This is a genomic window from Acinetobacter sp., assembly GCF_045628685.1.
Taxonomy (GTDB): domain Bacteria; phylum Pseudomonadota; class Gammaproteobacteria; order Pseudomonadales; family Moraxellaceae; genus Acinetobacter.
The window spans coordinates 1-57,671 of the sequence record NZ_JAZQPV010000107.1; the positions used below are offsets into that span (position 1 = coordinate 1).

At 41.1% G+C, this 57,671-nt stretch carries 58 protein-coding genes, 8 tRNA genes and 1 pseudogene; 21 read left to right on the plus strand and 46 right to left on the minus strand.

The annotated features are described in order from the left end of the window. The 19 genes from ACKI4H_RS13755 to ACKI4H_RS13845 form a co-directional block, all read right to left on the minus strand. Positions 1–139 (minus strand): GTP-binding protein (locus ACKI4H_RS13755; protein WP_227545342.1); only part of this gene is annotated, 139 nt, incomplete at its 3' end. Positions 140–285: 146 nt separating this feature from the next. After that, a tRNA-Thr gene (locus ACKI4H_RS13760) sits at positions 286–360 on the minus strand. A gap of 18 nt (positions 361–378) precedes the next feature. Beyond that, positions 379–454 (minus strand) — tRNA-Gly (locus ACKI4H_RS13765). Positions 455–492: 38 nt separating this feature from the next. Beyond that, positions 493–576: transfer RNA gene (locus ACKI4H_RS13770), tRNA-Tyr, on the minus strand. A 56-nt stretch (positions 577–632) separates the two neighbouring features. Beyond that, positions 633–708: transfer RNA gene (locus ACKI4H_RS13775), tRNA-Thr, on the minus strand. 98 nt (positions 709–806) lie between these two features. Further along, complete coding sequence (trpE, locus tag ACKI4H_RS13780) at positions 807–2,300, minus strand: anthranilate synthase component I (RefSeq protein WP_407306686.1); 1,494 nt, start codon at positions 2,298–2,300, stop codon at positions 807–809. Between the two features lie 118 nt (positions 2,301–2,418). Further along, on the minus strand, positions 2,419–3,087 hold the full coding sequence (locus ACKI4H_RS13785; RefSeq protein WP_407306689.1) for a phosphoglycolate phosphatase: 669 nt from the start codon (positions 3,085–3,087) through the stop codon (positions 2,419–2,421). 90 nt (positions 3,088–3,177) lie between these two features. Continuing rightward, positions 3,178–3,915, minus strand: coding sequence for an FHA domain-containing protein (locus ACKI4H_RS13790; protein WP_407306692.1), 738 nt, complete (start codon positions 3,913–3,915; stop codon positions 3,178–3,180). Positions 3,916–3,984: 69 nt separating this feature from the next. Then, on the minus strand, positions 3,985–6,249 hold the full coding sequence (gene gspD, locus ACKI4H_RS13795) for a type II secretion system secretin GspD (protein WP_407306695.1): 2,265 nt from the start codon (positions 6,247–6,249) through the stop codon (positions 3,985–3,987). A 43-nt stretch (positions 6,250–6,292) separates the two neighbouring features. Next, a complete protein-coding gene (locus tag ACKI4H_RS13800) occupies positions 6,293–7,141 on the minus strand; it encodes a type II secretion system protein N (RefSeq protein ID WP_407306698.1) in 849 nt (282 codons plus the stop codon). Continuing rightward, entirely contained in the window at positions 7,141–7,884 is a 744-nt protein-coding gene (gene gspN / locus ACKI4H_RS13805; protein ID WP_407306701.1) for a type II secretion system protein N, read from the minus strand. Before gspN ends, ACKI4H_RS13800 begins: the two co-directional genes overlap by 1 nt. A gap of 172 nt (positions 7,885–8,056) precedes the next feature. After that, on the minus strand, positions 8,057–8,383 hold the full coding sequence (locus tag ACKI4H_RS13810; RefSeq protein WP_407306704.1) for an H-NS family nucleoid-associated regulatory protein: 327 nt from the start codon (positions 8,381–8,383) through the stop codon (positions 8,057–8,059). Between the two features lie 154 nt (positions 8,384–8,537). Next, the gene (locus ACKI4H_RS13815) at positions 8,538–8,966 is read right to left on the minus strand and encodes an acyl-CoA thioesterase (protein ID WP_407306707.1); all 429 of its coding nucleotides are present in this window, start codon (positions 8,964–8,966) and stop codon (positions 8,538–8,540) included. Positions 8,967–8,976: 10 nt separating this feature from the next. After that, entirely contained in the window at positions 8,977–10,170 is a 1,194-nt protein-coding gene (locus ACKI4H_RS13820; RefSeq protein ID WP_407306709.1) for a heme biosynthesis protein HemY, read from the minus strand. A 7-nt stretch (positions 10,171–10,177) separates the two neighbouring features. Then, complete coding sequence (locus tag ACKI4H_RS13825) at positions 10,178–11,020, minus strand: hypothetical protein (RefSeq protein WP_407306712.1); 843 nt, start codon at positions 11,018–11,020, stop codon at positions 10,178–10,180. Continuing rightward, positions 11,017–11,796 (minus strand): uroporphyrinogen-III synthase, encoded by a 780-nt coding sequence (locus tag ACKI4H_RS13830; RefSeq protein ID WP_407306715.1) that lies wholly within the window; start codon positions 11,794–11,796, stop codon positions 11,017–11,019. The genes ACKI4H_RS13825 and ACKI4H_RS13830 overlap by 4 nt, the downstream gene beginning before the upstream one ends. 1 nt (position 11,797) lies before the next feature. Continuing rightward, positions 11,798–12,715 carry a hydroxymethylbilane synthase gene (gene hemC, locus ACKI4H_RS13835; RefSeq protein ID WP_407306718.1) on the minus strand — a complete coding sequence of 306 codons (918 nt, stop codon included), beginning with the start codon at positions 12,713–12,715 and terminating at the stop codon, positions 11,798–11,800. 107 nt (positions 12,716–12,822) lie between these two features. Next, positions 12,823–13,563: a LytR/AlgR family response regulator transcription factor gene (locus ACKI4H_RS13840; protein WP_407306721.1), complete on the minus strand. Its 741-nt coding sequence runs from the start codon at positions 13,561–13,563 to the stop codon at positions 12,823–12,825. A gap of 55 nt (positions 13,564–13,618) precedes the next feature. Beyond that, positions 13,619–14,773, minus strand: a complete 1,155-nt coding sequence (locus ACKI4H_RS13845) for a sensor histidine kinase (RefSeq protein ID WP_407306724.1) — start codon at positions 14,771–14,773, stop codon at positions 13,619–13,621. On the opposite strand from ACKI4H_RS13845, the gene argH reads away from it, so the two are divergent. Together argH and ACKI4H_RS13855 are read left to right on the plus strand one after the other, a co-directional pair. Continuing rightward, on the plus strand, positions 14,764–16,194 hold the full coding sequence (gene argH, locus ACKI4H_RS13850; RefSeq protein WP_407306727.1) for an argininosuccinate lyase: 1,431 nt from the start codon (positions 14,764–14,766) through the stop codon (positions 16,192–16,194). The two genes, ACKI4H_RS13845 and argH, sit on opposite strands and share 10 nt — an antisense overlap. 11 nt (positions 16,195–16,205) lie before the next feature. Further along, positions 16,206–16,475: an oxidative damage protection protein gene (locus tag ACKI4H_RS13855; protein WP_407306729.1), complete on the plus strand. Its 270-nt coding sequence runs from the start codon at positions 16,206–16,208 to the stop codon at positions 16,473–16,475. Between the two features lie 786 nt (positions 16,476–17,261). Here ACKI4H_RS13855 and pgsA read toward each other — a convergent pair. From pgsA to uvrC, 3 genes are all read right to left on the minus strand, one after another. Beyond that, positions 17,262–17,849, minus strand: coding sequence for a CDP-diacylglycerol--glycerol-3-phosphate 3-phosphatidyltransferase (gene pgsA, locus ACKI4H_RS13860; protein ID WP_067869548.1), 588 nt, complete (start codon positions 17,847–17,849; stop codon positions 17,262–17,264). A 108-nt stretch (positions 17,850–17,957) separates the two neighbouring features. Further along, a complete protein-coding gene (locus tag ACKI4H_RS13865) occupies positions 17,958–18,752 on the minus strand; it encodes a thioesterase family protein (protein ID WP_407306732.1) in 795 nt (264 codons plus the stop codon). Positions 18,753–18,861: 109 nt separating this feature from the next. After that, a complete protein-coding gene (gene uvrC / locus ACKI4H_RS13870; protein ID WP_407306734.1) occupies positions 18,862–20,661 on the minus strand; it encodes an excinuclease ABC subunit UvrC in 1,800 nt (599 codons plus the stop codon). A 190-nt stretch (positions 20,662–20,851) separates the two neighbouring features. Between uvrC and ACKI4H_RS13875 the strand changes: the two genes are divergently transcribed. The 3 genes from ACKI4H_RS13875 to fadA all read left to right on the plus strand — a co-directional run bounded on the left by ACKI4H_RS13875 (position 20,852) and on the right by fadA (position 25,764). Beyond that, positions 20,852–21,901, plus strand: a complete 1,050-nt coding sequence (locus tag ACKI4H_RS13875; RefSeq protein ID WP_407306736.1) for an AAA family ATPase — start codon at positions 20,852–20,854, stop codon at positions 21,899–21,901. 524 nt (positions 21,902–22,425) lie between these two features. Then, positions 22,426–24,579, plus strand: a complete 2,154-nt coding sequence (fadB, locus tag ACKI4H_RS13880) for a fatty acid oxidation complex subunit alpha FadB (RefSeq protein ID WP_407306738.1) — start codon at positions 22,426–22,428, stop codon at positions 24,577–24,579. A 12-nt stretch (positions 24,580–24,591) separates the two neighbouring features. Then, on the plus strand, positions 24,592–25,764 hold the full coding sequence (fadA, locus tag ACKI4H_RS13885) for an acetyl-CoA C-acyltransferase FadA (RefSeq protein WP_407306740.1): 1,173 nt from the start codon (positions 24,592–24,594) through the stop codon (positions 25,762–25,764). A 52-nt stretch (positions 25,765–25,816) separates the two neighbouring features. Here fadA and ACKI4H_RS13890 read toward each other — a convergent pair whose 3' ends face one another. The 3 genes from ACKI4H_RS13890 to ACKI4H_RS13900 form a co-directional block, all read right to left on the minus strand. Next, positions 25,817–26,083 carry a hypothetical protein gene (locus ACKI4H_RS13890; RefSeq protein ID WP_407306742.1) on the minus strand — a complete coding sequence of 89 codons (267 nt, stop codon included), beginning with the start codon at positions 26,081–26,083 and terminating at the stop codon, positions 25,817–25,819. 94 nt (positions 26,084–26,177) lie between these two features. Beyond that, a protein-coding gene (locus tag ACKI4H_RS13895; protein WP_407306744.1) for an IS5 family transposase occupies positions 26,178–27,000 on the minus strand; the annotation gives its coding sequence in 2 pieces (ribosomal slippage) (positions 26,178–26,618 and positions 26,620–27,000; 822 coding nt in all). Positions 27,001–27,005: 5 nt separating this feature from the next. Next, positions 27,006–27,635, minus strand: coding sequence for a phospholipase D family protein (locus ACKI4H_RS13900; protein WP_407306746.1), 630 nt, complete (start codon positions 27,633–27,635; stop codon positions 27,006–27,008). Between the two features lie 295 nt (positions 27,636–27,930). Here ACKI4H_RS13900 and ACKI4H_RS13905 point away from each other — a divergent pair, with 295 nt between their 5' ends. Then, positions 27,931–28,485 carry a hypothetical protein gene (locus ACKI4H_RS13905; RefSeq protein WP_407306748.1) on the plus strand — a complete coding sequence of 185 codons (555 nt, stop codon included), beginning with the start codon at positions 27,931–27,933 and terminating at the stop codon, positions 28,483–28,485. 97 nt (positions 28,486–28,582) lie between these two features. Here the strand turns inward: ACKI4H_RS13905 and ACKI4H_RS13910 are convergent, their stop codons facing one another. From ACKI4H_RS13910 to ACKI4H_RS13940, 7 genes are all read right to left on the minus strand, one after another. After that, on the minus strand, positions 28,583–29,113 hold the full coding sequence (locus ACKI4H_RS13910) for a hypothetical protein (RefSeq protein ID WP_407306750.1): 531 nt from the start codon (positions 29,111–29,113) through the stop codon (positions 28,583–28,585). 274 nt (positions 29,114–29,387) lie between these two features. Beyond that, on the minus strand, positions 29,388–30,116 hold the full coding sequence (locus ACKI4H_RS13915; protein WP_407306752.1) for a class I SAM-dependent methyltransferase: 729 nt from the start codon (positions 30,114–30,116) through the stop codon (positions 29,388–29,390). A gap of 25 nt (positions 30,117–30,141) precedes the next feature. Then, on the minus strand, positions 30,142–30,855 hold the full coding sequence (locus ACKI4H_RS13920; RefSeq protein WP_407306754.1) for a hypothetical protein: 714 nt from the start codon (positions 30,853–30,855) through the stop codon (positions 30,142–30,144). Positions 30,856–30,860: 5 nt separating this feature from the next. Beyond that, positions 30,861–31,313: a hypothetical protein gene (locus ACKI4H_RS13925; RefSeq protein ID WP_407306756.1), complete on the minus strand. Its 453-nt coding sequence runs from the start codon at positions 31,311–31,313 to the stop codon at positions 30,861–30,863. 108 nt (positions 31,314–31,421) lie between these two features. Continuing rightward, positions 31,422–31,497, minus strand: a tRNA-Phe gene (locus tag ACKI4H_RS13930). Between the two features lie 135 nt (positions 31,498–31,632). After that, positions 31,633–31,708, minus strand: a tRNA-Phe gene (locus ACKI4H_RS13935). A gap of 480 nt (positions 31,709–32,188) precedes the next feature. Continuing rightward, the gene (locus ACKI4H_RS13940) at positions 32,189–32,566 is read right to left on the minus strand and encodes a GNAT family N-acetyltransferase (protein WP_171537644.1); all 378 of its coding nucleotides are present in this window, start codon (positions 32,564–32,566) and stop codon (positions 32,189–32,191) included. A 96-nt stretch (positions 32,567–32,662) separates the two neighbouring features. On the opposite strand from ACKI4H_RS13940, the gene hisB reads away from it, so the two are divergent. From hisB to ACKI4H_RS13970, 6 genes are all read left to right on the plus strand, one after another. Then, the gene (gene hisB, locus ACKI4H_RS13945; RefSeq protein WP_407306758.1) at positions 32,663–33,256 is read left to right on the plus strand and encodes an imidazoleglycerol-phosphate dehydratase HisB; all 594 of its coding nucleotides are present in this window, start codon (positions 32,663–32,665) and stop codon (positions 33,254–33,256) included. Next, entirely contained in the window at positions 33,256–33,873 is a 618-nt protein-coding gene (gene hisH, locus ACKI4H_RS13950) for an imidazole glycerol phosphate synthase subunit HisH (protein ID WP_407306760.1), read from the plus strand. The genes hisB and hisH overlap by 1 nt, the downstream gene beginning before the upstream one ends. 168 nt (positions 33,874–34,041) lie before the next feature. Then, positions 34,042–34,578: a TMEM128 family protein gene (locus ACKI4H_RS13955; RefSeq protein ID WP_407306762.1), complete on the plus strand. Its 537-nt coding sequence runs from the start codon at positions 34,042–34,044 to the stop codon at positions 34,576–34,578. A 105-nt stretch (positions 34,579–34,683) separates the two neighbouring features. After that, positions 34,684–35,361 carry a 3'-5' exonuclease gene (locus ACKI4H_RS13960; protein ID WP_407306764.1) on the plus strand — a complete coding sequence of 226 codons (678 nt, stop codon included), beginning with the start codon at positions 34,684–34,686 and terminating at the stop codon, positions 35,359–35,361. A gap of 67 nt (positions 35,362–35,428) precedes the next feature. Next, complete coding sequence (gene hisA, locus ACKI4H_RS13965; protein WP_407306766.1) at positions 35,429–36,160, plus strand: 1-(5-phosphoribosyl)-5-[(5-phosphoribosylamino)methylideneamino]imidazole-4-carboxamide isomerase; 732 nt, start codon at positions 35,429–35,431, stop codon at positions 36,158–36,160. A 69-nt stretch (positions 36,161–36,229) separates the two neighbouring features. Next, positions 36,230–37,132 carry a DMT family transporter gene (locus tag ACKI4H_RS13970; RefSeq protein WP_407306768.1) on the plus strand — a complete coding sequence of 301 codons (903 nt, stop codon included), beginning with the start codon at positions 36,230–36,232 and terminating at the stop codon, positions 37,130–37,132. Positions 37,133–37,183: 51 nt separating this feature from the next. Here ACKI4H_RS13970 and ACKI4H_RS13975 read toward each other — a convergent pair whose 3' ends face one another. Together ACKI4H_RS13975 and ACKI4H_RS13980 are read right to left on the minus strand one after the other, a co-directional pair. Then, complete coding sequence (locus ACKI4H_RS13975) at positions 37,184–38,596, minus strand: NAD(P)/FAD-dependent oxidoreductase (protein WP_407306770.1); 1,413 nt, start codon at positions 38,594–38,596, stop codon at positions 37,184–37,186. Between the two features lie 43 nt (positions 38,597–38,639). Next, entirely contained in the window at positions 38,640–39,971 is a 1,332-nt protein-coding gene (locus tag ACKI4H_RS13980; protein WP_407306772.1) for an APC family permease, read from the minus strand. Between the two features lie 97 nt (positions 39,972–40,068). On the opposite strand from ACKI4H_RS13980, the gene ACKI4H_RS13985 reads away from it, so the two are divergent. Beyond that, complete coding sequence (locus tag ACKI4H_RS13985; protein WP_407306774.1) at positions 40,069–40,428, plus strand: helix-turn-helix domain-containing protein; 360 nt, start codon at positions 40,069–40,071, stop codon at positions 40,426–40,428. A 344-nt stretch (positions 40,429–40,772) separates the two neighbouring features. Here ACKI4H_RS13985 and ACKI4H_RS13990 read toward each other — a convergent pair whose 3' ends face one another. Genes ACKI4H_RS13990 through ACKI4H_RS14000 form a run of 3 tightly spaced genes read right to left on the minus strand, consistent with a single transcriptional unit; the run spans position 40,773 to position 42,784 of the window. Then, positions 40,773–41,165: a DUF4870 family protein gene (locus ACKI4H_RS13990; RefSeq protein WP_407306776.1), complete on the minus strand. Its 393-nt coding sequence runs from the start codon at positions 41,163–41,165 to the stop codon at positions 40,773–40,775. 29 nt (positions 41,166–41,194) lie between these two features. Then, positions 41,195–41,818 (minus strand): DUF1294 domain-containing protein, encoded by a 624-nt coding sequence (locus tag ACKI4H_RS13995; RefSeq protein ID WP_407306778.1) that lies wholly within the window; start codon positions 41,816–41,818, stop codon positions 41,195–41,197. A 15-nt stretch (positions 41,819–41,833) separates the two neighbouring features. Further along, a complete protein-coding gene (locus tag ACKI4H_RS14000; protein ID WP_407306780.1) occupies positions 41,834–42,784 on the minus strand; it encodes a homoserine kinase in 951 nt (316 codons plus the stop codon). Between the two features lie 113 nt (positions 42,785–42,897). Between ACKI4H_RS14000 and hisF the strand changes: the two genes are divergently transcribed. Continuing rightward, complete coding sequence (gene hisF / locus ACKI4H_RS14005) at positions 42,898–43,656, plus strand: imidazole glycerol phosphate synthase subunit HisF (protein WP_407306782.1); 759 nt, start codon at positions 42,898–42,900, stop codon at positions 43,654–43,656. A 375-nt stretch (positions 43,657–44,031) separates the two neighbouring features. Here hisF and ACKI4H_RS14010 read toward each other — a convergent pair whose 3' ends face one another. Then, the gene (locus ACKI4H_RS14010) at positions 44,032–44,628 is read right to left on the minus strand and encodes a hypothetical protein (RefSeq protein WP_407306784.1); all 597 of its coding nucleotides are present in this window, start codon (positions 44,626–44,628) and stop codon (positions 44,032–44,034) included. 102 nt (positions 44,629–44,730) lie between these two features. Between ACKI4H_RS14010 and ACKI4H_RS14015 the strand changes: the two genes are divergently transcribed. Beyond that, positions 44,731–45,732 carry an AraC family transcriptional regulator ligand-binding domain-containing protein gene (locus ACKI4H_RS14015; protein ID WP_407306786.1) on the plus strand — a complete coding sequence of 334 codons (1,002 nt, stop codon included), beginning with the start codon at positions 44,731–44,733 and terminating at the stop codon, positions 45,730–45,732. A 115-nt stretch (positions 45,733–45,847) separates the two neighbouring features. Then, complete coding sequence (gene aqpZ, locus ACKI4H_RS14020; protein ID WP_407306788.1) at positions 45,848–46,537, plus strand: aquaporin Z; 690 nt, start codon at positions 45,848–45,850, stop codon at positions 46,535–46,537. 75 nt (positions 46,538–46,612) lie between these two features. Here the strand turns inward: aqpZ and ACKI4H_RS14025 are convergent, their stop codons facing one another. Then, entirely contained in the window at positions 46,613–46,858 is a 246-nt protein-coding gene (locus tag ACKI4H_RS14025) for a hypothetical protein (protein ID WP_407306790.1), read from the minus strand. A 68-nt stretch (positions 46,859–46,926) separates the two neighbouring features. Next, on the minus strand, positions 46,927–48,045 hold the full coding sequence (locus tag ACKI4H_RS14030; protein WP_407306829.1) for a DNA/RNA non-specific endonuclease: 1,119 nt from the start codon (positions 48,043–48,045) through the stop codon (positions 46,927–46,929). Positions 48,046–48,287: 242 nt separating this feature from the next. On the opposite strand from ACKI4H_RS14030, the gene ACKI4H_RS14035 reads away from it, so the two are divergent. Beyond that, positions 48,288–48,965 carry a hypothetical protein gene (locus ACKI4H_RS14035; protein ID WP_407306792.1) on the plus strand — a complete coding sequence of 226 codons (678 nt, stop codon included), beginning with the start codon at positions 48,288–48,290 and terminating at the stop codon, positions 48,963–48,965. Between the two features lie 87 nt (positions 48,966–49,052). On the opposite strand, the gene ACKI4H_RS14040 is transcribed toward ACKI4H_RS14035, so the two are convergent. After that, positions 49,053–50,933, minus strand: coding sequence for a potassium transporter Kup (locus ACKI4H_RS14040; protein ID WP_407306794.1), 1,881 nt, complete (start codon positions 50,931–50,933; stop codon positions 49,053–49,055). A gap of 122 nt (positions 50,934–51,055) precedes the next feature. Here ACKI4H_RS14040 and ACKI4H_RS14045 point away from each other — a divergent pair. The 3 genes and pseudogenes from ACKI4H_RS14045 (at position 51,056) to ACKI4H_RS14055 (ending at position 51,868) form a co-directional block, all read left to right on the plus strand. Then, positions 51,056–51,145: transfer RNA gene (locus tag ACKI4H_RS14045), tRNA-Ser, on the plus strand. A gap of 306 nt (positions 51,146–51,451) precedes the next feature. Continuing rightward, positions 51,452–51,658: pseudogene (locus ACKI4H_RS14050) on the plus strand (hypothetical protein); the annotation flags it as partial. A gap of 134 nt (positions 51,659–51,792) precedes the next feature. After that, positions 51,793–51,868: transfer RNA gene (locus tag ACKI4H_RS14055), tRNA-Thr, on the plus strand. A gap of 85 nt (positions 51,869–51,953) precedes the next feature. Here ACKI4H_RS14055 and ACKI4H_RS14060 read toward each other — a convergent pair. The 5 genes from ACKI4H_RS14060 to ACKI4H_RS14080 form a co-directional block, all read right to left on the minus strand. After that, on the minus strand, positions 51,954–52,772 hold the full coding sequence (locus tag ACKI4H_RS14060; protein WP_407306796.1) for an SAM-dependent methyltransferase: 819 nt from the start codon (positions 52,770–52,772) through the stop codon (positions 51,954–51,956). 3 nt (positions 52,773–52,775) lie between these two features. Continuing rightward, the gene (locus tag ACKI4H_RS14065; RefSeq protein WP_407306798.1) at positions 52,776–54,074 is read right to left on the minus strand and encodes an FAD-dependent oxidoreductase; all 1,299 of its coding nucleotides are present in this window, start codon (positions 54,072–54,074) and stop codon (positions 52,776–52,778) included. A gap of 429 nt (positions 54,075–54,503) precedes the next feature. After that, positions 54,504–55,391: a pirin family protein gene (locus ACKI4H_RS14070; protein ID WP_407306800.1), complete on the minus strand. Its 888-nt coding sequence runs from the start codon at positions 55,389–55,391 to the stop codon at positions 54,504–54,506. A gap of 303 nt (positions 55,392–55,694) precedes the next feature. Continuing rightward, positions 55,695–56,258, minus strand: coding sequence for an alkyl hydroperoxide reductase subunit C (gene ahpC / locus ACKI4H_RS14075; RefSeq protein WP_407306802.1), 564 nt, complete (start codon positions 56,256–56,258; stop codon positions 55,695–55,697). Between the two features lie 157 nt (positions 56,259–56,415). Continuing rightward, on the minus strand, positions 56,416–57,048 hold the full coding sequence (locus tag ACKI4H_RS14080) for a TetR/AcrR family transcriptional regulator (RefSeq protein WP_407306804.1): 633 nt from the start codon (positions 57,046–57,048) through the stop codon (positions 56,416–56,418). A 139-nt stretch (positions 57,049–57,187) separates the two neighbouring features. On the opposite strand from ACKI4H_RS14080, the gene ACKI4H_RS14085 reads away from it, so the two are divergent. Beyond that, positions 57,188–57,652: a hotdog fold domain-containing protein gene (locus ACKI4H_RS14085; protein WP_407306806.1), complete on the plus strand. Its 465-nt coding sequence runs from the start codon at positions 57,188–57,190 to the stop codon at positions 57,650–57,652. Positions 57,653–57,671: the final 19 nt, after the last annotated feature.

Consider the following 57,671-nt stretch of genomic DNA (forward strand, 5'->3'; position numbering starts at 1 on the left):
AATCTTTCGCTTCACCGCCGTAAGTTTTTGCACAGATCGTTGCAATTGCAGCAGTTAAAGTTGTTTTACCATGGTCGACGTGACCAATTGTACCCACGTTTACGTGTGGCTTATTACGTTCAAACTTAGCCTTAGCCATGATGATCTTCCTCGTTTACGTCGAACACGGTCTTAAACAACTCAGCTTCGACAGCTCGCCTAAAAAACAAACACCCAATACTTGAAAAGCAGACTAATAAGCCTGCTTTTTTAAAACATTGTGAACAAGTCACTAAACTGTATATCTGGAGCTCTTATCCAGATTTGAACTGGAGACCTCTCCCTTACCAAGGGAGTGCTCTACCACTGAGCTATAAGAGCATAATAAGTACTTCAATATGGAGCGGGAGACGAGGGTCGAACTCGCGACATGCAGCTTGGAAGGCTGCCGCTCTACCAACTGAGCTACTCCCGCACGATGTTGGTACAATCCACTTGTTGAAGTCTTAAAATTGGTGGTGAGGGAAGGATTCGAACCTTCGAAACTTTCGTAGCGGAGTTACAGTCCGCCCCCTTTGACCGCTCGGGAACCTCACCATTTTACACTTACATCAGTGTCGTTCTTTCCACTTCACTTCTTAAAACTTCCAAGATGGTGCCGGCACACGGATTCGAACTGTGGACCTACTGATTACAAGTCAGTTGCTCTACCAACTGAGCTATGCCGGCGTTTCCTGGTGTTTCGTACGTTTCGTATCGGAACGGTGTGCAGTTTAGCAAAACCCAGAAACCTTGCAAGTGTTTTTTTAAAAAAAACCCTCAAAAACTCATAAAATCAATCCATTTGATGATAATTCAACCGCTTTAATCACTGCACGAGCTTTTATCTGGGTTTCATTCCATTCAGATTCAGGATTTGAGTCTACCACTAGCCCTGCCCCCGCCTGTACATAGACCTTATTTTCACGAATCACACAGGTTCGGATGGCAATCGACATGTCCATTTCGCCATGCCAGCCCAAATAACCCACCGCACCACCAAACACACCGCGTTTTACCGGTTCGATTTGATCAATAATTTCCATAGCACGGATTTTTGGTGCACCAGACAGTGTGCCTGCCGGGAAAGTGGCTTTAAACACATCCAGTGCATCAACATCATCGCGAACTTCGCCCTGTACATTCGAGACAATGTGCATCACGTGCGAATAACGTTCGATCACCATTTGATCCGTGACTTGCACTTTGCCAATTTTTGACACCCGTCCGACATCGTTACGGCCCAAGTCAATCAGCATCAAATGTTCCGCAATCTCTTTTTCATCAGACAACAGATCTTTCTCTAAGGCCAAATCTTCTTCTTTGGTCTTGCCACGCGGACGTGTCCCTGCCAGTGGACGAACGGTTGCTATGCCATTTTCCAGACGTGACAGAATTTCAGGAGAAGAGCCGACAATATGAAAGGGTTTTTTATTCTCTAAAGTTTGGCCTTGAACCAAGAATAAGTACGGTGATGGATTGAGATGACGCAGCGCACGATAAACCTGTAATGGCTCGCCATCGAAATCGGACACCATACGGTGTCCCGGCACCACTTGCATCACATCACCTGCACGAATGTACTCTTTGACGGTTTCAATCGACTCAAGATATTTCTCTTTGCCTGTGAGCGATTCAAAATGCGGTGCGGTATGTTTTTTCGCTTGCAGACTAATCGGTTGAGCCAGTACTGCTTCCAAGTCATCTAATTGTTTTTGCGCCTTGGCATAGGCATCAGGATCATTGACATCTGCATGCACGATTAAGAACAAAGTATCTTTTAGGTTGTCAAACACGATTACTGTTTTAGACAGCATCATCCAGATATCAGGCAATCCGACGGGATCGGCTGCTGGCACATTGGTTAAACGCGGCTCGATATAACGCACTGCATCATAACCAAAATAACCCACCAAGCCACCGGTAAAGCTAGGCAAGGCTGGCAAGTCCTTTTGCGTGGGTACATGAAACCGGGATTGAAAATCACGAATATACTGAAATGGATCGCTACAGGCTTGGGTTTCAATTGAACCATCGGCTTGCTGAATGGTTAAGACACTTTCATTGCATGAAAAAACCGTGGATTCACCCAAGCCAATAATGGAATAACGTGCCCAGTTTTCGCCACCTTCAACCGATTCAAATAAATAAGCCTGGCTGTGATCCTTAAGACGCGCAAATACTGAAAGTGGCGTTTCGGTATCGGCCAGACGCTGGCGGTAAACTGGAATCAGGTTGTAACCGTCAGATTTTAAGCTGTCGAATTGAATTTGAGTGGTCATGAGTATGCTCTATGTTTTCGATATGGGCGGGTTTAAGTTCGTTTTGGTGTTATGTGACTTAGTGTCGCCATCGAAAAACCATACAATTTCTCATTCCAATATCCTTACTTTTAAATTCTTAGGCGAGTAATTCTGTTAAATCATCAACCACTTGCTGTGGCTGGCAATCCCGAATATCTTCACCATGATTATAGCCATAGCTAACCACAATACAATCTACGCCTGCACGTCGTGCGGCCTCCACATCATTGCTCGAGTCACCAATCATTAAAGTTTCTGCCGCAGTGACCTCATATTCGTCAACACAGAACAGTAACTGACGTGGATGCGGTTTGCGTTCTTCAAAGCGGTCACCGCCAATGACATCGATAAAATATTTGCTGAGGTCCAAAGTTTCCACAATCATGCGCGCCGGTTGTTCTGGCTTGTTGGTCACACAGATCATTTGTTTATTATGACTTAAACCCCATTCCAAGAAATCCACCACCCCAGTAAAAGGCTGGGTATCTACACAGGGCTCGGCATTATAAATTTCTAAAAAGGTTTCTAATAAGTGCTGATGTTGAGCCGGATCAACCTGTCCAGTTAAATACTGCAAAGTGCTATAACAAAAAAGTGAGGTCCCCTTGCCCACCCACGTCCGAACCTGCTCTTCGGTTACTGGGGGCAATTGTAAAACACTTAAACTCATGTTCATGGCGCGATATAAATCAGATGCGGAATCCACCAATGTGCCATCCAAGTCAAATAAAATCAGTTTACGACTTGCCAATTTTGCTACAGACATCTTGTTCCTCTCAAAATTTATTTCACCCAACAACAACCTAAATAATTAAGGCATGCGATTGCATGCCTTAATTGTATGTCGAGCATACACTTATTTAAAGAATAACCATGCGATGATTGCAAGAATAATCAATACAATCATAGCCATTAAGCCAACCGATGCATTTTTTTGCTCTTCTTTGACATGCTCTACACGCGATGCAGGTGTTTCAACCACGGCTGGATCCTGCTTCTCTGGAATGGCATTCAAGTCCACATTTTCAGGAATCGGTGCTGGTTTCGGTATACCCACATTGGTTGGCATGCCATCACGTGTCACATTGACACTGCTATCACGCTCTTTAAGCTCGGGCATGCCCTGATCATTCATTTGTTGAGCAACTGTTTTAGATGCCTCTTCAGCTTGTGCTGCTGCCGTTTCAGAAACAGCAACTGCTTCCGAAGACTGTTCACTAACAAGTGCTGCTTCTGCTACCGTCTCATCCTGATTTAATGCTGCAACTGTTTTTTCAATTTCGGTCGGTAATTCTACTTCTTGAGCTGGTTCCAGTACGGAAAACTTCAGACTGGCAAACTGGACGATATCACCCTGTTTCAATAAGGTATCATGCTCAATCTGTACATCATTGACGAATGTGCCGTTCGATGAGTTTAAATCCTGCACCCACAAGGCCTGGTCTTTTAGCAAGAAAGCCGCATGCTTGCGGGAGATTTCCCCGGCTTGCAATATAATATCTGCGCTCTGATGACGACCGACCACCATATCACGGTCGATGCTAATTTCTTGTCCCGTCAATTCACCGGTAATTGCTTGTATTTTCCAAGTCATGAAATGCACTTCTCTTTGCGATTTTTTCTCATCATATCACGGCAAATCTGCAATTTTTTACCTACTCTGTTAAGAACCTGATCGAATCGTGGTGGTGGTTACGGTATTTTTAGTTCTTTCCACTCCAGCTTGAGGAACCGGGATAACCTGTCTTTGTACCACTGGCTCAATCGCCACAGGCGTGGTAATGACAGCAACATTGGACTGTTTCTGTGCACCGGAAGGAACTGTTTGATAACCCGGTGCTTTTGGCGCTGAAGGCTTGACCGGAATACGTTGCTGATAAATATCATCCATCGTTTCGGGTAACTTCGAGAAAGTGCCATCCTGATCCATGGCGAGCTGCAAGCTATACAACTGACTGTAGCGCTGCTGAGATAAACGGCGCACATCCTTATTATCCCCTACAATAGTTGGGTGGATAAAGATTAACAGGTTACGCTTCTGATTGGATTTACCTTCGGAACGGAATAAACGCCCCAGGCCTGGAATTGCGCCCAGACCAGGCACGGCCTGACGACCATAACGGGTATTGTCTGAAATCAGACCGCCCAGAACAATGGTTTGCCCATGTTCAGCCAGAATCGAGGTTTTAATCGCCCGTTTGCTGGTAACCAGATCCTGTGCCTGTCCTTTACTGGCCTTGACATCAGATACTTCCTGTTCGACTTCCAGACGTACCGTACCGTCTTCACCAATATGCGGAACGACCTTTAAAGTGATACCGACATCTTTACGCTCAATGGTGGTATAAGGATTAACAACACCGCCAACACCAGTGGATACCGAACCAGTGACAAAAGGTACGTTTTCACCCACCACAATATAGGCTTCCTCATTATCCATGGTCACAATTGATGGAGTAGACAGCAGATTAGACTTGGTACTTTCCTTTAAGGCCTGAATAATCGCTCCATACAGACGGCGCGAACCATCACTGCCTTCACGATAGTCACCGAGTACCAGAGAGCTGCCTGCCCCGATTGAACTTACCGCACCAGCACCGCCGCCCGCCAGATAACCGGCCGCAATATTTTTCAGGCTGGTGCCAAAATTATCAAAATTAATCAGACCTACACCACTGCTGATATCTCCCATAGCCCATTGTACGCCCAGCTGATCAGCATCTGTGCCTTCAATTTCAATAATGGCCGCTTCAATCAATACCTGTTGACGACGGATATCCAGCTGATTAATCGCTGATTCAATTTCCCGCATCAGTTGTGGATCTGCTTTAACCACCAGAGAGTTTTGGGTGGCGTCAGCAATAATACTCACTCCGTTGGCATTAAAGCTGGTAATCCCGCCCTGCTCATTATTCATACCGGTATTCAGCTGAATACCTGAAGATGTATTATTTCCGGCACTATTACTGCCACTGCTATTATTTAAATCATTACTGGAGCCGAGTAAAGCTGAGCTCGAAGAAATACTGCCAGAGTTTGAATTACCACTTACGGCTTGTCCGGTGACCAGTCCCTGCAAGATTTCCGCCAGATTTTTCGCACTGGCATATTTTAGACGGAAGACTTTCAAGCCACCCAAGCGGTCTGCTGCAGGCACATCCAGCATTTCAATCATTTGACGAATACGCTTGCGCGTCACCGTATCGCCTTTGAGCACAATCCGATTGGTTCGGGTATCGGCAATGATGCGGATACGTGAGCCTTTTAAATCTCTGGACGCTCCCGTTGAACTCATCGACTCCAGCAAACCAATCATCTCTTCCGACTGACTCGATTGCAGGGTCACAGCCTCAATATCGTTTTGTCCGGTACCATCTAGGTTACGGATAATGGTTTCAATCTGATAAATATTACTGGCACGATCTGAAACAATCAGGGCATTGGTTCCCGCGACTGCAGATAAATGCGCGAACTGCGGCATTAAAGGACGAATCGCAGGAATCAAGTCATTCGGATTGGTATTTTCCAGCCAAATGACCCGCGTCACAACTTGATCACCCTTGGCACGTTGCTTGCTATCGTAAGGAATACCCGAACTTTTAACATTGCTATCCGGTACCAGTTTGATGGTATTGCCTGAAGGAATCGCCACCACGCCATTGACATTTAATACACCCAGAAATAACTCGTAAACTTCAGCTTTATTTAAAGGTTTATTCGAAATTACCGTCACATTGCCACGCACACGCGGATCTACAGCAAAATTCTTCCCAGTAATGTCTGCAACTTCATTAATGAATGCCGTTAAATCGGCGTCACGTAAATTGATTTTCCATGTCTGTGCATGGCTTGCAGTGCTCACCATAGCAATAAGTGGCGCAGCTGCAAATAAGGTCCAAACTGAACGATGATGATTAAATAAAGCCATAAAATTCCGTGCTTCCTAATCCTATAATGTGACGATGCATCACTTAAAAATTTTGTTGTATGGTCATCACTTGATCACCACGTTTTATTTCCAGCTTAACCTGACCTTCGCGTCTCGCCTGTTCCAGCAACTGAGCATCGCTTTGTCCCTGCCCCACAGCCTGTCCATTTAAAGACACAATCCGGTCACCCGGTTGCAAACCCAGCTTACTACGTAATGCTGCCGGTGTTCTTGCGGTCACTTCATATCCCCCACCGGCCGCATTCACCCCCATATCTTTTAAATATTGTTCCCGGTCTTGCTGTATTTTTTGTACGGCTTGCCCTAAAGCGTTATTTTCCTGACTCGGCGCAGCTTGAGTCGTTTGGCTTGACTGATTATTTGAGTTTGCCGCATTGACTACAGGTGGAATAATAGATTGATCCAATCCATTTTCAATTCCTTTAAACTGTAACTCACGGATGGTACCGTTATTTTGACGCAATACCACGCGATCCCAGTACACTTCTACCAACTGGTAAGAAGTGGTATCAATACTTTCTCCAACCCGATAGCGATCTGCTACCTCATTGACTTTAATCACCGCAGAAGAAAATTGACTGGGGTAGCCGACCACGACACCTTGTAACATTAAATTGATGTTCTCTTCCGCAGCCGCCGTCTTTCCCGTCTCTTGAAACAATGCAAACGAAGAAATGCTTGGAACTTGCGGCTGTTGTGAGCCCAATTCCACACGCTCAACTTGCATGACTTGAGGTGGCGCGAGCAATAACCAGAAAATACTCGCCAATCTCCAGCATAAATATAAAATTAACAGTGCAAGTAATATCGGTGCACCGCGATCCGCTTGTTTCCAATTTAACTGCTGAATTTTTTCAATCCATTCATTCATTAGAAACCACCTTTAAATAAAGGTTGTCGTGAACTAATGGCATAGGTATCTAGACCAGCTTTGCCATCGTAGGAAGGAATATTCATCAATAAACGCTGGGTGAGCTGCACATCAAGCATCAAGTTTTGATCCAGATCCAAGGCAATCAGTTTTTGATCACGCTGGTCACGAATATCAAACATCAGCTTGTTATTTTCATCTGACAGTTTTCCTTTCAATGACGGCATATTCATCTGATCCTGTCGCTGGGCATAGGTATAAATCAACTCGCCACCCGCCCACTGTAATTGACCATCTGCCTGGGAAAATCCCTGCTCTTTTTTATAGTTAAAATCGATATCCTGTAGTTGAATGGCATTTGCAGGCCATTGCCAGTCCACTATATTTTTTAGGGTTTCAGGCGCAATCTGTCCATTCAACTCATGAATCATGACTTTTTTGCCAAAACCATACCCCACTACCCCATCAAGTTGGGTATTGCCACTATGAACTTCGACATACGCCCCTAAACGCAGCAAAAATAGATCCAAAGGTCGTGTTTTCCAACTTAACGACCCTCTTAGATTTCCTTTATGCCAATCTGCTTGTCCCTGCCAGATATTGCCGCTTACATTTTGCAAGACCTGGTTATTTTTATAAAATTTTGAAATGAGCCAAGCCGCTGGAATTTGGAGTAAGACAAAAATAAAAAAAATGATGATGGCAAAGATCCACCACGTGATGTATTTAGGTTTCTTTATCATCCCACCACGACCAACATATCTATTCTTCTTTCCTGAGCCACGATATTATCTTTCTATACACATTATGCACACTTTTTCCACAACGCCAATTCAAAGATATAAAAAAACCAAGCATATATGCTTGGTTTTTTTACTCTAATCCAACTGGATGACAATCTCATGAATTCTAGAATTAGATGAGAAAGTCTTCCAGTTTCGCACCGCCGTCAAGTTCAGCAACTAACCAACGTGGTTTTTTACCGCGACCCGTCCAGGTGTCAGATGGATTCTGTTTACTACGGTAACGTGGCTCTACAGATTTACGTGTGCTTTTTTTACGTTTAGTTGCGCCAAATTCTAAAATTTCTTCAATCGATAACCCTACATTATCTGCAATATCCAAAATTTGCTGATAAGCATCTTCAACTGCTTGATCTTTTTTAGAAGCAATTAATGCTTCCGCTTCAACTTGTAAACGTTTTAACTCTTCAACAGATAAATTACTAATATCCGGCATCATAATAACTCCTAAACAGATTTTAATTTTATTTATTCAAACTCGATCATAATATTTTTATTATACGAAATATTCAATCTAATTCTTTAAATAACCACAATCTTTAAAACAGATTGAACATTTTTTAAATTTATAAAGCAGCTGCTTTAAATATTTTTTAAATCAAATGCTTCACGCTTAATTCAATTTCAGTGATTTTATGACGAATAATTTCAGGAATTTCAGTTTTAAGCATCGAGTCTTTATTTACACAGACAATGACTGCTTCACCCAATGCAACCGCAGTCTTTTGCACCTCACTGTATAATAAATAACTCATACGAAATGCACTGTTACGGAGTTCCTCAACCCGCACCCCAATTTTAAGCTGGTCGGGATAAAATACTGGACGAATATATTTACACTGATTTGATCCAACCACTGTATAAACATCTTGTTGAAAAATATTCAGCTCATCCATATAACGAATGCGAGCACTTTCGATATAACGATAATACATCACGTTATTGACATGCCCAAAGGCATCCATATCTCCCCAAGCGACTGGCTGCTCATGAATAACCGGATAATCTGACAGGGTTAACATTTATTTAGCCTCATATTTTTATTTCAACAAAATTCGCATTATTTTCAAATATTAAATTTAACTGTTTAATTAAATCATCTTGTCCTTTCAAGGTTGACTTAATTCTTAAATAATTCATCATCACATTATCTGGATATAATTCAAGCAGCTGCTCAGCTTCAGCATAACGTGCAGTTGCCTCGTATATATGCCATTTTGCAAAGCTAAACACCGGCAAAGAAGGGTATTTATTTTCCCAATAATTAATTCGTTGCTCAACTCCTGAATAATCCGGATTTTGCTTCAACAATTGCTGCTGGAACCATAAATAAAAAACGTCTTGATTAAATCGCTCATCCAACAAATGCAATGCCAAGTCTTCATGTGGCTGGCTCATTTCAGGCATCCGAGATAATACCTTAAGCCACAAAATTTTTATCTCATAATCGCGGTTATAAATTTGATCTTTCAAGTCTAAATAACGCTGTTGTAAATTTTGTAAATCCTCAACATTTGCCTGATCAAAGTTAAGCAATAACTGTTGCAACCATTCCTGTTTGGTGTCGGTTCCCAAATGACCATATTTAGTCGAACGCAGATACATCCATGGAAATTGCAGGGCAAACTTCCCCCATAGCGCGGTTAAACGCAAATCATAAGCATTTTTTACATCGTTTAACCACGGTGAAAGTTCATGCTGATTTAAAAACTCAAGATGGGTTAAGGCTTGTTCTCCATCATTTTGAGCCAGATAGATTTCAATCCGCTGTATTTCAGCCAATTCAAATGCCATGGCATTGCTTTGATTTAATATCGCAAGCGCTTGTGGATATTGCTGCTGCATCCAATATAATCGTGAACCAATAATACCTTTTAATAAGCCCGATTGGGAAAACACCCCTTGAATAAATTCATGCTGGTCTTGAGCTGCGTCTAATAACCAAACTACAGCCAATTGTTCATAAGGATGCAAATTCTTAAAATTAAAAACATTTTCTAGCTTTCTTTGTTCTCTTTTTAAATAGCGTTTAATTAGCAACCATAGTAATTGAATAATTAAGCTCAGACAGGCCATAAAAATAAAAATAACCCAGATATTGGTTTGAATTTGCCATTCTCGCCAATATAAATAAACATAACCCGCCCCATACCCGTAACTTAAAACGCTCAGTCCGGCAATTATAATCAAGCTAATAAAAGCATAGGCAAGTAAAACCTGTTTCATTGATACCTCACCCCAATAATGCGCGTGTATTTAAACTTGGCGTTGGAACAACAGTAAATCCTTTTATTTTTTGGATATTCTGAATCAGTTGACGTGACTTCTCATCCGGTAATCGACTTAACAATTGGATAATTTCAGTCAGTGATTCTTGATATTCTAAATATTGACCTTGCTGTAGCGCCTGATGTGCCAATAATAATCGGAGCTGTGCCTCTTTTAAAATCAATGGACGTTGCATTAAAGCCACAGCAGGTTGTTTTGCTGGTTCAATAGCCAGCCAACGCTGCCAAAAATATTTACTTTGGGGTTGGCTTGGACTTAATTGTGGCGTATTTATTTCTTGGGTTAAGGCTTGATCTAGCTGGTGTATCAAACCATCTACTTTTGTCTGCTGTTCAGCTCTGGCACTTGCAAAATGCTGAATCACTTGCTGATCCTTCTCAATTACCTGATGCAAACTCTGTTTCAGAGAAGGTGCTAAAGCATATTGTTCTAGGTTTCGATCTAAATACATTAATTTATCTAAGGCTTCATTCAATTTCTGCTGCTTCAGCATAAATTCAATCAAATCCAGCTGCTGTCTAATGACTACAATTGGATCAATACTTGAGGCTTCGAGGGTTTTTAAATCATGCTCCGCTTGAGTACCTTGCGCTACTGTCCCACCTTGTTCATTTACATGACGCTGTAAAGCCACAAGCTGGTCATTTAAATTTGCATTGCTCTGTTCAATACGATGCAGACTGCTGCTTAATTCTGTTTGTTGTGCAGAGATATTAAATACGTCATAACTTAATTTTATAATCCAGAGCAAACTTGAAATAAGCAATAAGATGAGAATTTTCTTCATGTGTTCCCTTGCACAACAACAATCTGCTGCAAAATTGAATCTATCTTTAAATCAGTTAATCGCGTGATATTAAAACATGCTAATTGATTTTTTTTATAATCTGAAACAACTTGACACAAGCGCTCACCCAAAACAAAGTAATGCCCTTTTGCAATAATCGCATCTTGACCTTGCATCAGATTAATCCAGTTTAGCCAACTTGCTTCACTGCTCACCACCATAGCATACTTTTTTTCTTGTTCTAATAAGGGCAATATATTTGAAAGATTCTGCTGAGTAAGTAAAGGGCAACGGCGTTCATATAAAATAAAATTTAGAATATGCATACCTTGTTGTTTCAACTGGTCCATCATAAATGGACGTCCACCCTCACCACGCCAAAAAGCGATGCAGGATCCAGCATTCATGCTTTTAAGCATTGGAAGTTGCAACATCCCTTCCGATGTTTCTACTAAAGGAATCTCAGCAGCAATTCCATAGCACACTAAGGCTTGCGCTGTTGTTTCACCTACCGCAATCCACTGGATATGCTGAAGTTGATTAAGAGAAATTTCTGCCTGTTTTAAATAATCCATCCCCACCTTTACAGCAGTTGGACTGACCACCACAATCACCTGTGCGGAAAGTAATTGCTGATACAACTCAGACAATGCCTGGGACCAAGGTCGAGCCACCAATTCAAGTAATGGTAAATCCAAAACAGGCACTTGAGCCATACGCAAGGTATGACTCAGTTTTTCTGCACGATCCCGAGGACGGGTATTAATAAACAGCATGTTAATAAAGTGCTTTAAGTAAATCGCCTGCACCTTGTTCCAGCAATTTTTGTGCGAGATTCACGCCTAACTGCTCAGCCTGTTCTGGAGCTCCACTAAGTTTAACTTTCAATAGCGTTACGCCATCTACACTCCCCACACGGCCCTCAATATGAAGTTGTCCGTGATTTAAGGTGGCATACCCTGCAATCGGCACTTGGCAACCCCCTTCCAAATAGGCATTGAAAGCACGTTCTGCACGAACACAGACATTAGTTTCAACATGTAAAAGCGGTGAAATAAGATCTAGTACCACCTGGTCTGTGGCACGACATTCTAAGCCAAGTGCACCCTGCCCAACTGCAGGCAAACTGATTTCAGGTTGCAGGGTATGACGGATACGTTCAGCCAATCCTAAGCGTTTTAAACCCGCACTTGCCAAAATAATCGCATCGTACAAACCAGAATCCAGTTTAGATAAACGCGTACCCACATTTCCGCGCAAATCAATAATATTTAAATCAGGACGCTGTTTTAAAATCTGGGTTTTACGGCGCAGGCTTGAAGTGCCCACTTTTGCACCCTGCGGTAATTCATCAAAACTGTTATAGGTATTGGATACAAAAGCATCCAGAGGATCTTCACGTTCACAAATCACCGCCAAGCTCAAACCCTCAGGCAGCGCCATAGGGACGTCTTTCATGGAGTGAACAGCCAGGTCTGCACGACCATCCAGCAATGCTGCTTCTAGTTCTTTAACAAATAAACCTTTGCCGCCAATTTTTGCCAAAGGAGTATCTAAAATTTTGTCACCTTGAGTTACGAAGGTCACCAACTCAACTTTAAGATCAGCATGCAATGCCTCTAAACGGGCACGAATATGTTCAGCCTGCCATAATGCAAGCGGGCTTTGTCGAGTTGCAATCTTCAAAATTTTCATAAATTTTAGAAACAGTCAATTAGGTGCGTTATTCTAAACTTAACGCGCTGACTTGAAAATGCAAGTGAATTTGCACAGTTGTTGTCACCAAAATCATGAAAAGAGAATTACATTTTTTGTATTCGTTCTCTTAAATTGGGTAAATGACGTCGGCTGACAGCCAGACGTTCCTCCAATTCACGACAACGCACCTGGTACTGCCCCGAACTAATCACTTCAAGGCCATCTAGAAAATTTACTGAAACCAAGGCATTACGATGAATTCGAACAAACTGGTCGCCAAATTCATTTTCCAGATCTTTTAAGGTTTCATCAATCAGTACACTGCCATTTTTATGGCGTACCGTGACATATTTTTGATCTGCCAAAAAATAATAAATATTTTCCACAGGAACCAGTTCTACCCCACGGTAGGTTTTTGCCACAATTTGATGGCGTTTTATATTGAATTCGTTCATATCTTCTTTTTGTTTTAAAGTGCTCATTTGTGCTTGAGTCAGTTTGGTTAAATGATCTAAAACCTGTTGTAATTCCTGCTGCATCACCGGTTTTAATAGATAGCCTTCCGCATGCGACTTAAATGCATCCAGAGCATGTTCATCATAGGCAGTACAAAAAATAATTGCGGGCATGGGCTCTAGCTGGCGCAAATACTGGGCACAGCTCAAACCATCCATTTCCGGCATTTGAATGTCTAAAAGTACCACATCCGGTTCATAAAACTGAACCATATCAATTGCCTGCTGACCATGCGTCGCGGTTGCAACCACTTGATGTCCCAGTTGGGTGACTAAACGTGATAATCGCTCTACAGCGAGAGGTTCATCATCACAAATCAGGATGTCCATTTTTCCTCCTTTCACAGTTACCATTATTTTTTTTTATAAGTTAACTATGATTTTTTTATTTATATCGATATTGCACAACTGTGGTAAACATTCCCTTTCCCGCATATGTCTGAAAGATCACAGTCCGTCCATAATAAGCTTCTAGACGCTGTTTCACATTCTCAACTGCAATACCATTTCCTTGTCGTAAATTTATTTTATCCTGTGTATAAGGGTTAGTAATAACTATATTTACTTGATTTTGCAATACTTCAATCAATATGCTTATCGTACTCTTTGTTAGAAATTTTTCAACACCATGAAAAATACTATTTTCCACTAAAGGTTGTAAAGTCAATAACGGAATTTGTACCTGAGAAAAGAGAACCTCATCGTCATATTTCCATTCTACGCGTAAACGATCACCCAAACGGATCTGTTCGATGGCCAGATAACGCTGGCACAGTTCAATTTCATCTTTTAAGCGCACCAGTTTAAGTTCTTTAAAACTTGCACGGAATAGTCGTGATAAATTCAGTAACATTTGTTCTGCTTTATCTGGATCAATGGTAATTAAACTGATCACCGTATTTAAACTGTTAAACAGAAAATGCGGATGAATTCGTGCTTGCATGGCCTGAATACGTGCATGTAATTCACTGTTTTGCTGGCGTGCCCATTGCTCTCGCAAATACAGATAGCGGAAACAAAATGTCCCGATCAGCACACCATAGCTCAGATGCAACATTACCCCATCGAGTAAAACATCACTGCTTAAATGGTAAATTTGAAAATTTTGCCCAAAATAAATTAAACCATTCAAAATAATGGTGGTTAATAAAACGATAATCTGCAACAGAATAAAGCCGACAACTAAGGCTTGCCCGAAATTTAAAGGCTGAATTTTTTTTTGAAACAGCTCGACCAATGCAACAAAAGCCAGCAAAACCCAGTTAATGAACAACATATACTGCAATAAACGCTCTACACTTAAAGCCGTCCATGATTGTACTTCTGCCAAGGCTAAAATCATCGCCAAAATATTGCTGGCAATAAATAATTCGATTAAATGTTGCCAACGTCCTATTTTCGTAAAAAAATAAGCGTATGTTTTATTTTCCTGTGTATCAGCAAAAGTTTGGTTGTCTTGTCCTTCGGCAAGTGAACCCGAATTTGTTATACTCTTTTTAGTTCTAATGCTTTTTATCTTATTGAGCCGACATGACCACATCTTCTAATTCCTCAAATCCGTCACAAACCCAAACTTCGGGTATGTGGGGCGGTCGTTTCTCTGAAGCTACTGACGCTTTTGTTGCTGAATTTACAGCATCTGTACAATTTGACCAACGCTTTTATAAACAAGATATTGCAGGCTCTATTGCACATGCAACCATGCTGGCAAAAGTGGGCGTACTCACCGAACAAGAACGTGACGACATCATCACTGGCTTAACCGCTATTCAAGCGGACATTGAAGCGGGTAATTTTGAATGGCGTGTTGACCTAGAAGATGTTCACATGAATATTGAGTCTCGTCTGACTCAGCGTATTGGCATCACAGGTAAAAAATTACATACGGGTCGTAGCCGTAACGACCAGGTCGCAACCGATATTCGTTTATATGTGCGTGACGAAATTGATGCGATTTTAAAATTACTGGAAAAATTACAAAAAGGTATTTTGGGCTTGGCTGCGAAAAATACCCAGACCATTATGCCTGGCTTCACTCACTTACAAACGGCTCAACCGGTGACTTTCGGCCACCATTTAATGGCATGGTTTGAAATGTTGGTGCGTGACTCTGAGCGTTTAATTGACTGCCGTAAACGTGTGAATCGTTTACCTTTAGGTTCTGCTGCTCTGGCAGGTACAACATACCCAATTGAGCGTGAATACACAGCCCAGCTTTTAGGTTTTGAAGCAGTGTGTGAAAACTCGTTAGATGCAGTTTCTGATCGCGATTTCGGTATTGAGTTCAATGCTGCTGCATCACTCATCATGATGCATTTATCACGCATGTCTGAAGAGATGATTCTTTGGACGTCTGCGCAGTTCAAGTTTGTGAACATTCCTGACCGTTTCTGCACTGGCTCCTCAATTATGCCACAGAAAAAAAATCCGGATGTTCCTGAATTGATTCGTGGTAAAACCGGGCGTGTTTATGGCGACTTAATGAGTCTTTTAACCCTCATGAAAGGTCAACCGTTAGCCTACAACAAAGATAACCAGGAAGACAAAGAACCCCTATTTGATGCGATTGATACTGTTCGTGGCTCATTGATGGCCTTTGCCGACATGATTCCTGCATTGGTTCCAAATATTGAGATTATGCGTGAAGCTGCACTCCGTGGTTTCTCAACCGCAACTGACCTTGCAGATTATCTGGTTAAAAATGGTGTCGCTTTCCGTGATGCACATGAAATTGTTGGTAAAGCGGTGGCGCTTGGCGTTCAAGAATCAAAAGATTTGTCTGAATTGACACTTGAGCAATTGCAACAGTTCTCTGACCTAATTTCTGAAGATGTGTTTGAAAAAGCATTAACTTTAGAAGCATCAGTAAATGCACGCAATCACATTGGCGGTACTGCACCAGCTCAAGTTGAAGCGGCAATTGCACGTGCTTATACTCGCTTAGAAAAACTTTACGCTTAAGGAATAATGATATGTCTCGACAAGTATTTTGCCGTAAGTATCAAAAAGAAATGGAAGGTTTAGATTTTGCGCCCTTCCCAGGTGCAAAAGGTCAAGAATTGTTTGACACGGTTTCTAAACAGGCTTGGCAGGAATGGTTAAAACACCAAACTACGCTGATTAATGAAAAGCGCTTGAACGTGTTTGAACCCGATGCGAAGAAATTTCTTGAAGAGCAACGTGAAAAGTTCTTTAGTAACGATAAGTCACTCGAAAAAGCTGAAGGCCTAAAGCCTGAGTAAAATTTAAGGCACTGCTTTAAATTTTACTCAGTACAAGTGAAGCAATAGTTTTTAATGTTATTAAGGAGTCTCTCAGAAGACTCCTTTTTTATTGATCTTGATAATGTTCTACCCTGAGGAATATATTCCGCAAGAAGACGAGAAGCTATGCTTGAGTAAAAACTAAGAGGCTACTTTAAGTTTTAAGCAAGACAAGGGCTTTACTCGCGCAAGCCTTAATTTAAAAAAGGTGCCAATAAGAAGCCTGTTTGCATAAAGGTCACTCTGTTCTGAGAAATATATTCTACAAGACCATGAGGCTATCTTTCGATTGGAAGCTCAAATGCTATTCTAAAAATTACACGAGTTTCAAAAAAGAATTTCTAATACAGTTTTTTCAAACTCGCAGATTAACACTTGACGTGCCTCACCATGCCCTTGAAATAATATCAGACTTGGACTTTTTAACTCCAAGTCTCTGCTGAGTCTCTTTTTATTGTTAGGGATTCTGTTGAAATGTTATTTTTACATCTAGAAATAACTGTAAACTAAAGATACATTTCTAAATAAAACTCTACATTACAATACAATAACCTACATGATTGATGAAATTGATTCTCTTATAATTAGTCTCAAGAAGATGGTTAAACATCTTATAAAAGATATAAGAAATACTCGATTTCAATCCTAGGTTTCCCCCAAAATCTAGGATTTTTTTTGTTTATAGATTTTTAAAATAAACGAAAAACCCAAGTCAAAAAAAACACCCTGAAGTGGGTGTTTTTTTTTGACTTTTTAAATTTTAATTTAGGGCTGCTTTAAATATGGCCAGGCGGCTTTCAAATAAATAAACATGGACCATAAGGTCAAAATCACCGCAGTATAGAGTAAAAGATAAGCTAAAGTATCAAGCGGTTGCCAGTTGAGTAAAAACACTGAAATCGCAATCATTTGAAAGGCAGTTTTATATTTACCGACGGTTGATACGGCTACATTGGTACGTGCCCCCAACTCAGCCATCCACTCACGCAAAGCAGATACGGTAATTTCACGTGAAATAATCACAATCGCTGCAAATGCCATGGAAATACTCGGTTGCCATTGCACCAAAACAATCAACGCTGCTGCGACCATTAATTTATCAGCCACGGGATCGAGAAAACGGCCAAAGGCTGAAGTTTGATTCAGTGAACGTGCCAAATAACCATCGAACCAATCAGTTACCGCAGCAACCACAAAAATCGCCGTTAAAATAATGTGACGAGTCATGTTAGTGTCGTGTTCCGCAACACCAATTGTAGGCGGCCAATAAGCCACCAACAAAAAAACAGGTATTAAAGCTATACGCGCCAAAGTCAATATATTTGGAATATTCAGGATGCGACCTGTAGTCATAGACACCGCCAATTTTTCCCCTTTATGCACAATGAAAAACCACACATATTTTGGGATGGATTCATCGTTAATTCAGACTCACTTTATACGAATTGCCCTAAAGTGTCACTAGGCAAACACAGTAACTGTCTGTCTGGAAATCGCAATCAGTCTATTTTCAGCATCCCAAAGATGCGCATATTCGGTGGAATATCCTTCTGCTGCATAATCGGTAAATACTTTATATTTAAACCAATCCTGCAAATGGCTATGTAAAGGATGAACATAGGTCACATGCCACGTCAGTGAACTGGCCGGTGCGAAGGTTTTAAACATCGGCAATACTCCAGGTGGCCACATATCAAATGCCACCATCAAATCAGCCACAGTCATTTTCCGGTTGTCATGTCGCTCAGGATTAAAACGCATCCAGCCACTAAAATCAGGTTTTTCACTTGCCGTACATGGATATTGACCATCAGTCCAAACCAGATCCATTTGCTGAAAACACTGGGGTGCTAATGGCGGTGGCGGAACAATGGTTAGATTTTCAACCGCAGGAAATTTGGGTGCAATTCGTTGTTGCTGGACTGAAATGGTCGACTCACGATGAGTACCAAAACTGGCAATTAAGATACTTTGTACCGCCTCATCTTGCCACAGCCGCACTTCGATAGTCGTTACCGACTTGCCTTGGCGTAAAATTTCCGCGGTCAGCCTAACTTGGCTTTCCTGTACCGGGCCGACAAAAGTCACACTGGTGCTTAACAAGCGTTTTGAGGGATCGGCAATCATCACCAATGCCTTTTGCATCATCATCCCTGCGACCAGACCACCATAAATGGTGCGCCCTTGTAGCCAACCTTGGGGAATATTCACCCATTCATCTTGTTCAATTTCTGTGAATAATTGGCGCAGTGACATCCATAGTCCTCTGGAATTTTTAATTTGCTCTATCTTTCACTCATTTTTAATGGTTGTAAATGACTACTTATTCATGATTTATTGAACTTTTTTGTCACTACCCTGCCATTTATTCATGTAAAACTTTATAAATGGTTCGTGCCATGACATCTCCCAAACCGGGAACCAGTTTCAAGTCGTTTTCTGAAGCTTTCAGTACGCCCTGAATCCCGCCAAAATGCGTCAGCAAATCACGGCGGCGTTTCGGACCAAGCCCCGGAATGACTTCCAGTACTGATCCACCACGGCGTTTATCACGTTTGGCCCGATGTTTAGTAATGGCAAAACGATGTGCTTCATCACGAACCTGCTGAATCAGATGCAGCGCTTTATGATCTTCAGGCAACTGAATTTTAGTGCCATCGGTAAAATGTAACGTTTCTAGACCAGGTTTACGCCCCTCACCTTTGGATACCCCGACCATAAATGCATCCAGTCCCAGATCCTGCATGACTTGCATCGCCATATGCAATTGACCTTTACCGCCATCAATCAGCAGTAAATCGGGCAACATGGCTTTTTTATAGCGACGGGTCAGCGCTTGACGCATGGCCGCATAATCATCACCGCCAGTAATATCTTCAATGGAAAACTGGCGATAATCACGTTTCCTTGCACCGCCTGAATCGAATACCACACATGAAGCAATCGTTGCTTCACCCATAGTATGCGAGATATCAAAGCATTCAATCCGGTCAATCGGGCGACCAACCACACTTTCTAACTGATGGAATCGTTCATTCAGTTCAAAATGATTGGCCAACTGCCCTTTAATGGCATGCTGTACATTCATATTGGCCAGCTCTAACCACTCGGCACGGGTTTCGCGGACATTGTGCTTAATCTGCACTTTTTTGCCAAATTCCTGCTGTAGTGCCTGTTCCAATTCTTTGTGATCGGGTAATTCGGTATTAATGATCAGCTCGGCAGGAACTTCATCTGCGACCTGAAAATAAAAGTTTGCCATAAAGTCCGACAGCATTTGCCCCAGATCATTACCCAGCATATCCGGGAAATAGCTTTTACCGCCGAGCATTTTGCCATTGCGTACATGCATAATCTGCACACAGGTCACACCTGCATGATAGGCAATCGCCAGAATATCGGCTTCACCTTTGACTTTATAAATCGCCTGTTGCGATTGCACATCACGTAGCAGTGCCATCCGGTCACGGTAAAATACCGCCTTTTCAAATTCTAGCGCTTCAGCTGCCGCTTCCATTTTGGCAATCAGTTCCTGATTCAGCTCTTTGGTATCACCCTGTAAAAAGCGGATCGAGTTATTCACATCTTCCTGATAATCTTCAGGTGAAATTAAACCCACGCAGGGCGCGGTACAGCGCTTGATTTGGTACTGCAAACAGGGACGTTTACGCTGGGAGAAATAGCTGTTTTCACACTGCCGCACGTTAAACAGCTTTTGCAGCACCACCAAGGTATCACGGGCATTATAGGCACTCGGGTACGGTCCAAAAAACTTGCCGACCTGATGTTTGCCTTTGCCTCGCCCACTGGCAATGCGTGGATAAGGCTTGTCACTGGAAACGAAGATATAGACGTAAGATTTGTCGTCACGCAGCATGATGTTGTATGGCGGACGATGCAATTTAATCAGGTTTTGTTCAAGCAATAAGGCCTCAGTTTCGGAACGGACAATCAGCGTTTCAATGTTATAAATACGTGCCACTAAAGCCTGTGTTTTCGGATGCTCGATAGTTTTAACGAAGTAGCTCGACACGCGGTTTTTTAGATTTTTGGCCTTGCCGACATACAGCAACTCACCGTCTTTACCCAACATCCGGTAAACCCCGGGTAAAGTCGTCATGTTGGCTAAAATCTTTTCAATATTTTCACGTGCGTTTTCGTTCACATTCAGCCTTATTCACAATGATGTATGCTTTGCTACATGATGTGATGGTTTTCACGCCATTTTCAAGCCAATTCGATATTTTTCCCATAATCATACAAAGTTATAACAATCATTTGATTGCTAAAAGCTATAAGTAAATCTGGCGTATTTTGCTATGCTCAAGCCATCTGAAAAATTTGGATCAAACTGAATGACGCCCCACAATCATGCCATGCATATCGTTAAGCCCGTAACTGCAACGCATAGCACATCTGAAAAAGATAAACTGATTGGCAAATCTCGTTTTCATTTTGAACCTAAACAGGTCATGCAACTCCTGCAAACCCGAATTATTGGGCAGGATGTCGCATTACAAGAAATTGAAAAAATGCTGCATGTGGTCAAAGCTGATTTTTCCAGTCCTGAACGCCCCCTCTCGGTAACGCTTATGCTTGGTCCAACCGGGGTCGGTAAAACCGAAACCGTGCGTTTAATTTCTGAAGCCATCTATGCACGTCCTGATGCTTTTTGCCGGATTGATATGAACACTTTGGCACAAGAGCATTATGCCGCAGCAATTACCGGCGCACCTCCGGGTTATGTCGGTTCTAAAGAAGGTCATAGCCTGTTTGATGAAACCGCCATTGCCGGTTCACATACCCGTCCGGGCATTATATTGTTTGATGAGCTAGAAAAAGCCTCTACAGAAGTGATTCGCGGTTTAATGAATGTACTGGATACTGGAAAACTCACCTTGACGTCTGGTACTAAAACTATCGACTTTCGCAACTGTATGATCTTTATGACCAGTAATGTGGGTGCTCAAGCTGCGCAACAATACCTGGATAAACTGAATTTTCTACCAAAAAAAATGCAGGATATTTGCCTTAAAAAAATACCCACCAAAACCATTATTGAAAAAGTCATGTTTAAGAAATTCGACCCTGAATTTTTAAACCGGATTGATCGTACTTTGCACTATCAAGCAGTTCAGGATAACGCTTTACCCAAATTGGTGGAGATTGAACTGGAAAAACTTAATCAACGATTACAGCATCAAAAGCGTGCTGTGATTTTAATGGATGCAGCCAAAGCACACTTCTATAAGGGTCATGATATCCGTTTTGGCGCACGCCACTTGGCGCGCAGAATGCGAACTGAACTGGAACCGATTCTGGCGATTTATTTTTTGAATTATCCGGAAAAAGCGCAGCTCACGGTGGATTATCACGATGGACAATTAATGATTCAGCCAGAATAATTCTTTAAATAATCAGCTAAACAATTATCTAAATCACCATCTAAATGATTCTCTATGCAGTCAAACATTCGGCAGTGGATTTAACTGCAAATGCGTTCAGTTTTAGTTCAATGAATATGCCTGAACGCTGCCGATGCACAATCTTTTGCTTAAAATTTTGTGACAATAAGGACTGGATTGAGTGAAAGAAGGAATCCAATTGACTTTTTTGACTAAAACAAAGCAATAAAAAACTTGAAATCCATAACTTACCCCCGATATAAATAGCGACGAAATGATTAAAAAATCTTAATTTAAACAAAAAGTTCATTACATTTTTATAAAGCACTGGAAAAGTAAAGCCATCTATCACAAGGGTTTGTTGAAAAAAAATTGATGACCCTTGCGTCACTGCTTGATACAACTTGTTATGTTCTTTTTGGATATAGTTATCGTAAGATTAGCGAAGCTCGATGTGCGCGGAAAAGGCGTACATGCTTCAGAACATCAACTTAATAAGTCCTCCAAAATAAAGGAGATCAGGCATGATCCACGCTGGCAATGCCATTACCGTCCAAATGCTTTCGGACGGAATTGCAGAATTCCGCTTTGACTTACAAGATGAGTCGGTCAACAAATTTAACCGTGCAACGATTGAAGACTTTAAAGCTGCAATTGAAGCTGTTAAATCAAATAGCGATATTAAAGGTTTAATCGTTACCTCTGGTAAATCAACATTTATCGTAGGTGCAGACATCACTGAATTTGGTGATAACTTTGCTCAAGGCGAACAAGCAATTGTGGATTGGGCCATGCCTGTTCACGCAATCTTCAACAGCTTTGAAGATTTAGACATTCCTAAAGTGGCTGCAATCAATGGTATGGCATTGGGCGGTGGTTTTGAGATGTGTCTGGTATGTGACTACCGTGTCATGTCTGAATCTGCTCAAGTCGGGCTTCCAGAAATCAAACTTGGCATCTACCCTGGTTTCGGTGGTACGGTTCGTTTAAGCCGTTTGATTGGTATTGACAATGCGGTTGAATGGATGGCGATGGCTAATCCTAAACGCCCTGATGCTGCCCTGAAAGATGGTGCTGTTGATGCGGTAGTTGCTGCGGACAAACTGCAAGCCGCTGCAATTGACCTGGTTAAACAAGCCATTGCTGGTCGCCTAGACTGGAAAGCAAAACGTCAGGAAAAACTGGAGCCGGTTAAACTTAGCCCAATCGAACAGATGATGGCATTTAACTCATCTAAAGGCGTGGTTCTTGCAAAAGCAAACCCTGCTCAATACCCTGCGCCTAAACTTCTTCTTGATTCTTTACAGGCAGGTGCAAGTCTGCATCGTGATGACGCACTGAAAGCTGAAGCTGAAGGCTTTGCCAAAGCTGCAGTGACACCACAAGCAAATGCATTGATTGGTTTATTCCTCAATGACCAGCTTGTGAAAAAAACTTCGAAAAAACATGAGAAAGGTGCACACCCTGTAAACCAGGCGGCTGTTCTAGGCGCGGGTATCATGGGTGGCGGTATTGCTTACCAAGCGGCAAGCAAAGGCACACCAATCATCATGAAAGACATTGGTAACCCACAACTGGCGTTGGGTATGTCTGAAGCGAACAAATTGTTGACCAAACAAGTTGAACGCAAAAAAATGACCCCTGCGAAAATGGGTGAAACCCTTGCTCGCATCCGCCCGACTTTAAGCTTGGAAGAGTTTAAAGAAGTGGATATCGTGATTGAAGCGGTCACTGAAAATCCTAAGATCAAAGCTGCTGTGCTTGCAGATACTGAAAAATCAGTGCGTGAAAACACCATCATTGCATCAAATACCTCTACGATTTCAATTACACGTTTGGCAGAAAGCCTACAACGTCCTGAAAACTTTGTCGGCATGCACTTCTTTAACCCCGTTCACATGATGCCATTGGTAGAAGTGATCCGTGGTGAGAAAACATCTGCTGAGGCAATTGCAACGACTGTGGTTCTTGCTCAGAAAATGGGTAAAACTCCAATCGTAGTAAATGACTGCCCAGGCTTCTTAGTAAACCGTGTATTGTTCCCTTACTTCGGTGCGTTCGACCTGTTGCTTAAAGATGGTGCTGACTTCCAGCAGATCGATAAAGTCATGGAACGCTTCGGCTGGCCTATGGGCCCTGCTTACTTGATGGACGTTGTCGGTATCGATACGGGCGTTCACGGTGCAGAAGTGATGGCTGAAGGCTTCCCTGACCGTATGAAACCGGACTTCAAAGGTTCGATTCAAACTATGTATGAAGCAAAACGTTTGGGTCAAAAGAATGACGTTGGTTTCTACAAATACGAGTTAGACCGTAAAGGCAAGAAAGCGAAAAAAGTTGATCCTACAGCGTATGAACTGATTGCATCTGTAGTGACTGGCGAAAAACGTGAATTTGATGCACAAGAAATCATTGACCGTATGATGCTGGCTTTCTGTAACGAAACTGTTCGTTGCCTGGAAGACAACATTGTCGCAACGCCTGCTGAGGCAGATATGGCAATGATCATGGGTGTAGGTTTCCCTCCATTCCGTGGCGGTCCAGCACGTTACATTGACCAAACAGGTGTTGCTGAATACGTTGCACTTTGCGACAAATATGCACACTTAGGTAAAGCTTATGAAGCGCCACAAATGTTGCGTGACATGGCTGCTAACAATAAAAAATTCTACGGTTAAGGAGCAACGTGAATGGCTACTTTAAATCCACGTGACGTTGTCATCGTTGATGGCGTACGTTCAGCAATGGGTAAAAGCAAAAACGGTATGTTCCGCAATGTACGTGCTGACAGCTTATCTGCTGAATTAGTTCGCGCATTGGTTGCTCGTAACCAGTTTGATATAAATGAAGTTGAAGACGTGATCTGGGGCTGTGTCAACCAGACCCTAGAACAAGGTATGAACATTGCGCGTAACATCGCATTACTTGCTGACCTGCCAAAAACGGTTGCAGGTCAAACTGTGAACCGCCTATGTGGTTCATCTATGCAGTCTATTCATACTGCTGCGGCTCAAATTGCTACAAATCAAGGTGATATCTTCATCATTGGTGGTGTAGAGCACATGGGTCACGTAGGTATGATGCACGGCATCGACCTGAACCCTGAAGCATCTAAGCACTATGCAAAAGCATCAAACATGATGGGCTTAACTGCTGAAATGCTGGGTCGTATGAACGGCATTACCCGTGAAGAACAGGATGCGTTTGGTGTGGAATCTCACCGCCGCGCTTGGGCTGCAACGCAAGAAGGTCGTTTCAAAAACGAAATTATTGGTGTTGAAGGTCACGACCAAAACGGTTTCAAAATCCTGTGCGACATTGACGAAGTGATTCGTCCAGATGCTAACCTTGAAGCCTTCCGTGCTTTACGTCCAGCATTTGACCCGAAAGGCGGTACAGTAACTGCTGCAACATCTTCAGCGTTGTCTGACGGTGCTTCTGCAATGTTATTGATGTCTGCTGAACGTGCTCAAGCGCTTGGTCTTAAGCCACGTGCTGTGATTCGCTCTATGGCGGTTGCAGGCTGTGATGCGGCAATCATGGGTTACGGTCCTGTTCCTGCAACGCAAAAAGCGCTTAAACGTGCTGGCTTGTCAATTTCTGATATTCAAACTTTTGAATTGAACGAAGCGTTTGCTGCACAAGGTTTGTCAGTTCTTAAAGGCTTAGGCATTTATGACCAGCAAGACCGTGTGAACTTGAACGGTGGTGCGATTGCACTGGGTCACCCATTGGGTTGTTCTGGTGCGCGTATCACGACGACATTGCTTAATGTAATGGAGCAACAAGATACGCAAATCGGTCTTGCGACCATGTGTATTGGTTTAGGTCAAGGTATTGCAACAATCATCGAACGTGTTTAATTCTTAAATACTGAGATAAAAAGAAACCCCGCTTAATGCGGGGTTTTTTACTTTAAAATGTATTTAATATAGTTTTTCTTATTTCTCTAACTTCGGAATTGGTTAACTCCTTAGCAATCCATTCAGTATCGTATAAAGCTTTTAAATGCTCTTGTACTAAAATGATATTCTCACTTATATCCACTTTTTTTAAAATTTCATAAAAACAGACTTTATTATTGTCTTTATCTTCAAAAAGATGAATCACTTTTACTAAAAAAATTTCTTGTATTGAATCTTCAAGTCTCTCCCTACTAAATAATACAATAGAGTCTCCCATCTGACATTCTTCAAATAATATCTTCGCATCAGATTTCTTAAAAAACAGCCATGATAAGTTGTTATGATGTTCCTTAGACCTCTTGCGAAAGTCGTTATTGCAAATTGATTTTGTTTACCAGTGCAGCGATTAAGTTTATGCGTAAACCGAATCTTTTCCGTCTATTTCGATAGCGTTCACTCAATATTCTAAATGTTTTCAATTGACTATTGATGTGTTCGATCACAACTCGTATTTTTCCAATCATTTTATTGTACTTTTTCTCAACTTCAAATAATGGGAAATTCTTCTTTTTTTTGATTGGCATCAACAATTTAAAGCCATCTTGCTCTAATCCGTAGTACCCTAAATCGGTCATAACATATTCACAATGTTTGAATTTCTTAACTGTTTTCCTTGCCAATTTAATGTCATGCTGACTGCCAGACGATATATCTACTCCTATGATTTGTTTGCTCTTCGGATGGTAGATCACTTGGGCTTTTAGCGTATGTTTCTTCTTTTTACCACTGTAGAACTTACTCTGATTTTTTTTTCGGGCGTTCTATTGAACATTCTGTAGCATCAATAATAACCCAGTTAAAGTGTTCTTCTGCGGTCGTAATGCTTCGTTTTGGCAGAGTAAAACATCTTGATTTCATCAATGCATCTTCAACCTTTTTAATAGTTCGATTCACATTACTTTCAGCGATGTGGTAGTGTGCTGCCAATTCTAGTTGAGTGCTGTAGTTTCGTAAGTAATTGAGTGTTAATAATAATTGATCCTCTATAGCTAAAGTATGAGGACGACCTGATTTCTTTTTGAGTGATTCTGCTTTTTCTAAAACCTCAACCATTTCAGTAAAAACTTGTCGAGGTACGCCAACCAAGCGCTTAAATTCAGAATCTGAAAAACGATTTAATTTTTGATATCTCATGAAATTTATATTGAGGTGGTTTTTACTTTCGCAAGAGATCTCTTAAATAATTTACATTGATTGTTAATGGTATCTTGATCACCATCATATAAAGCTTCTTGAAAAATACCTAATGCCCAATATTTTTTATTATTTTCTAATAAGCGAAATTTTTCACGAGATAGTATATTAAATCGATCCACTTTAATTGATTTCAATTGATCGATTGCCGCTTGATCAATTTTTATTGTTTTATAATCTGATTTTATAGATTTTATTAAGTTAATAGATTGATCTATAATATTTTTATCGTTAGTTAAAATACCTGCTTCAATTAAATTACTTTTTGAATTTCTTGAAATGTTAGCCGAACCAATATAGACATACTCACAAAATATTATTAATTTAGTATGCAAGGTAGAGTTTGAGTATATTTCTACCCCTTCTATTAGATATTTTTCTATTAAATCCAAAGAGGTAGCACCACTTTGGATTGATTCGGGAGAAGCATTAATAATTAATAAATCTCCCTTTATGAACTTTAAATCTATATCACTTGAAAAATAAGCCACTGCCGCACTTCGAAACGGGCTTTTTTCATTAATAACAATTAATTTTTCCCACAGATTTTCTGATTCCAAAGTTAGTAACGACACAACTAATCTCTTTTAATAATTTTTAAATTAACTTATATACCAATAACCCAAATAAAAACAAATATTTAATATTGCACATATAAATAATTATAAATAGTTAAGACTCAAATCCTTCACACTACTTCACCTATCGAAATGTAAACCATCCGCAACATCATGTTATCACTCTGTAAATTTAGTTGAATAATCATACAATTGAATACACCTAAGCTATTCACTTTTAAAAATTTAGCATCTGTGGCGCTAAAATAAAAAGTACAAAATCTCTCTTTAATCTCACAATTGAGTAATCATCATGAATACCATTAAAACTGCTATGGCTATTGCTTTAGTTGCAGTGACTACATCTGCTATGGCGACTACAACTGTAGAAACTACTCCAGCTGCTAAAGTTGCTGCTGCAAAAGCACAAGTAAAAGCAGATGCTGCTAAAACTGCGATTGCTGTTAAAAACACAGCTGTTGCGACTAAAGAAAAAACTGCTGCTGTTTCTAAAATAGCTGCTCAAAAAACTGTAGCGGCTAAAAACGCTGTTGTAGCTAAAACTGTTGATGTGAAAGATGCAACTGTTGCTAAAACTGTAGCTGCTAAAGATGTAGTTGTAGCCAAAACTGTTGCGGCTAAAGACGTGACTGTTGCCAAAGCAACTGAAGCAAAAGATGCAGTTGCAGAAAAAACTGCTGAAGTGAAAGATGCAACTGTTGCTCAAGTGACTGAAGCAAAAGACGCGACTGTTGAAAAAACTGCTGAAGTAAAAGAAGCAACTGCTGAAAAAGCAGATGCTGCTAAAGCTGAAGTAAAAGCTGAGAAAAAATCATTCTTCTCTTGGTTTAAAAAATCTGCTGCTTAATCTGCGCTAAAGCATTTTAGCTGTAAAAAAGGATGCCATTAATGAGCATCCTTTTTTAGTTATGAGGAAAAATATTTTTATCTCGCCCCCTGCCGAACTAGCGAATTCCATTATTCGGGGTAGTTCTACGCTGTTGTTGCAACTCTCTGATTGCTTCATTTAGCGCGGTATTTTCCAAAACACCCAATGAAAATTGCTCTCGAGCGATTTGCACAGTAGTTGCACTACGGTCTATACCAAAATTCTCGAGTATAATGTACAAGCCTTCTCTTGGATCAGGTGATAGCAAACCTTGTGCAACTGCCAGAACATATTGCTGCAATGGCAACGGTAAGCTGTTTATATCTGGCATTGGTCCATCCGGTACAAAATCTATCGTGGCTAAAATAGTGGGATCAACAACAAAATTTTGAGTGTCCAGCTGAATCTGCATAATTCTATGCTGCAACGCTCTCTCCTCTTGTGGCCCCCATTTATATTGAATGATTGGTGTGGTTTCAGCTCTTAACTCAGGTTCAGTTAAGGCGATTAATCCAGATTTATCAGTTGTATCGGCAAAAGTAGAAGAAATAGAAAAACTTCCTGCAATCGCTACAATTGCACAGGACAAATTTTTTAGGAGATTCATGGCAGTTTTACTCAAAAAAATAAAAGTAAACAAACACCCTTCAACAGCTAAAATTGTATAATAAAGCCTTTATTTAGTAGCCTTCGCCCAGATAAGTGGTCTGAGTCGCACTTTAATTTTTATTCAAAAATCATTTGATTTAGCATATTTATATACATGAATTTTATATTAAAAATTTTAATTTTTATGAAGCTAATTTTCAAGAAATCATCTTTTTAGCTCTACCTCCGCCCAGAAAATCCACCAAACGATACTGCCGTTTAATTTTTAATTTTTAGAGTGTTCCTACACGTAGCAAGACAGGAAATGTTACATCTAATTTTTTTGGTCCCGTTTGTAAAACATCAGAAATCAGCTGAAGCGGATCATGAGGGGTTTTTTCCTGATAATGCCTAAGCGCTGACCATGTTTTTAAATAGCCAAGCAGTTGTTGGGGTGACCATTGATATTGCAAAGCCATCTCGGGTACAGCCTGTTCATTAAAAGGAAATGGAATCGTTTGATACAGCTCATCAATATAACGGCGCTCTGCATCCCAATAGCCATTTAGCGTTTTAAAGTACAGTTGTTGCACCAAACTGTTTATCGCCGCCTCCTGCACCTCAATCAAGCCATAACCCAGGGCTGCAAACACCCCTTGCGGTTTAAGTACCCGTTTTACTTCTTTATAAAATACGTCAAAGTCAAACCAGTGAATGGCTTGAGCCACTGTAACCAGATCAATAGATTGCGCAGGAAGGTTACTCTGCTCTGCCGCTTGCACCTGATAGCTGACATTTTCAAAATAAGGTGCCTGTTGTAACTGTGCTGCACTGATATCGGTTGCGATTATATGATTGAAATACGGGACCAATAATTGGGTGAATTGTCCAGACCCTGCACCGCAGTCCCATGCAAAATTTCGTTCTGGAACATGCTTTAAAATTTCTTTCACAATTTGAATGGAATAATTTGGGCGGGCTTTTTTGTAGCGCAAACTATTGCTGGAAAACAGGTCCTTCATGAATTCCTCTCAAAATATACTTAATTTAATCAATTATCTGTTCAATTCTAAAACTGGTCTGCGCAATTGGATCGAGCTGATCATTCAATTGATAATACTTAACATCATAAGTTCCGACTTTCCAGCCTTTCAGCGGATTAAAGCTGACCCAGTTCTGCTCCCGGTGACTACTCACCCGCTGTGGCATAAAAAATAGCACTTCACCTGTAGACTGGTTGCTCCAGCGGATAAAAACCTGCTCGTTATTAGGTACTTTGCCCAGAGTATCAAAATGGGCAAACAACTGCTGTCCGGCATAAATCTGCCTTGGCAATACGGCACTTACTACATATTGTTGCTGGGTACTCACTGTCGCTTTTCCTTTCAACACTTCATTCGGATCATTTTCTGCATCAACAAATTCACTGACCAGACGTTTAGCAAATGCCTGCTTATTTTCAATATGGGTTAAATCGTAGCCCGGAAAGGATTGTTCCAGATATTTATTAATCTGTTCAGTAGAGGCTGTGTCTATAACGGAATTGATCTGCTCTTCCTGTTTTCTTAGTTGCTGTTGCAGGACAAGACTCTCTTCAGGCGAAGTCTGGGCTTTTTGCTGGATCCGCTGAATAAAATCTTCTACCGCAACATCCTGAGTGTGCTCAGGAACAGGTTGTTCAGATTCGCTCTGGGAGGGAGCAACAAAATAGCCCAATCCAAAAGATAATATACCCACTAAAAACAGTATGAAAAATTTCATGTGGATCAATTACAGGTAATGGTTTCAGTAAAGTTGCCAGTATTGAGATTTAAACTGCCGCTGGAAAATAATGTACCTGTACTGACTTGCTGTCTGGTGAAATTCGTACCTGAAAGCAATCTCAACCCTTCTGAAGTACAAATGCCTGTATGAATAGCATTGGTGAGTCTTAACACGCAGCCATCTATCGTTACTCTATGCGTATTTGCAACTGGCTGAGCACATACCCCGGTAATGATCAGGAGGGAGGATGAAGACTTTAAGTCACATGCGGAACAATCCTGATTCGCACCACCACAAGCATCAGCTGCTCTTTCACTGCGACAAATATAAGTTTGTGGACCAAAAGTAAAGATTTTCTCAAAAGAAGAGTTAAAGTAATCTCCGCTTCCGCTACCACCACAGCCAGTCAGCAGCACAAAAAGTAAAGTAAATATTGAACATCCGATTGTTTTCATTTTTTATTCTCGAATTGTTATTGCGGTTATTTTATACGAAAAAAGTTCAGCCCCAAAAAACGCTGACAAAAAAAAACCTCAAACAATGTTTGAGGTTTTTTTCAAATATGGTGGCGAGACCCAGGATCGAACTGGGGACACACGGATTTTCAATCCGTTGCTCTACCTACTGAGCTATCACGCCGATGCGGTGTATTAAGCCGTATCTGCCATCAATAGTCAATATAATTCCTCACATTTTTATTTGATCGGATATTTTTTGCCCAAAAAAAATCCCTGATGGGATCAGGGATTGAAATCTTGAAATAGATTTTAAATATGGTGGCGAGACCCAGGATCGAACTGGGGACACACGGATTTTCAATCCGTTGCTCTACCTACTGAGCTATCACGCCGATAGCGCGTATTAAACAATTTAAGTCTTTTTCAGTCAAGCGGGTTTTATGCTTTTTTAAACAACCGTTTATTTTTACAGCAAATTTCACGTTATTTGATTATTTTTTATTTAAATCTCAATTCATTAATTAACGATATGGGTCTGTTTGTTTAAGCTACAAAAACAGTCGCAAGTCTTAAAGCTGATCATTAAGAATAGGGAGTTAATAAAATTCTTTGCTTTTTAGATCAAATATTTGGATTATATTTATTGCTTGTACAACAGGGTTTTCATTCCCCAAATGAGAAGCCTCAAAATATATTTCAAGTTCGCAAGAAAAGCATCCTACGGTGCAGTAGTGCACCTCATACCTCAAATAATTGCGGATGACCTTTTTTGCATATCGAATCACATGAAAAGTTTATAATAAAAAATGCCAGTCAATTTCTTAACTGACTGGCATTCGCCTCAAGGCTGATTTTTTAGAATCTGTTCAAGCTTAAATTTTTTCCAGATGTGCCAGGCAACGATGAATTGCCCCACAGCCCGGTTCAAACGTCTTCACGCCTTTTTCTTCTTCCAGACGGCAGACTTCACTCACCAGCCTTTCCGCAACGCCGCGTCCACGGTTGGCAGGGTGAACCACAATATTTTCCAGGATCTTGCTTTCCCCTTGTCCAGTGCACCAAATCGCCCCAATCAACTTAGTATTAAATTCTGCTGTGTAAACTAAGGTATACTGAGCCAAGTTTTGCTCTAGTTGTTCAATGGCATCCTGCCCATCTCCAAATTCCGGGCTGGTGTCATACAGTCGCTCAAGCTGGCTGCGCACTTCGTCATTTTCTAGTGAAGTATAAGCATGTACGGTAATAGGCATTGATTAACCCTCCTGAGCAATCTAATATGCGATGATTTCGTCATCGCGAAAAAACATTTTACATCATCATTTTTAACGTTTTTGAGGAACGTGTCTATGACGCAACGTATCAGTGAAGTGGTAAGAAACACTAACGAAACCAAAATTCGAGTTCGGGTGAATCTTGATGGTACGGGTCAAGGCACCCTCAACACAGGTGTTCCATTTTTAGATCATATGATTGATCAAATCAAGCGACACGGTTTATTCGATATCGACATTCACTGTGATGGTGACCTGGATATCGATGACCATCATACCGTAGAAGACTGCGGTATCACCCTGGGTCAGGCTTTCGCACAAGCATTGGGTGATAAAAAAGGCTTACGTCGTTATGGTCATTTTTATGCACCACTGGATGAAGCCTTAAGCCGTGTGGTGGTTGATCTATCTGGTCGCCCTGGCTTGTGGATGGATATTCCATTCACTCGCGCCCGTATTGGTACCTTTGATGTTGATCTATTCTCTGAATTTTTTCAAGGTTTTGTGAATCATGCGTTAATGACGCTGCATATTGACAACCTGAAAGGTAAAAATAGTCATCACCAAATTGAATGTACATTTAAAGCTTTTGCACGCGCACTGCGTATGGCCTGTGAAATTGATCCACGTGCAGAAAACACTGTTGCTTCAACCAAAGGTAGTTTGTAATGACCCGTATAGCCCTTCTTGACTATGGCATGGGAAATTTACACTCTGCAGCCAAAGCCCTGGAACATGTAGGTGCCACTGTAGATGTGACCAATGATCCCAAACTGATTGCCCAAGCCGATAAAATTGTATTTCCCGGTGTGGGCGCGATGCGTGACTGTATGCAAGGCATGCATGAAGCGGGTATTGATGAAGTAGTACGCAATGCCGTATTTAACAAGCCTGTACTGGCGATCTGTGTCGGCATGCAGGCTTTGATGCAGTGCTCTGAAGAAAATGGCGGCACGGATGCATTGGGTATTTTTGAAGGCGAAGTGAAGCATTTTCCAGAAATGGCAGGTTTAAAAGTGCCGCATATGGGCTGGAACCAGGTGCATCAGGCAGACCCAAGCCATCCGATGTGGAAAGACATCGAGCAGGATGCGCGTTTCTATTTCGTGCATAGCTTCTATGTTGAACCGAAAGATACGGCTCTAATCGCTGCAACCTGTGATTACGGTATAGAGTTCTGTACGGCACTGTATAAAGAAAACTTGTTCGCGACCCAGTTCCACCCAGAAAAAAGTCATACCGCCGGTTTGCAACTGTTGAAAAACTTTGTGGAATGGAAAATCTAAGTATCCATTTTAAGATCTTTTAAAAGCTCAACTCTGGTTGGGCTTTTTTATTGGCTCAAATTGGATAGCTTATATAAAATCGACTATTTTTTATGCATTTTAATTGTTATGATGTTTATACAAATCATTATATTTAAACAATAATTAAATTTATAGGGGAATAAGAAAATGAATCAAACCTATCCAAGCAGCGAGTCAGCCTTAAGCCCAAGTGGACGTTTTGGTCGCCTGTCTTACTTAGGCTGGAACATGCTGATGAGCTTTTCTATCCTGATCATTATTGGGATTATTGCGGCTTTCTTCTCACCTAACTTATTTAATGATCCTTCTACCATGACCAGCTCCTCCATAACAGCAACTGTTCTGATCGGGATTGCTTACCTTGGCTTATTATATTTCAGTTTTGTTTTTACCATCCGTCGTCTGCATGACCGCAATCATACGGGATGGTTGTCGCTGTTTATGATAGTTCCACTCCTGAACCTCATTTTTATCCTTTACCTGATTTTTGCCAAAGGCGATGCCAGAAACAATCAATATGGTCCTCGACGTACCACCAAAGCTTGGGAAAAGGTGTTGGGATGGATTTATGTGCTCATTTTTCCAATCGGTATTTTAGCCGCTATTGCGATACCAGCTTATCAAAGTTATGTTGAGCGTGCTCAACAGGTGCAGATGGAACAAAGCATCCATCACACCGATTAATCCTTTTAAATTCTGGATAAAGCTCATGATCAATGGGCTTTATTTTTGCCTAAAATCTGAAAAGCGATTAAGCTGAATTTAAAATAAATCACTGTATTGATTATCATGGAAGAGTCTCTGCTTCAAACGCTACCCAGCAAAGAAAAAATTCAGGATTTGCCTGTGTTTCAGAATCTTCCCATGCAACAGATTCATCTCATTCATAACATTGAACAATGTCTTGCCCTTGAACAGGAATTAAAAAGCTGTGCCTTACTCGGTTTTGATACCGAATCCAAACCGACCTTTGCCAAGGGTGAAGTATCAACCGGACCGCATCTGATCCAATTGGCCAGTCATGACAGCGCCTACTTATTTCAAATTAACCCTGAAGTACTGGAATTTCTAAAACCAGTTTTTGAAAGTCGGGATCAGATTAAAGTCGGCTTTGGTCTAAAGAATGATGCGCATCTTTTTCGTAAAAAAGGCATTGAGCTAAATAGCGTGATTGAACTGTCTAAATGCTTTTTTGCCTTTGGTTTCCCCAATCCCATGGGGCTAAAAAATGCCATGGCACTTTTATTTCAGGTGAACTTTCCCAAAAGTAAAAAAATCAGCACCTCCAACTGGGCACGTAAAACACTAACGCCTGCCCAAATTCAATACGCGGCTGCCGATGCTTATGCGCCAGTACTGGTCTTTGAAGAATTGCGTCGTTTAAACTTGCTCCCTGAACATATTCCCAACACGTCATTAAAATTACGTATTCGCCCGAACAAAACAAAAGCTGAAACTGATGCTTAGAGATTTAACAATACTTTGCTAAGATGACAAACAATAACTTTAACGAGATTAGGCAAGGAGCGAAAGCATGCTGATCATCCCTGCAATTGACCTGAAAGATGGCAAATGTGTCCGTTTAAAACAAGGCCGTATGGAAGACGATACCGTATTTTCTGACGATCCAGTTGCAACTGCACAGCATTGGGTAAATGAAGGCGCGCGTCGCTTACATTTGGTTGATTTAAACGGTGCTTTTGCCGGTACGCCCATCCATAAACCTGTGGTTGAAGCGATTGCCAAAGCTCAACCTGAGCTGCCAATTCAAATTGGTGGCGGTATTCGCTCGCTTGAAACCATCGAACATTACCTGGATGCAGGCGTATCTTTTGTGATTATCGGGACTAAAGCAGTTCAAAATCCTGAATTTGTCGAAGAAGCCTGCAAGAAATTTGCCGGTCACATCATTGTCGGTATCGATGCCATGAATGGCATGGTGGCAACAGATGGCTGGGCAAATATCACTGACATCAAAGCGACTGATCTTGCAAAACGTTTTGCTGATGCCGGTGTATCCAGCATTGTCTATACCGACATTGCCCGTGACGGCATGATGCAAGGTGTCAACATCGAACAGACGGTCAACTTGGCGACTTATTCAGGTTTGCCTGTGATCGCGTCTGGTGGTGTAACCAATCTTGATGACGTTCGCAACTTAAAAGGTCAACCGGGCATTTTAGGTGCGATTACCGGTCGTGCAATCTATGAAGGCACATTAAACCTTCGTGAAGTGCAATCACTTTGGGATGATCAATCAATCTAAATATTGATTCATCCTTAAGAGGTCTTCGGACCTCTTTTTTATTTCAATCAATTTCTTCGCTGTATAGACATGTCAAACACTCCTTCTGGGTTTAAAACCAAAGCTCCCCAACTTGCCTTAATTCTGATTACCATGATTTGGGGCGGATCATTCCTGACCGTGCAATATGGTTTAAACTTTGCAAGCCCGATGTTTTTTGTCGGCTGTCGTTTTGCCGCAGCGATGTTATTTGTCTGTCTTTTCTCCTGGAAAGATTTAAGCGGTATCAATCTGAAAGAAATTGCTGCCGGTGCGTTGATTGGCTTGGTGATTGCGATTGGCTATGGCACACAAACCATTGGACTCAAAACCATTAGCAGCAGTGAATCGGCCTTTTTAACCGCACTGTATGTGCCTTTAGTACCAATTTTATTGTGGCTGTTATTCCGTAAAACGCCACAAATCATGACCTGGTGCGGTGCAGTCTTAGCATTTTTAGGTTTGGTATTTTTAACGGGTAACGGTTTCGGTCAAATCCAGCTGAACTTCGGGCAGATTATTACTATTCTCGGTTCAATCGCGATTGCCCTTGAAATTATTCTGATCAGTTTTTTTGCCGGTAAAGTCAATGTTCGCCGTGTCACCGTGATTCAACTCGGTTTTGCTTCTGTTTTTGCTTTTTGCATGATGCCTATAGCTGGCGAAGTGTGGAACCCTGTGTTCTCTTGGCCTCTGATGATCATTCTCTGTGGACTGGGCTTGGCCAGCGCAGCCATTCAACTGGTGATGAACTGGGCACAGCGTGAAATTGATCCCTCTCAAGCCGCAATTATCTATTCAGGTGAGCCGGTCTGGGCAGCACTGATTGGACGTATTGCAGGTGAACGCTTAGCTCTAGTTGCTATTTTAGGTGGTGCATTGGTGGTGTTAGGTGTGATTGTGAGTGAATGGAAACCGAAGTTTTTAAAGAAGAATAAAGAAGTGAGTCTTTAAGAGTTTAATTGCTCTAGAACTCTCCCCACAAGGGAGAGAGCACTCAATCAATTAAAACGACACCATTTTTCCTGGATTAATCATTGCCCCTAAACCATAAGCACTTTTCGCCATTGGAATAACCACAGGTGCCAAAGCGCGACCGAACAAAATATCTTGATGTTGGATACTGGCCAGCATATTAAAGTCATCGGCTTTGCCACAGAAATCTTCAGCAATGGCTTTACCAATCCTTACCGTTTGTGCCACACCATGACCACTCCAGCCTTGTACCGCATAAATCGGGAATTTATTGCCGAATTTACGACTGTCCGCAGCCCCATTCATGGTTAAATCCGTAGTTCCACTCCACACAAAATCCAGTTCTAGATTTTTCAATTGCGGGAATACATGTTTAATCCGACCCAATAAATATTGATGGGTTTTTTCAGGACTCCAACAAGAGCCTGTGCCCTCGCCTCCAAACAGCAAACGGTTTTTCGACACGCCACGATAGTAATCAATCTGGAATTGCGTGTCATAGACTGGAGCATCGGTGGGTAGTAACGCTTTTAAATCAACTTCCAAAGGTGCGGTAGTACAGACATAGGTATAGAACGGAATCGTAGTTTGGTTATGTTCTTTTAATAGTTTAAACGATGTATGATGCACGCCCATCACCACGCTTTTACGCGCTTTAATCATCCCACCTGAAGTGGTTACATAAATGCCATCTTCCCGCTCTTCTACCGATATAACTTCGGTTTGCTCATAAACCTTACCGCCATTTTTGCAGAAACTATAAGCCAAGCCACGGTTTAAAGCCAGTGGATGAATATGTCCACCCAAGGTATCCAGTAAGCCACCACAGTAATTATCAGAATTAACATGCCCCATCAATTCATGTTTACCCATGATTTGGGTATGTAACTCACCTAAGAATTTTCGGGCATCGGAACCTTGGGTCAAACCCACCAAATGTCCTTCATGAACGGCTGCGGTAATATGACCGCGTTTACGTTGCATCTCTAACCCGTATTGATCCGCAATCGAATCGATTAAAGACATCGCTTCAGTTGAGGTGAAATGCCAGAGTTTTTTCGCATCTTCATAGCTGAAATGTTCGATCATCTCGGAAGCTTCCCAACGTGCAAGTCCCGGAGTCAGTTGTCCGCCATTACGACCGGAAGCTGCGCTGCCAATTCGGTTTTTTTCCACCAGCACAGCATCTACACCCTGCTCAGATAAATGCAAGGCTGTGGAAGCGCCCAACAAACCACCACCAATTACCACGACATCACATTCAATGTCGGTACTTAATGCATCAAACTGATGCCACTGCTCCAGTGAACTTTCATAATAGTTGGCTGGAAAATCAAACTCACCACATTTAGGATTGACCCAGTTCCACTCTTTCCCACTTTGCTTGTTAAGACTTGGTTTAAATTCAACATCTTCTACAAATACGGGCTTATTGATATTCATTTTGCTCACTCTCTATTGTTTCAATTCATGTTTAAACTTTGATTTAGTAGGCATTGCCAATCACAATGTTTTGCTTTTTCAGTTTTTTATACAGGAAGATCAACACACCGACAGACAGCCATGCGCAGCCAAAAAGAAGCGCTGATCGTTCAAGGTTGAACCATAAACACATGATTACCGCCACAGAGATCAGCGGTAAAATCAGATTCATAAATTTATTTTTAACGCCTGCACGTTGCTTCTCTAGCACATAGAACTTCATAAAAACCGAGAAGTTCACTGCCGTAAAGGCAATCAATGCGCCAAAACTAATCATGCTCACCACAGTCGCCAAATCGAGGGCAATCGCCATTAAGGAAATCAAGCCGATGGTAAGAACCGCATACAGTGGGGTTCCTAATTTACTGTGCAGTTGACCAAAAGTGCCTTTATGGAAAATGCCATCCTTACCCATAATATGAATGAGACGAGATGCACTGGCATGGGTTGCTAGACCTGAAGCAAAGGTATTCATGATTTGTGCACACAAAAATACCGCCTGGAATAATGCCCCGCCCACATACAGCACGATTTCTGGTAATGCCTCATCTGGATTGTTAAAACGCACGTTACTCGGGAAATACAGCTGGATAAACCAAGAAGCCGTAATGAAAATTGCTCCGCCCATTAAAGTGGTCAAGATGACAGCACGTGGAATGGTACGCTTCGGGTCTTTGGTCTCATGTGACATGGTGGTCACGGCATCAAAGCCAAGGAATGAAAAACAGAGGATTGATGCACCCGCAATTAGCGGCAGAATTGAGGTATCGCCATTAAATAGCGGAGCAACCGTGAGTACATGGTGATAACCTTGTGCCGATCCCACACCTTGAATGACCAGATAAACAAACAGTCCCATCAGCAACAGCGGTGCTAAGACAAAGATCAGACTGAGATTGGCTAAGATATTAATGCGGAAACAATTGATCAGCGTGACAAGTCCGGAAAATAGACTCACCCAAACCCAATACGGTACACTTGGAATCACAGCTTCTAGATAAATACCTGCCAGTAACGCATTGATTAATGGTAGTAAAATGTAATCTAGCAAGGAACACCAACCGACAAAAAAACCTGCCTTTGCGCCACAAGATTCTGCAGTGTAGGTGTAGGCTGAACCCGATTTATCACTAATACGACTAAACCGTGCATAACTGAATGCAGTGAGTAACATGGCAGCCAAGGCTAAAATATAAGCCAGTGGGACACGCCCATCCGTGATCCCTGAAACAATACCAAAAGTATCAAAGACCACCATCGGTGTCATATACGCGATACCAATAATCACCACTTGCCATAAAGACATTTTCTTGAAAGAAACTTGCGTTTTTTCCATGCATGCCACCTGAACATTATTTATTTGAGTTATTTGTTCATTTGCAATGACTATGCCATATAATAAAAATATAAATATTTAACTCAGGCGAAAGTAAATGCCAAAGTACAGTTTAGAAACTCGAAAAGCAGCCATTCAAATGTATAAAAAAACCGATTATAAGGTTGCAGTTTGCAAAGAATTTAACATCTCTCGCGTGACGCTCGATGCATGGATTAAGCTGGAAGAAGAAACAGGAGATTTACTACCAAAACCAGCAAAAAACCGTGGTGCTCCGAGCCACATCAAAGACTGGAATAATTTTCAAGTATTTGTAAAAAATATAAAATTTCAGAATATTAGTGACCTTGTACCATTATTTAAACAGGAATTTGGCTACCCTGTTTCATATGCCGTTTTGGTACGTGCTATTCATGTTTTAGGACTACGTCGCCGTCGTGGTCGTTTTTATTCTTAAGCCTAAAGTTAATCAAAGTTTAAAATAAAAAACAAAAAAAATTTATATTAATAAATGTACATTAATGTAAATTATTTTTATTAAAAAAGTAATTTTTAAATATTAAAAAGGTAAATTTATTAAACTAAAAATATAAACCTATAATATTAAAATTGTACAATATATTAATTAAAAAAGTATGTTGTAAAAATTAAAAAGGTAATGCTTATTTTTGCAAAGTAGCTAAAGTAATGCACAAGTTTCATTCAGTGGTTCATTGCAGTGCAAAAAATTATAAGGCTCATCATTCACCAGACCTAAAAAAAGGCGGCATAACACCGCCTTCAACATGAGGAATAAATGAGTTATTGATACATCGGTTGATTATCATTCAAGCGAATAATGCCGCGAATAGCACGATAGACAATCCAAATCCAGGAAATACCAATAACCGTAAGACAAAACGTGGTTGAGATAAGGGCAACACCCGCGAAAAGATCGGTATTTTCCCCAGTAAAAAATAAGAAAAAGAACGGAATAAAAGCAATAATATTCCAGAATAAATACCACCAGAAAGTACGGATTTGCCAAGTAAAATGACTTTCAAAAATAGAGCCGCGTACATCGTTACGTTTGACATAATTAATAATTAAAGCAATGACCGCCAGTAAGCCACCTGAAAAAATAGCAATAATATAAAGGATATAAAGAACTAAAGTCAGGGTACGATTGGAATCTTTATCTATAGAATAATTCATTGTTATACCTTTTAAAGTAATCGTTCTCCTTAAAATATCATCATATTTAAAGGAGAAATTAGCCATAAAATCAAAAGAATGTTTAAGGCTATGGTACAAAAATAAATCTTTCTAAAGGGTTGTTTTTGTGTTTTATGGCGCAGTTTTTCCTGTGCCAGCCATGCGGTAGGCCACCCCCCAAGAAAGGATAAAATATGCAAACTCTGTTCAGGTATACGGCGATTGCCCAGTAGAGCCGCCTCTTTATCCTGGGCATACAGCCAGTAAGTCAAGGCATTGATAATACTGATAAATAAAAGCACCATTCCACTTAACATTCCCAAAATGGTAAAAACAGCCAATGCCAAGATATACCCCACGCAGGCGATTTGCATCGGTTTTATGTTTTTTTGTTGTTCATTTACCTTTTTAGGTTGTGGCAATATTTTTTGTGTCTGTGATGCTTTGAGATACATCACCTCTTGTGCTCGGAAACGCCCGTCCCCATCTAGCAATACTGTATATTCCAGTGCGCAACCGACAATGGGACGTGGACCTGGACGGGCAAAGTCCTTGATGTGTAAAAACACCCGATCTTTCGAGGCATCGTTCGGCTGAATAAAACCATAGCCTTTCTCATCAAACCATTCGACTAATCGCCCCTGATCGCGCATTTATTTTTCCTATTTTTAAGCAGTGACAAATTTTAGTCTTTCTATCAGCATATTACGCATCTCTTCTGGATTTTTCTGCAAAATATCCTCTCCAGTACGCCCCTGCTGTGCATTTTTTTGTGCCACTTGCAAACGCATCAGCCAAAATCGAGCCGCTGCCATAGCCAAATAGATCTCTAAACAGGCTTTCTCATCCGTGGTTAATGGACGTACAGTTTCATAGGCCTCTAAGAACGCTTGTGCTTTCACTTCATTTAGATGCACATCTGGATATTCAGTACAGAAATCATTTAAGGTAATGGCGATATCAAACAGAAACTCATCCTTATTCAGTTCATAAAAATCTAGAATACCTTTTAATTCATTACCTTCAAACAAGGTATTATCACGAAATAAATCTGAATGAATAAAGCCTTTAGGACGGTTGGGATAGACTGCAGTTAAGGCATCATAAAGGCCCAGTACTTCACTCAATAAAATAGCATCCGCAGGATTTAAAGTTGGTTTTAATTCTTTAGCAACTTGTAACCAATAGTCATGATTACGATATTCTGTACGTTCCAATGGAAAATCTTGTAATGCGATATGCATTTTTGCCTGTGCAACGGCAATGGCTTGTGCTTGTTGCACAGTCGATGGCATTGGGTGTTTGCCCAGCATACGTGGTGCAATCTGGACGGGCTTGTTTTTTAAGCAATGAATGGCTTTACCGGCATAATTTAACGGCACTGGCACCGCTAAACCCTGTTTGCCCAAATGCTCAAGTACCGGAACCAGTTCCCCAGCACTCTGCTCATCCATCTCTTCAAATATAGTGAGTACATACTGGGTACCATTTTCACAGACTAAAAAATAGTTCGTATTCTGAATACCTCCTTGAATGGGAATCAGGTCAATCACCTCTAATCCATAAGGTGCTGCAAAAGCCTGAACTTCCTGTAAAGTCAAAGGGGTATAAACCGACATAGAAAACCTGCAAAAAAACTTACATAATTTTGATAGAATACCTGCTCCAACTACCAAGGTGTAGCACCTTCGTGGCGAAGTTTCATAATCGGCTGTTATTTTTGGAAAAAATTATGCTTGCTAAACGTATTATTCCTTGCCTTGACGTAGATAATGGTCGAGTGGTGAAAGGTGTGCAATTTCTTGATATTCGTGATGCAGGCGACCCGGTTGAAGTTGCACGTCGCTATAACGAACAAGGTGCCGATGAAATTACCTTTCTGGACATTACTGCAACCTCAAGCGGCCGCGACACCACTTACCGTACTGTGGAACGTATGGCAGAAAGCGTATTCGTTCCCTTAACTGTGGGCGGCGGCGTGCGTAAAGTGGATGATATTCGCTCATTACTCAATGCCGGTGCAGATAAAGTCAGCATCAACTCGGCTGCGGTATTCAATCCTGAATTTGTACAAGAAGCATCGCAACGCTTTGGTGCGCAGTGTATTGTGGTTGCCATTGATGCGAAAAAAACTGCAGATAACAAATGGGAAATTTTCACCCATGGTGGTCGTAAACCAACGGGTATTGATGCCATTGAATGGGCAGTAAAAATGGCCGAATATGGTGCTGGTGAGCTCCTGATTACTTCTATGGATGCGGATGGCACCAAATCAGGTTATGACCTGAAATTAATGCGTCAAATTAATAATCGCGTGAATATTCCGACCATTGCTTCGGGTGGTGTCGGCTGTTTACAACATTTAGCGGATGGTATTTTACTCGGCGGAGCAGATGCAGTTCTAGCAGCCTCCATTTTCCACTTTGGTCAACATACCATTCCCGAAGCAAAACAATATCTAGCCGCACAAGGCATTGAAATGCGTCTCTAAAAATTTAATGTGTTGTCATATAAAAGAGTGTTGTTAAAACACTCTTTTTTTATTTTGATAAGATCATGATAAAAATTTGAGAAAAAAAAGGAGTCTTAGAGACTCCCTATAAACCAAGAAAACTACAGCGCGTGGTTTCTTGCAAGATAAAACAACAGCTAGATACACTGACCAGGTCAAATTTTGTTACAACTTACCGATGCGGCAAATATAGAATAAAAAAGCACTGGAATATTGACCATCGATGCCAAAAATATTGACAATTTACGACATGAATTAAAAAGTGATTTCTAATAGCCCTTTTAAAATCAAAATATTAATTTAACCCTACTAAAACTAAAAACTCTAAATACTGATTCTTCATACCTCAATGAATTATTGAAGCACTTTTTCTACCCATTTTGCGGGGAAGTAAGTGGCTGAGACAAAGTTTAATACTTTGGAAACAGGTTTCGGTAATACGATGCCGAGCGGATTCTGTTCTTGCAAGTCTTTTGAGGAAATCACTCGGGTTCCTAGCACATAATCAAACCAGGGTTTGGTCACACACCAGTTGGCATCCTGATTAGAATTCATATGATGATCATAATGCCAAGGAATTTTTTTTATTGCCCAGTCTGGCTCTAAATGGGCACGGCGATGAACATAGTAATAATTACAGGCACTATAGACCGCAGCTACAGCCATCCCTTTTGAGACGGGATAAAACATTAAACTGGTGCTTGCAGCTACCACTGCCAGAGAAATGATTTCATTTTTAGTACGCCAGTTTGAAATGCCTTCAATATAGCCATGGTCGTGAAATGCTGCTTTTCGAACTTCACGATGATGTTCCCAATGAGATTTCATGCTTTCAGGTACAGGGCTATAACGTGGTTTTCCACGACGATGTGAACCATGCAAAATATATTTGTGAGCTACCCATTCAAAACCATTGGCCACCACTAATCCCAGCAAAAAACCCTTCCACATATCACTTCTCCATCAATTGTATTGAATATAGGCAATGAACTGTGCTAAATATTGACCATAACATAAAAATTCATTGATAAATCACGACAACAAAAGATCACAATGCAGCAATTTAAAGACTATACAGGCTCTGTTTATGGTGGACTTGGACATTTACTTTATACCTATAGCCAAGCCAAGGGCTTAGTGATTTCTGAAAAACTGGAACAGGTTCAAAACCTGGAACGCTTTGACTTCAGTCTTTTGCGTGATTTGCTGACAGACATGCAACAACATATTCACATGCCGGCGTTGGGCTTGGATATTGCCGAACATGTCCAGCCTAAACATCTCGGTATCATTGCTTATATTGCGCTGTCCTGTAATACACTGGGTGAAGCCTTACAACGTTATTATGATTTTCATCGTCTGGTTTACGATGGCAGCGCCCTGCAGGTCAACATGCTTGGAGACTATTTAGCGATTGGTTGGGGGAATATGCCCTTTCATATTACCACCCAGGTCACCCATGAACTTGCTATCGCATTGATGTTGCAGTTTATGAAATACTTTATGAACTGTGAGGATATTCAAGTACATGAAGTTCATTTTGTCCATCCAGCGCCCAAAAATACCGTATTATATGAGCAATATTTCCGTTGTAGAGTTCGCTTTTCACAACCAGTCGCACAAATTATTTTACCTGTGCATGAGCTTGCCAAATCATTTTGCCAAGGTGATCAAACTCTACAAAATTTGCTGATGCAGCAAGCTCAGTCGCTTTTGGACAAGCTTCCTCATTCCACTCAACTGGATCAACGTCTACAACAAGCCATTTTAATTGGCATACAAAAAAACCAGTATCAAATTGAACCTATTTCCCAACAATTAAATATGTCGGTACGACAACTGCAACGCCATTTACAACAACAAGGCACTACTTATCAGCAGCGCATGCAAGAAGTTCGACATCTATTGGCAGAACAATATTTAAAAGATCCGCATTTAAGCCTGCAAGAAATTGCTTTATTGCTCAGTTATTCCGAACAAAGTGCATTTCAACGTGCCTTTAAGCAGTGGACTGGATTTACCCCCCAACAATGGCGCCAACAACAATATTTATAAAATTAAATCGAGTCACGCAAGGATCATGTGGTACTTGAGAAATGTTCAATTTCTCGATAAATATAAAAAGTTACACACAATTATTAAAAATTTGTAAAAAAATCTGGAGAATAAAATGCATAAATATTTTGCCGAATTGATTGGAACATTCTGGTTAGTCTTTGGCGGTTGTGGCAGTGCTGTGCTTGCAGCAGCCTTTCCCGATCTTGGTATTGGCTTTGCCGGTGTGGCCTTGGCTTTTGGTTTAACTGTCCTCACCGGTGTTTATGCCTTAGGCCATGTTTCAGGTGGGCATTTTAACCCTGCAATCAGTATAGGCTTATGGTTTGGTGGCCGTTTTGATTCCAAACACCTGCTTCCGTATATTATTTCCCAAGTCATTGGTGCCACCCTAGCAGCACTGGTCTTATATATAATTGTACAAGGTCAAGCAGGTTTTGTTGGTACAGGTAGTTTTGCCAGTAATGGATTTGGTGAACTATCTCCAGGTAAATACTCAATGACCTCAGCTTTAATCATTGAAGTGGTCGTCAGCGCTTTTTTCCTGATTGTGGTTATGGGCGCGACTGACAAACGTGCGCCTGCAGGTTTTGCTCCTATTGCAATTGGTCTAGCTTTAACCCTGATCCATTTAATCAGTATTCCAGTGACCAATACTTCGGTTAATCCAGCGCGTAGTACCGGTGTTGCCTTCTTTGCGGAAACAGCTGCGTTAAGCCAGCTTTGGCTATTCTGGGTGGCTCCGATTTTTGGTGCAATTGTTGGCACACTGATTTATAAAGTGGTTGCACCCGAAAAAGACTAAAACCACCTTAATAAAAAAGCTCACCTCTAGTGAGCTTTTTTATGTTCCACATGGAACATGATGCTTGATTGTATTTTATAAAAATGGATTTTCAATTTCCTGTTCATCTTGCCGATCAATTTTTTCAGGCAAATTGGGTTCACTTTCTAAAGCACTGACCACATCATTTAAAAATGCCTGTAAAGCTTTAGCAGCTTGCAAGCCGGTCTGGTCTTTAGTCAGCTGTAAATTTCCATAAATACTGACACAGTCTTCTTGGTTTTCTAGGGTCAAGTCATGAATGGCGTGGGATTCGGTACCATTTTCAAAAGGCTTAAACATTATATTCTCACTGATCTTTATTGTTGTTTAAAAGTAGGATGATTGCTCTTATCCTACCCAAAAAAGACTTATTTCAACAACTGTAAAATGTACTGTAAAAGTCCTTCAATTAGTTGTTTAACAAACGTATCCTGAGTATTTGGATCAATCGTTGGAGCTATATTCTTGTTTTCACTCGATGGTGCAGCTGTAGCGGTAGAAGATGAACTTACAGAGGAAGATTTAAACTCTTTCTGCAACGCACTAAGCGCATCTGCACTGACTTCTTCGGCACATTGGCTTTCTGCATCCCAATGCGAATAAGCAATTTTCTGCGTTGCTTTGACCGCACTTGCCTTTAAGGGCAAATTGTAAGTATTGCGTTTTTGGTCTTCGGTTAACTGAGGAAAAATATTAATTCCTGTGAGATCTTCCAGCGCACATATACTAATTATCTGCACTTTAGGGGCCGTACTTTTTAGGGTATTGTCGGCATAGTAAACCCCTGCTGCCCCAGTTTTGGGTATATAAATGGCTTTATAAGTCGCTGTCGGAACAATCACACCCTGACCAATCGTTTTGAGTTTTTTCGCAGAATATACCGGTCCAGTGACCACATAAACATTCTGCTTCTGTTTGGTCACAATCGCACGTGTGGCTTCTTCCAATTCACGCCAAACCTGCTGATTATTTTTTGGCGCTTGCGGCACCATATTGGCTAAAGAAAAACTGTCATTTTGTGCAGCTTTGTTGGGCATATCTGCATTCGGCGCCATATGTCCACGGTCATAACCTGAGGCTTTATAGTCAGCTAATGTCGCCCGATGTTCCACTTTAACTTTGGTTTCTTCATGAAAACTATCTTCACGCGGAATTTTTTGGCTTAAACGTTGTGGAGTCAAGGCTTCTGCTACCCATAAAGGAGTTTTTGATAGGCCTGAATACATCACATTAAAGCCATTAAAACACAGCGGATATGTATTTTTCTTGAGACTTTCTTTTGTTAAATAAGGTGGAATATCACGATAAAACTGATCTAAACATGCCGAATTTGACGAAGATGGCAATGAAACAAATTGCTGGATTTTTTCCTGTCCAAACGCAATCGCAAAACTACTGGTCGCGACTAAACCTAAAATAACTTTTAAGCTATTTTGATTTAAAAGTTGAACCCAAGATTTACTGGTTTTACGTTTCTTAATTGCCATTTCTAAATAAACACTCATTTTCCATGAGCTTAACAAGCAAAGAAAATGAAGTATATGTAGTGAAAGTCGTTTGCTTAACATTTAAACAAAAGCACAGGTGTTGTAACAGTATGTCTCTTTTTCTAAGGCTTTTATAAAGACTCTTAATGACTTTACGTATGTTTGATTGAAAAACCGATGCTAATTATGACAAGGTAAAAAAACATGCAAGATTCAGAATTATTATTTCTACGGAGTATTTTATGCATTCGAAGCTTTTAGTAGGTTTAAGTCTCGTCACAGGACTGATGAGTGCAACTGCATTCGCAGAACCCGCAATTCAGCCGGGCGATTCTTTAGAAAGTTTATCTAAAGTTAAAGTGACTACTACCGTAAATGGTCAAGCAGGTTCAATTCAAGATTTAGTGGCAAGTGGTCAAATCCGTATTATTGATTCAAACCAAATTGCTGCTGATCCTGCTCAAGCGGGATCCGAAACAGAACAAGTACAAAGCAATTCAGCTACCATTGCAAATGTACCTCAAGCTGCAGATATAAATAATACAACAGCACAAACTACTGAAGTATTACCAGAGCAAGTTAACAGTCCTGTTCTCGAGCAAACTGCACAAGCTGCACCTGAAAGTGCAGACCCAATGCAGCCTAATACTGAATTAGCTGCACAACATACTGAACAAGTGATGGAACAAGAAGCTGCGGTGGTACAAGCACCAGTCAATGAAAATATAGCTGCTGCTGCAATGATTTCATCATCTGCTGCTGCACCGGTAAATACTGCTGAAACAAATGAGGCATTTGCCGCTACACCTGAAGCTATGCAACCCAATAATGCTGCACAAGCAGCACCAGAAGCTGATCTTACCGATGCACCGCTGAATGCCTCTCCAGAAGCTCCAGCTGTAGAACAAACAGAGAACTAATCACTCTCTTTTCAGGGCTTTCATCCTCCAGATAAAAAAACCAAGGATTTTCCACCTTGGTTTTTTTATGATCTGCTGTTTAATACACTAGATTTCGATTTGACTGCCCAGCTCAACCACCCGATTAGGGGGAATTTGATAAAAATCACTCACAGGACTGGTATTGCGCTGCATGGAAATAAACAGTTTTTCACGCCATGGAGACAAGCCTTCACCCAGCGTATGCACCACCCGATCACGTGAAATAAAGAAGCTCATTTGCATCATGTCGAAGTCAAAACCTAACTGCTGATAGGCCTGTTGCAGTGCCTCCGGAATATTGGGTATATCCTTAAAACCGTAATACACTGAAATACGATAGAAACGATCATCCAGTTTTTCAACTTTGATGCGCTCTTCTTTTGCTACATACGGAATATCGCGGATGATTACTGTCACCATAATATTCAGCTCATGCAGGACCTTATTGTGTTTTATGTTGTGCAACATGGCATGCGGCACGATATTTGGGGTACCGGTCAGGAATACCGCGACCCCTGGAACAAATTGTGTTTCCGCGCTCATACTGATGCTTCTGATGAACAGATCGATTGGCAATGCATCGTTTTCCAAACGCGCCAGTACAATTTCTCGTCCTGTTTTCCAGGTCATCAAAATGGTATAGACCACTGCACCAATCAAAATTGGCACCCAACCACCGGCAATAATTTTTAATGAGGTAGATGCAACAAAGACCAAATCAATCAGCAAGAAGGGTATAGCAAATAATAAGACTTTCCATACCGGCCAACGCCAGAAACCATAGGCGAGGAATGAAATTAAAATGGTACCGCACAGCATGGTCATGGTGACGGCAACACCATAAGCGCTGGCTAAGTTGGCACTATTTTCAAACAATAAAATCAGAATAACCACCGAAATGAATAACACCCAATTGATGAAGGGTAAATAGATTTGACCCTGTTCAACATCCGAAGTGTGATGCACGGTTAAGCGCGGCAAATAGCGCAGCTGAATCGCCTGATTGGTCATTGAGAAAACACCTGTAATCACCGCTTGTGATGCAATTACGGCAGCCGCAGTCGCCAAACCAATCATAGGAAATAAAGCCCAATCTGGAACCAGCATATAGAATGGATTGGCAATTGCATCGGGGTTACGCAGTAACAATGCCCCCTGTCCTGCATAGTTAAACAGCAGACAAGGTAAAACAATAATGAACCAGGCCAGACGAATTGGTAAGCGTCCAAAATGCCCCATATCTGCATACAGAGCTTCGCCACCCGTTATGGTCAGAATGACCGCCCCCATAGTCAGGAATGCTACATAGGGTTGATGAGCAATGAAGTTAAAAGCCCAATGCGGGCTTACCATGGTCAATACAAATGGGGTCTGGATAATGCTCCACACGCCTAGCGCACCAATGGATAAAAACCAAACCAGGGTTAATGGACCAAAGAATTTTCCCATCGTGGCGGTGCCATGCCGTTGTACCAAAAATAATCCAGCCAAAATACCAATCGCTAATGGCATTAACCATTGGTTAAACATGGGTGTCGCAATACTTAGGCCTTCAATAGCGGACAGGACAGAAATAGCCGGAGTAATGATGCCATCACCAAAAAATAGTGATGCACCAATAAATCCCAAGGCAATCAGATAAATCTTTTTGTTCTCGGCAATACGCGAGGTCCGCAGGTTCAATGCCAATAACGACATAATCCCGCCTTCTCCATTATTGTCCGCACGCATAATGATGGTGACGTATTTAAAACTAATCGTCAGCATCATGCACCAAAAAATCAGCGACAAAATTCCAAGAACTGATGCTTCACTAATAGCGAGATGAGCGGTGAGGAAACATTGCCGGAGAGCATACAGTGGACTTGTACCAATGTCTCCGAATACAACCCCAAGCGCTGCGAGGGTAATCACAGGCAAGGCGGCTTTCTTTGCAGTACTTTGCATATTTTGTCTTCGTTTTGCGACACTATTTTTTCGCCATGATATCACCGAGATAAAACTTTTGCTTTAAATCAATTGTTTCAACTTGGCAGAGTGCATTTTTTTCGTTATCATCGCGGCGCAATGGTGAGGTGTCCGAGTGGCTTAAGGAGCACGCCTGGAAAGTGTGTATACGTTTGCGCGTATCGAGGGTTCGAATCCCTCTCTCACCGCCAGAATTTAAAAAAGACTTAAATCAAATAATTTAGGTCTTTTTTTTGCTTATAAAATCGTTTAGAACCTTACTCTGTTCATTTATTTTCAAAATTTTTATGCATGACTATAAAAAAAATTTAATCTTCTTATTTAAAATTTCGAATCAAGCAACGATAAAAACAACAATTTAAAAAATCATCATAAAGCTGCAATATTCTGCTGATAATAATCGTATTACAGCACCTTCAACCGAATCATAAAATCACATTCAACCTATCAAAAACTGCTATTCGGGAGTAAGGAGCATGAATAACCAACGATAATTAGTCAGACAGCTCAAGAACGCAAAACGTGGAGGTTACGCCCCATCCATGGCCAAAAATCCGAATAAACACAAGATTCAGAAAGCCATACGTTTAATAGAACAATGGAGAAAACTTACAGATGAACTGAAGCCACAAATGCAAATAGACATGGCTTTGACATTAGAAAAATGTGCTCAAGAGTTAGACCAAATTTTAAGGAATAACTAATTCGCTTAAAATTAAAAAATTCTTTGGATACATTTTTTTGACACTGTAAAATATCAAAAAAATATTCACCTAATTCAATCGCTCATTTTTTAGCTTGCGTTTTTAATAAAAATCGCTATTATTCACCCCACGTTGCCGGCATAGCTCAGTTGGTAGAGCAACTGACTTGTAATCAGTAGGTCCACAGTTCGAATCCGTGTGCCGGCACCATTTTATACTTAGCCTCGCTTTTTAGTGAGGCTTTGTTGTTTCTGGGCTTTAGCTTTGCAAAGAATATCTGAAATGTCAGTGCTGATTATTTTTTCGCACTGATTTGCACATACTTGACCCAGCCATCTGCATAAAGCTTGTGGCATAACTTTGCTGTCATGCGGATTTTAAATGCATCCAAGCCTGGAGTTTGTTGTGGCAATTTATGAAAATAATTTGCAAAACCCTGAAAAACGCCTTTAGATAAATCACGAATTTCAATAGCCTTATAACCATAGGTCTGCATGGTGTGCTGCAGCACTGATTCCGTCATTAAATGATTTAAATTCACATTCGCCGCTTTTAACAAGCAGCGATACTTTTGCTTTTGGAATGAATTTAAATTCCACCATTTCTCAGACCATATTAAATAATGAAAACCCAGTCTGCCCTTTGAATTTAAAACCGGGTTTACTGAATCGAGAAATGAATTCAAATTGGAGTGATAGGCAGCATCTATACACAGCACCACATCAAAGCCAGATTTGACCTGAATCTGTTTTAAATTTAAAAAGGATTGCTGATAAATTGCCGAAATTTGCGGAAAATATTTTTGAATTTGAATCACACAACTGGACTGCATTTCCACAGCTTCAATGTGTTGAACATGATAATGCTGTTGCCAATGGAGCAGACTTGCACCCTGCCCACAGCCCAAATCCAGCAATCTGTCATTTGAAGCTAAATGCACGGCTTGCGCCAACTGATCTGCCAATTGACGACAAGCATCGGGATAGGATGACGTTGTATCATCCCAATAGCCCAAATTACTCCAAGCAAGATCAGCATCATCGCCTAACTGTTTTGCGTTAATCGCATATTTATGCTGTGAAAATTGCTGCTGAATCGCTTGAAGCCATTTCATGTCTTAATAGCCGAGTTGTGGGGCAACCTCAACTTTAGGTTTTAATCCCACAAACGGCAATGGCGCACCCAAAATTTCTGCAATATGCATGGCTGAAGTCACTGCAGACTCGAGCACCGGCAAGCCATCACAAGACCAAGAACCACAATAGAACACTTTACGATTGAGATCTTTGTGGCGTTGTTGCAATTCTTTATTTAAGGCAACGGTCTGAGAGTCCACCACAGCACGGGTTAAGGTAACATTGGAAATGATTTTTTTAGAATCAATTTCAGTCACCGGTTGCCAGGTTTGGAATACGGGCGTTTTGCCAACCAGACTTGGCTCGACTGAATTCAACCACACGGTGAACTGTTGGCGGGTAAATTTACGATCCATCATATAACTGAGCACCGCCCAGTCTTTACGCTTGGGTGGCATCACGGTTTGATCGGTGTGAATCACCAATTGACCCTGTTCAAATCTGAATTGCTTTAACAGCGCAATATCATCTGCAAATTGTTCATTATCTAAAAAGGTTTCAATTTTATTGGTCGGTGTTGCCACAATGACACGATCAAAAACGCGCTGCTCACCTAGTGCATTTTCAACGAGAACCCCATTTTCTTGTTCTTTGACTTGGGTAATGGCAGTACCATTATGAATTTCAATGCCTTTAATCAGCTTGTCGACCAATGCCGGCGTGCCACCTTGAAGACGCAGTAAAGCATCGCCATCGGTCAATTGACGCAAGAATGTCAATAAAGGTTTTGCAGGCCAGTCACCAATGGTTTTTGGGTTACAGGTACAAATGGTATAGAGCACCGGCATCACCGCGCCATGCCAGAATACTTCTTCGATATCATTATTATTGATAAATTCAGCCAGGGTAATATCCTGGTTCTTTGATTTAAAGAATCGAGCGATGGCTGCTTTTAATTGCAGCATGCCTTTGACCAGACGCCAGCCGTATTGTTGCAGCCCTTTGCGGTTATTGATAATCGGGAAATTACCAATACGGCTACGGGTGGTGGTTAGCCAGGTTTCAGTGCGATCTTCAAACAGCCAGCTGCATGCCATATAGGTACGCACGGGAAAAGTGGGTATATCCAGATAGGTTGCCAAACTGAGGGTATTTTTCCACAAATGCGGATTCATGACACGCAAGGGTGCATCAATTAAGCCGCCTTCAAATTCAATGCTATGGCTGTCCATACCACGTCCAGGCAATGCTTCAAAAATAGTTATGCTATGCCCTGCATCTTTAAGAATTCTGGCGGTAGCTAGCCCAGCCATGCCACTACCAATAACTGCAATATCCAAAATTATTATCCGTCAGTTACACATAAGATTATTGAAATTATGAACCAAGCGAGATTAAAAGGTGGTATTAAAATATTCCAGAATATGTTTTTTTAACAAAAGTCATCATCACAGGTATTAGAAAGATTTTTTACGTTTATTCACAGCTTTAAAAACTCAAATAAATATGTGAAATTATTATAACTTTTCAACATAAAAACAAAAAAAACCTTTAAAAAAGTATAGATATATTAACCAATATTATAACGATCGGTTTACAAAATCATAAAATCTCGTTATGATACATCACATAATAATTTGACTTTCAGATTCACTTTTAACCCCCCCTAACTATGCAAATGCTGTAAAAACAACAAAATTTATTTCGCAAAAAGCCCCTAAAAATTTAGGGGCTTCTTTATTTTCTGGATAATCAATCCATGGCTAAAATTAGCTGGCCACCGGGATCTCACCAAATTTGCCACTATTAAAGTCATTGAAGGCTTGAATGATTTCATCCTTGGTATTCATCACAAAGGGACCATAGCCCTGAATTGGCTCGTTCAAAGGTTGGCCAGTAAGCACCAGAAATTTGCTGTCTTTAATCGCTTGCAATTGAATATCGGCTTCACCGTCTTGAGCAAACATGACAATGGAACTATCTTGAACATGCTGCGTTCCGTTCAGCTGCATTTCACCAGAGAGCACGACAACCAGCACATTGTGATCAACAGGCACATGAATGTGATGCAGATGTTCTGCTTTCAGCTCACCATCCCAGACGTTCACAGGACTATAAGTAGAAGCAGGACCTGAATGTTCCGCATGATCGTCTATGTAGTGACCCGCAACTACGCGAATATGTCCCGCACCCTGTTCAAGTTCAATCACAGGAATATCTTGTGCTTCAATGGCCTGATATTTAGGTGCTGTCATTTTGTCTGCCGCAGGCAAGTTAACCCAAAGCTGTACCATTTCAAACAGGCCACCCTTGTTGGCAAATTCTTCAGAATGAAATTCTTCATGCACCAAACCTGCACCTGCCGTCATCCATTGCACATCGCCAGTTTTAATCTGACCGCCACCTCCGGCTGAATCTTTGTGAGTCACCCCGCCTTGATAAGCCAGCGTCACCGTTTCAAAACCACGATGCGGATGTGAACCTACGCCATGCTGCTGTGTGGTCGGGCTAAAATGGTAGGGTGCTGCATAGTCCAAGAGTAAAAATGGACTAATCGCCTGTCCTAAGCGGTCATAGGAAAACAGGTTTTTAACCGGAAAGCCATCTCCGACCCAATGCATGTTCTGGTTACGGTAAACGCCAATAATTTTTTTCATTTCAAACTCCTATCTCTAGGAAACAATATGGATTTATCTTAAAACTTTTAAAGTAACCCGCCTAGCGCATAGGCAATATACAGCGTTTCGACAATAGGATAATCTCCTGACCATTTTATAAAATAATAGAAATTTGCAGGACTGGCTTTAATCCGGATCGTCCTTTTTCATCATTAATAAGAGATCTTATTAAAAACTTAGATGCTCAAATGCAGTGCAACAGAGATTAATTTTTAAAATTTTACAGATAAAAAATCCAGGAGCTAAGTCCTGGATTCTATGAAACATGATCTTAACTTGAGATTAGATTTTACCAATCAGGTCGATTGAAGGCGCAAGGGTTGCATCACCTTCTTTCCATTTTGCCGGGCAAACTTCACCTGGGTGTGCATGAACATATTGCGCCGCTTTTACTTTACGTAGAAGCTCTTGCGCATCACGACCAATACCACCGGCATTGATTTCGATAATCTGGATTTTACCTTCAGGGTCAATCACGAAAGTACCGCGGTCTGCCAAACCTTCAGCTTCAATGAGCACTTCAAAGTTTTTTGCCAAAGTCCAGGTTGGATCGCCAATCATTGCATACTGGATTTTTTTGATTTCGTCCGAGCTGTCATGCCAAGCTTTATGGGTAAAGTGTGTGTCAGTCGATACTGAATAAATCTCAACGTCCATTTTCTGGAATTCAGCATAGTTATCGGCCAAATCACCCAGTTCTGTTGGACAAACAAAAGTGAAGTCTGCCGGATAGAAGAACACCACTGACCATTTTCCGATCATGTCTTTTTCAGATACTGCAACGAATTCACCATTTTTATAAGCGGTTGCGTTGAATGGTTTTACTTCAGTATTAATTAAACTCATGAGATATTCCTCTAGCTCGTTTCTGGGATTGCTTATCTTGTGAAGCTAGAATACGAAAGTTTTTCAAATAGGTAAAACCGTATATTTTTATAAAATTTATCGGATTTTTAGATCTATTAATTCTATCCGGTTCCACCATCTCATCGCTATGACCGATTTAAGATTGAGGGGAAAATTGCACAACAGAATTCCAAGCAGCATCAATCAATACCTGCTTATATAAGATTGGCGAGGTACTCACTTTGTGTGATAACCAGGCACGGCAATAACTTTCAGTTGCACCCAGCATTAAGGACAACAGCAAGTCACGCGGAATTTTTGCAATTTGCGCAATATCTTCATCCGCTTGTTTTTGCAACCAGGCAAATACCGCCTGATTCCGTTGCTGGTTTTGTGTGGCAATTTCTGCCTGCTGTGCTGTGCCTAAACCTAACCGTGCCATAAAAAGAAACCGGGCAAAATCAGGGTTATGTACCACCCAATCGATATATTGAGCAATGATGATCGCCAGGCCCTGTTGCAGGCCTTGGACCTGCGCTAAGGCTACTGTGCGCTGCTGCATCTGATCTTGTAGGGCCGCAGCAAAGAGTGCTCCCACAATGCCTTCCTTGTTTTTAAAGTGATGATAAATTGCCCCCACACTACTGTCAGCGCGCTCACGAATCATTTCAATACTGGTGGCTTCAATACCAAATTCGGCAAAGCAATCCAAGGCATGTTGCAGCAAAATACGCTTTAGTTCGGCACGGCGACCGGGATAAATACGGGAAAGTAAATCGGTTTGCTGCATGTCTATATGCTTCGATACATAATGAGAACAGGCAAAATCATAGACCATTTTTTATCAAAAAGCAGTCATTTGTGCCAAATAACAGAATAATATTCTGTATTAGAATAATATTCTTAAAATCATAAAATGGAACCTTCTGATGAGCCAAGCGCTAAAAATATGGAACATGCTGGCAAACAAACCTGCTGGAAAATGGACATTTTCAAAAATGTTGTGCTTAAAAGCGCCTTATTTCAGCACTATTTCTCCGCTGTTTGAAAAACTCGAACCGGAATACTGTGAAATCAGGATGAAAAAACACCGTGCTGTGCTGAATCATCTGGGCACCGTACATGCCATTGCCATGTGCAATATGGCAGAGCTTGCCGGTGGAACCATGACCGATGCTACCGTTCCTGCGACTCAACGCTGGATACCTAAAGGCATGCAGGTGGAATACCTGAAAAAAGCCAACACCGATTTAATTGCAATTGCCACACCGCTGCAGGCCAATTTCTCGTGGAATGCAGGCTGTGATTATCTGGTGCAGGTTGAAGTCAAAGATGCAGTGGAGGACATTGTGTTCCGTGCTGTCATTACCATGTGGGTTTCTGCCAAGAAATAAGGGTTAAACAAACAAAATG

Coding starts and splice junctions, on each gene's coding strand:
- trpE (WP_407306686.1), bottom strand. CDS start 2,300: ATGACCACTCAAATTCAATTCGACAGCTTAAAATCTGACGGTTACAAC.
- ACKI4H_RS13785 (WP_407306689.1), bottom strand. CDS start 3,087: ATGTCTGTAGCAAAATTGGCAAGTCGTAAACTGATTTTATTTGACTTG.
- ACKI4H_RS13790 (WP_407306692.1), bottom strand. CDS start 3,915: ATGACTTGGAAAATACAAGCAATTACCGGTGAATTGACGGGACAAGAA.
- gspD (WP_407306695.1), bottom strand. CDS start 6,249: ATGGCTTTATTTAATCATCATCGTTCAGTTTGGACCTTATTTGCAGCT.
- ACKI4H_RS13800 (WP_407306698.1), bottom strand. CDS start 7,141: ATGAATGAATGGATTGAAAAAATTCAGCAGTTAAATTGGAAACAAGCG.
- gspN (WP_407306701.1), bottom strand. CDS start 7,884: ATGATAAAGAAACCTAAATACATCACGTGGTGGATCTTTGCCATCATC.
- ACKI4H_RS13810 (WP_407306704.1), bottom strand. CDS start 8,383: ATGATGCCGGATATTAGTAATTTATCTGTTGAAGAGTTAAAACGTTTA.
- ACKI4H_RS13815 (WP_407306707.1), bottom strand. CDS start 8,966: ATGTTAACCCTGTCAGATTATCCGGTTATTCATGAGCAGCCAGTCGCT.
- ACKI4H_RS13820 (WP_407306709.1), bottom strand. CDS start 10,170: ATGAAACAGGTTTTACTTGCCTATGCTTTTATTAGCTTGATTATAATT.
- ACKI4H_RS13825 (WP_407306712.1), bottom strand. CDS start 11,020: ATGAAGAAAATTCTCATCTTATTGCTTATTTCAAGTTTGCTCTGGATT.
- ACKI4H_RS13830 (WP_407306715.1), bottom strand. CDS start 11,796: ATGCTGTTTATTAATACCCGTCCTCGGGATCGTGCAGAAAAACTGAGT.
- hemC (WP_407306718.1), bottom strand. CDS start 12,715: ATGAAAATTTTGAAGATTGCAACTCGACAAAGCCCGCTTGCATTATGG.
- ACKI4H_RS13840 (WP_407306721.1), bottom strand. CDS start 13,563: ATGGACATCCTGATTTGTGATGATGAACCTCTCGCTGTAGAGCGATTA.
- argH (WP_407306727.1), top strand. CDS start 14,764: ATGACCACATCTTCTAATTCCTCAAATCCGTCACAAACCCAAACTTCG.
- ACKI4H_RS13845 (WP_407306724.1), bottom strand. CDS start 14,773: ATGTGGTCATGTCGGCTCAATAAGATAAAAAGCATTAGAACTAAAAAG.
- ACKI4H_RS13855 (WP_407306729.1), top strand. CDS start 16,206: ATGTCTCGACAAGTATTTTGCCGTAAGTATCAAAAAGAAATGGAAGGT.
- pgsA (WP_067869548.1), bottom strand. CDS start 17,849: ATGACTACAGGTCGCATCCTGAATATTCCAAATATATTGACTTTGGCG.
- ACKI4H_RS13865 (WP_407306732.1), bottom strand. CDS start 18,752: ATGTCACTGCGCCAATTATTCACAGAAATTGAACAAGATGAATGGGTG.
- ACKI4H_RS13875 (WP_407306736.1), top strand. CDS start 20,852: ATGACGCCCCACAATCATGCCATGCATATCGTTAAGCCCGTAACTGCA.
- fadB (WP_407306738.1), top strand. CDS start 22,426: ATGATCCACGCTGGCAATGCCATTACCGTCCAAATGCTTTCGGACGGA.
- fadA (WP_407306740.1), top strand. CDS start 24,592: ATGGCTACTTTAAATCCACGTGACGTTGTCATCGTTGATGGCGTACGT.
- ACKI4H_RS13890 (WP_407306742.1), bottom strand. CDS start 26,083: ATGGGAGACTCTATTGTATTATTTAGTAGGGAGAGACTTGAAGATTCA.
- ACKI4H_RS13905 (WP_407306748.1), top strand. CDS start 27,931: ATGAATACCATTAAAACTGCTATGGCTATTGCTTTAGTTGCAGTGACT.
- ACKI4H_RS13910 (WP_407306750.1), bottom strand. CDS start 29,113: ATGAATCTCCTAAAAAATTTGTCCTGTGCAATTGTAGCGATTGCAGGA.
- ACKI4H_RS13915 (WP_407306752.1), bottom strand. CDS start 30,116: ATGAAGGACCTGTTTTCCAGCAATAGTTTGCGCTACAAAAAAGCCCGC.
- ACKI4H_RS13920 (WP_407306754.1), bottom strand. CDS start 30,855: ATGAAATTTTTCATACTGTTTTTAGTGGGTATATTATCTTTTGGATTG.
- ACKI4H_RS13925 (WP_407306756.1), bottom strand. CDS start 31,313: ATGAAAACAATCGGATGTTCAATATTTACTTTACTTTTTGTGCTGCTG.
- ACKI4H_RS13940 (WP_171537644.1), bottom strand. CDS start 32,566: ATGCCTATTACCGTACATGCTTATACTTCACTAGAAAATGACGAAGTG.
- hisB (WP_407306758.1), top strand. CDS start 32,663: ATGACGCAACGTATCAGTGAAGTGGTAAGAAACACTAACGAAACCAAA.
- hisH (WP_407306760.1), top strand. CDS start 33,256: ATGACCCGTATAGCCCTTCTTGACTATGGCATGGGAAATTTACACTCT.
- ACKI4H_RS13955 (WP_407306762.1), top strand. CDS start 34,042: ATGAATCAAACCTATCCAAGCAGCGAGTCAGCCTTAAGCCCAAGTGGA.
- ACKI4H_RS13960 (WP_407306764.1), top strand. CDS start 34,684: ATGGAAGAGTCTCTGCTTCAAACGCTACCCAGCAAAGAAAAAATTCAG.
- hisA (WP_407306766.1), top strand. CDS start 35,429: ATGCTGATCATCCCTGCAATTGACCTGAAAGATGGCAAATGTGTCCGT.
- ACKI4H_RS13970 (WP_407306768.1), top strand. CDS start 36,230: ATGTCAAACACTCCTTCTGGGTTTAAAACCAAAGCTCCCCAACTTGCC.
- ACKI4H_RS13975 (WP_407306770.1), bottom strand. CDS start 38,596: ATGAATATCAATAAGCCCGTATTTGTAGAAGATGTTGAATTTAAACCA.
- ACKI4H_RS13980 (WP_407306772.1), bottom strand. CDS start 39,971: ATGGAAAAAACGCAAGTTTCTTTCAAGAAAATGTCTTTATGGCAAGTG.
- ACKI4H_RS13985 (WP_407306774.1), top strand. CDS start 40,069: ATGCCAAAGTACAGTTTAGAAACTCGAAAAGCAGCCATTCAAATGTAT.
- ACKI4H_RS13990 (WP_407306776.1), bottom strand. CDS start 41,165: ATGAATTATTCTATAGATAAAGATTCCAATCGTACCCTGACTTTAGTT.
- ACKI4H_RS13995 (WP_407306778.1), bottom strand. CDS start 41,818: ATGCGCGATCAGGGGCGATTAGTCGAATGGTTTGATGAGAAAGGCTAT.
- ACKI4H_RS14000 (WP_407306780.1), bottom strand. CDS start 42,784: ATGTCGGTTTATACCCCTTTGACTTTACAGGAAGTTCAGGCTTTTGCA.
- hisF (WP_407306782.1), top strand. CDS start 42,898: ATGCTTGCTAAACGTATTATTCCTTGCCTTGACGTAGATAATGGTCGA.
- ACKI4H_RS14010 (WP_407306784.1), bottom strand. CDS start 44,628: ATGTGGAAGGGTTTTTTGCTGGGATTAGTGGTGGCCAATGGTTTTGAA.
- ACKI4H_RS14015 (WP_407306786.1), top strand. CDS start 44,731: ATGCAGCAATTTAAAGACTATACAGGCTCTGTTTATGGTGGACTTGGA.
- aqpZ (WP_407306788.1), top strand. CDS start 45,848: ATGCATAAATATTTTGCCGAATTGATTGGAACATTCTGGTTAGTCTTT.
- ACKI4H_RS14025 (WP_407306790.1), bottom strand. CDS start 46,858: ATGTTTAAGCCTTTTGAAAATGGTACCGAATCCCACGCCATTCATGAC.
- ACKI4H_RS14030 (WP_407306829.1), bottom strand. CDS start 48,045: ATGGCAATTAAGAAACGTAAAACCAGTAAATCTTGGGTTCAACTTTTA.
- ACKI4H_RS14035 (WP_407306792.1), top strand. CDS start 48,288: ATGCATTCGAAGCTTTTAGTAGGTTTAAGTCTCGTCACAGGACTGATG.
- ACKI4H_RS14040 (WP_407306794.1), bottom strand. CDS start 50,933: ATGCAAAGTACTGCAAAGAAAGCCGCCTTGCCTGTGATTACCCTCGCA.
- ACKI4H_RS14060 (WP_407306796.1), bottom strand. CDS start 52,772: ATGAAATGGCTTCAAGCGATTCAGCAGCAATTTTCACAGCATAAATAT.
- ACKI4H_RS14070 (WP_407306800.1), bottom strand. CDS start 55,391: ATGAAAAAAATTATTGGCGTTTACCGTAACCAGAACATGCATTGGGTC.
- ahpC (WP_407306802.1), bottom strand. CDS start 56,258: ATGAGTTTAATTAATACTGAAGTAAAACCATTCAACGCAACCGCTTAT.
- ACKI4H_RS14080 (WP_407306804.1), bottom strand. CDS start 57,048: ATGCAGCAAACCGATTTACTTTCCCGTATTTATCCCGGTCGCCGTGCC.
- ACKI4H_RS14085 (WP_407306806.1), top strand. CDS start 57,188: ATGAGCCAAGCGCTAAAAATATGGAACATGCTGGCAAACAAACCTGCT.